The organism is Enterococcus dispar ATCC 51266 (assembly GCF_000406945.1).
Lineage (GTDB): Bacteria > Bacillota > Bacilli > Lactobacillales > Enterococcaceae > Enterococcus_C > Enterococcus_C dispar.
In genome coordinates, this window is the sequence record NZ_KE136354.1 from 246,351 (window position 1) to 304,021 (window position 57,671).

General features: G+C 36.7%; 60 protein-coding genes, 2 tRNA genes and 1 pseudogene (1 of these 63 only partly in view). 58 read left to right on the forward strand and 5 right to left on the reverse strand.

Annotation, left to right across the window (positions count from 1 at the left end; translation table 11 throughout):
* Nucleotides 1-45: 45 nt before the first annotated feature.
* From RK01_RS01130 to RK01_RS13420, 12 genes and pseudogenes are all read left to right on the forward strand, one after another.
* Nucleotides 46-756 (forward strand): hypothetical protein, encoded by a 711-nt coding sequence (locus tag RK01_RS01130; RefSeq protein ID WP_016171460.1) that lies wholly within the window; start codon nucleotides 46-48, stop codon nucleotides 754-756.
* 164 nt (nucleotides 757-920) lie between these two features.
* A complete protein-coding gene (locus tag RK01_RS01135; protein ID WP_016171461.1) occupies nucleotides 921-1,478 on the forward strand; it encodes a recombinase family protein in 558 nt (185 codons plus the stop codon).
* Nucleotides 1,479-1,594: 116 nt separating this feature from the next.
* A complete protein-coding gene (locus RK01_RS01140; protein ID WP_016171462.1) occupies nucleotides 1,595-2,770 on the forward strand; it encodes an ATP-binding protein in 1,176 nt (391 codons plus the stop codon).
* Nucleotides 2,771-3,045: 275 nt separating this feature from the next.
* Nucleotides 3,046-3,438: an Hg(II)-responsive transcriptional regulator gene (merR, locus tag RK01_RS01145; protein WP_001863748.1), complete on the forward strand. Its 393-nt coding sequence runs from the start codon at nucleotides 3,046-3,048 to the stop codon at nucleotides 3,436-3,438.
* 28 nt (nucleotides 3,439-3,466) lie between these two features.
* Nucleotides 3,467-5,125: a mercury(II) reductase gene (gene merA, locus RK01_RS01150; RefSeq protein ID WP_010825986.1), complete on the forward strand. Its 1,659-nt coding sequence runs from the start codon at nucleotides 3,467-3,469 to the stop codon at nucleotides 5,123-5,125.
* Nucleotides 5,126-5,364: 239 nt separating this feature from the next.
* The gene (locus RK01_RS01155; protein WP_016171463.1) at nucleotides 5,365-5,550 is read left to right on the forward strand and encodes a hypothetical protein; all 186 of its coding nucleotides are present in this window, start codon (nucleotides 5,365-5,367) and stop codon (nucleotides 5,548-5,550) included.
* Nucleotides 5,551-6,022: 472 nt separating this feature from the next.
* Complete coding sequence (locus RK01_RS13980) at nucleotides 6,023-6,157, forward strand: hypothetical protein (protein ID WP_016171464.1); 135 nt, start codon at nucleotides 6,023-6,025, stop codon at nucleotides 6,155-6,157.
* A gap of 11 nt (nucleotides 6,158-6,168) precedes the next feature.
* On the forward strand, nucleotides 6,169-6,945 hold the full coding sequence (locus RK01_RS01160; protein WP_244874943.1) for a metallophosphoesterase family protein: 777 nt from the start codon (nucleotides 6,169-6,171) through the stop codon (nucleotides 6,943-6,945).
* A gap of 16 nt (nucleotides 6,946-6,961) precedes the next feature.
* Entirely contained in the window at nucleotides 6,962-8,467 is a 1,506-nt protein-coding gene (locus RK01_RS01165) for a coiled-coil domain-containing protein (protein ID WP_244874944.1), read from the forward strand.
* A 75-nt stretch (nucleotides 8,468-8,542) separates the two neighbouring features.
* A complete protein-coding gene (locus RK01_RS01170; RefSeq protein WP_016171467.1) occupies nucleotides 8,543-8,893 on the forward strand; it encodes a hypothetical protein in 351 nt (116 codons plus the stop codon).
* 56 nt (nucleotides 8,894-8,949) lie between these two features.
* Entirely contained in the window at nucleotides 8,950-9,390 is a 441-nt protein-coding gene (locus tag RK01_RS01175; protein WP_016171468.1) for a hypothetical protein, read from the forward strand.
* 150 nt (nucleotides 9,391-9,540) lie between these two features.
* Nucleotides 9,541-9,651 (forward strand): annotated as a pseudogene (locus RK01_RS13420) (hypothetical protein); the annotation flags it as partial.
* A gap of 414 nt (nucleotides 9,652-10,065) precedes the next feature.
* Here RK01_RS13420 and RK01_RS01180 read toward each other — a convergent pair.
* The 3 genes from RK01_RS01180 to RK01_RS01190 form a co-directional block, all read right to left on the reverse strand.
* Complete coding sequence (locus RK01_RS01180) at nucleotides 10,066-11,379, reverse strand: IS1380 family transposase (protein ID WP_016171469.1); 1,314 nt, start codon at nucleotides 11,377-11,379, stop codon at nucleotides 10,066-10,068.
* Between the two features lie 226 nt (nucleotides 11,380-11,605).
* Nucleotides 11,606-12,814, reverse strand: a complete 1,209-nt coding sequence (locus tag RK01_RS01185; protein ID WP_016171470.1) for a tetracycline resistance MFS efflux pump — start codon at nucleotides 12,812-12,814, stop codon at nucleotides 11,606-11,608.
* A 120-nt stretch (nucleotides 12,815-12,934) separates the two neighbouring features.
* On the reverse strand, nucleotides 12,935-13,414 hold the full coding sequence (locus tag RK01_RS01190) for a MarR family transcriptional regulator (RefSeq protein ID WP_016171471.1): 480 nt from the start codon (nucleotides 13,412-13,414) through the stop codon (nucleotides 12,935-12,937).
* 211 nt (nucleotides 13,415-13,625) lie between these two features.
* Here RK01_RS01190 and RK01_RS01195 point away from each other — a divergent pair, with 211 nt between their 5' ends.
* The 9 genes from RK01_RS01195 to RK01_RS01235 all read left to right on the forward strand — a co-directional run bounded on the left by RK01_RS01195 (nucleotide 13,626) and on the right by RK01_RS01235 (nucleotide 22,672).
* Entirely contained in the window at nucleotides 13,626-14,573 is a 948-nt protein-coding gene (locus RK01_RS01195; RefSeq protein WP_016171472.1) for an ABC transporter permease, read from the forward strand.
* A gap of 32 nt (nucleotides 14,574-14,605) precedes the next feature.
* On the forward strand, nucleotides 14,606-15,523 hold the full coding sequence (locus RK01_RS01200; RefSeq protein WP_051113723.1) for an iron chelate uptake ABC transporter family permease subunit: 918 nt from the start codon (nucleotides 14,606-14,608) through the stop codon (nucleotides 15,521-15,523).
* On the forward strand, nucleotides 15,520-16,293 hold the full coding sequence (locus RK01_RS01205) for an iron ABC transporter ATP-binding protein (RefSeq protein WP_016171474.1): 774 nt from the start codon (nucleotides 15,520-15,522) through the stop codon (nucleotides 16,291-16,293). The genes RK01_RS01200 and RK01_RS01205 overlap by 4 nt, the downstream gene beginning before the upstream one ends.
* A 32-nt stretch (nucleotides 16,294-16,325) precedes the next feature.
* Nucleotides 16,326-17,261, forward strand: a complete 936-nt coding sequence (locus RK01_RS01210; protein WP_016171475.1) for a siderophore ABC transporter substrate-binding protein — start codon at nucleotides 16,326-16,328, stop codon at nucleotides 17,259-17,261.
* 113 nt (nucleotides 17,262-17,374) lie between these two features.
* Nucleotides 17,375-17,770, forward strand: coding sequence for a GntR family transcriptional regulator (locus RK01_RS01215; protein ID WP_016171476.1), 396 nt, complete (start codon nucleotides 17,375-17,377; stop codon nucleotides 17,768-17,770).
* Between the two features lie 26 nt (nucleotides 17,771-17,796).
* Nucleotides 17,797-19,179 carry a DUF5808 domain-containing protein gene (locus RK01_RS01220; protein ID WP_229084794.1) on the forward strand — a complete coding sequence of 461 codons (1,383 nt, stop codon included), beginning with the start codon at nucleotides 17,797-17,799 and terminating at the stop codon, nucleotides 19,177-19,179.
* 269 nt (nucleotides 19,180-19,448) lie between these two features.
* On the forward strand, nucleotides 19,449-19,574 hold the full coding sequence (locus RK01_RS01225; RefSeq protein WP_034864617.1) for a hypothetical protein: 126 nt from the start codon (nucleotides 19,449-19,451) through the stop codon (nucleotides 19,572-19,574).
* 44 nt (nucleotides 19,575-19,618) lie between these two features.
* Nucleotides 19,619-21,313, forward strand: a complete 1,695-nt coding sequence (locus RK01_RS01230) for an oleate hydratase (RefSeq protein WP_016171479.1) — start codon at nucleotides 19,619-19,621, stop codon at nucleotides 21,311-21,313.
* A gap of 345 nt (nucleotides 21,314-21,658) precedes the next feature.
* Nucleotides 21,659-22,672 (forward strand): branched-chain amino acid aminotransferase, encoded by a 1,014-nt coding sequence (locus RK01_RS01235; protein ID WP_016171480.1) that lies wholly within the window; start codon nucleotides 21,659-21,661, stop codon nucleotides 22,670-22,672.
* Between the two features lie 44 nt (nucleotides 22,673-22,716).
* Here RK01_RS01235 and spxB read toward each other — a convergent pair whose 3' ends face one another.
* Together spxB and RK01_RS01245 are read right to left on the reverse strand one after the other, a co-directional pair.
* Nucleotides 22,717-24,441: a pyruvate oxidase gene (gene spxB / locus RK01_RS01240; RefSeq protein WP_016171481.1), complete on the reverse strand. Its 1,725-nt coding sequence runs from the start codon at nucleotides 24,439-24,441 to the stop codon at nucleotides 22,717-22,719.
* A 141-nt stretch (nucleotides 24,442-24,582) separates the two neighbouring features.
* A complete protein-coding gene (locus tag RK01_RS01245; RefSeq protein WP_016171482.1) occupies nucleotides 24,583-25,284 on the reverse strand; it encodes a TIGR00266 family protein in 702 nt (233 codons plus the stop codon).
* 193 nt (nucleotides 25,285-25,477) lie between these two features.
* Here RK01_RS01245 and RK01_RS01250 point away from each other — a divergent pair, with 193 nt between their 5' ends.
* The 37 genes from RK01_RS01250 to RK01_RS01430 all read left to right on the forward strand — a co-directional run.
* Complete coding sequence (locus RK01_RS01250) at nucleotides 25,478-26,422, forward strand: alpha/beta hydrolase (RefSeq protein ID WP_229084797.1); 945 nt, start codon at nucleotides 25,478-25,480, stop codon at nucleotides 26,420-26,422.
* A 139-nt stretch (nucleotides 26,423-26,561) separates the two neighbouring features.
* Complete coding sequence (locus RK01_RS01255; RefSeq protein ID WP_016171484.1) at nucleotides 26,562-26,831, forward strand: (4Fe-4S)-binding protein; 270 nt, start codon at nucleotides 26,562-26,564, stop codon at nucleotides 26,829-26,831.
* A 1-nt stretch (nucleotide 26,832) separates the two neighbouring features.
* On the forward strand, nucleotides 26,833-27,102 hold the full coding sequence (locus RK01_RS01260) for a GNAT family N-acetyltransferase (protein ID WP_016171485.1): 270 nt from the start codon (nucleotides 26,833-26,835) through the stop codon (nucleotides 27,100-27,102).
* Between the two features lie 221 nt (nucleotides 27,103-27,323).
* The gene (secG, locus tag RK01_RS01265) at nucleotides 27,324-27,560 is read left to right on the forward strand and encodes a preprotein translocase subunit SecG (RefSeq protein ID WP_016171486.1); all 237 of its coding nucleotides are present in this window, start codon (nucleotides 27,324-27,326) and stop codon (nucleotides 27,558-27,560) included.
* Between the two features lie 108 nt (nucleotides 27,561-27,668).
* Entirely contained in the window at nucleotides 27,669-28,418 is a 750-nt protein-coding gene (locus RK01_RS01270) for an alpha/beta hydrolase (protein WP_016171487.1), read from the forward strand.
* 3 nt (nucleotides 28,419-28,421) lie between these two features.
* On the forward strand, nucleotides 28,422-30,794 hold the full coding sequence (rnr, locus tag RK01_RS01275) for a ribonuclease R (RefSeq protein WP_016171488.1): 2,373 nt from the start codon (nucleotides 28,422-28,424) through the stop codon (nucleotides 30,792-30,794).
* 69 nt (nucleotides 30,795-30,863) lie between these two features.
* Nucleotides 30,864-31,322, forward strand: coding sequence for an SsrA-binding protein SmpB (gene smpB / locus RK01_RS01280; protein WP_016171489.1), 459 nt, complete (start codon nucleotides 30,864-30,866; stop codon nucleotides 31,320-31,322).
* Nucleotides 31,323-31,618: 296 nt separating this feature from the next.
* Nucleotides 31,619-32,335, forward strand: coding sequence for a F0F1 ATP synthase subunit A (gene atpB, locus RK01_RS01285; RefSeq protein WP_016171490.1), 717 nt, complete (start codon nucleotides 31,619-31,621; stop codon nucleotides 32,333-32,335).
* A gap of 100 nt (nucleotides 32,336-32,435) precedes the next feature.
* Nucleotides 32,436-32,651, forward strand: coding sequence for an ATP synthase F0 subunit C (gene atpE, locus RK01_RS01290; RefSeq protein ID WP_016171491.1), 216 nt, complete (start codon nucleotides 32,436-32,438; stop codon nucleotides 32,649-32,651).
* Nucleotides 32,652-32,742: 91 nt separating this feature from the next.
* Nucleotides 32,743-33,261, forward strand: coding sequence for a F0F1 ATP synthase subunit B (atpF, locus tag RK01_RS01295; protein ID WP_016171492.1), 519 nt, complete (start codon nucleotides 32,743-32,745; stop codon nucleotides 33,259-33,261).
* Complete coding sequence (atpH, locus tag RK01_RS01300) at nucleotides 33,248-33,790, forward strand: ATP synthase F1 subunit delta (RefSeq protein WP_016171493.1); 543 nt, start codon at nucleotides 33,248-33,250, stop codon at nucleotides 33,788-33,790. Before atpF ends, atpH begins: the two co-directional genes overlap by 14 nt.
* Nucleotides 33,791-33,813: 23 nt before the next feature.
* Complete coding sequence (gene atpA / locus RK01_RS01305) at nucleotides 33,814-35,379, forward strand: F0F1 ATP synthase subunit alpha (protein ID WP_016171494.1); 1,566 nt, start codon at nucleotides 33,814-33,816, stop codon at nucleotides 35,377-35,379.
* Nucleotides 35,380-35,393: 14 nt separating this feature from the next.
* Nucleotides 35,394-36,296, forward strand: a complete 903-nt coding sequence (locus RK01_RS01310) for a F0F1 ATP synthase subunit gamma (RefSeq protein ID WP_016171495.1) — start codon at nucleotides 35,394-35,396, stop codon at nucleotides 36,294-36,296.
* 29 nt (nucleotides 36,297-36,325) lie between these two features.
* Nucleotides 36,326-37,732: a F0F1 ATP synthase subunit beta gene (gene atpD / locus RK01_RS01315; protein WP_016171496.1), complete on the forward strand. Its 1,407-nt coding sequence runs from the start codon at nucleotides 36,326-36,328 to the stop codon at nucleotides 37,730-37,732.
* A gap of 13 nt (nucleotides 37,733-37,745) precedes the next feature.
* Complete coding sequence (locus tag RK01_RS01320) at nucleotides 37,746-38,165, forward strand: F0F1 ATP synthase subunit epsilon (RefSeq protein ID WP_016171497.1); 420 nt, start codon at nucleotides 37,746-37,748, stop codon at nucleotides 38,163-38,165.
* A 246-nt stretch (nucleotides 38,166-38,411) separates the two neighbouring features.
* Complete coding sequence (locus RK01_RS01325) at nucleotides 38,412-38,645, forward strand: DUF1146 family protein (RefSeq protein ID WP_016171498.1); 234 nt, start codon at nucleotides 38,412-38,414, stop codon at nucleotides 38,643-38,645.
* 95 nt (nucleotides 38,646-38,740) lie between these two features.
* Nucleotides 38,741-40,042, forward strand: a complete 1,302-nt coding sequence (murA, locus tag RK01_RS01330) for a UDP-N-acetylglucosamine 1-carboxyvinyltransferase (RefSeq protein WP_016171499.1) — start codon at nucleotides 38,741-38,743, stop codon at nucleotides 40,040-40,042.
* 19 nt (nucleotides 40,043-40,061) lie between these two features.
* Nucleotides 40,062-40,238: a DNA-directed RNA polymerase subunit beta gene (locus RK01_RS13425; RefSeq protein WP_016171500.1), complete on the forward strand. Its 177-nt coding sequence runs from the start codon at nucleotides 40,062-40,064 to the stop codon at nucleotides 40,236-40,238.
* A 486-nt stretch (nucleotides 40,239-40,724) separates the two neighbouring features.
* The gene (locus RK01_RS01340; protein ID WP_016171502.1) at nucleotides 40,725-41,423 is read left to right on the forward strand and encodes a 3D domain-containing protein; all 699 of its coding nucleotides are present in this window, start codon (nucleotides 40,725-40,727) and stop codon (nucleotides 41,421-41,423) included.
* Between the two features lie 108 nt (nucleotides 41,424-41,531).
* Nucleotides 41,532-41,807 carry a membrane protein insertion efficiency factor YidD gene (gene yidD, locus RK01_RS01345; RefSeq protein ID WP_016171503.1) on the forward strand — a complete coding sequence of 92 codons (276 nt, stop codon included), beginning with the start codon at nucleotides 41,532-41,534 and terminating at the stop codon, nucleotides 41,805-41,807.
* Nucleotides 41,808-42,281: 474 nt separating this feature from the next.
* Nucleotides 42,282-43,169, forward strand: a complete 888-nt coding sequence (locus tag RK01_RS01350; protein ID WP_016171504.1) for an ROK family protein — start codon at nucleotides 42,282-42,284, stop codon at nucleotides 43,167-43,169.
* A gap of 570 nt (nucleotides 43,170-43,739) precedes the next feature.
* On the forward strand, nucleotides 43,740-44,921 hold the full coding sequence (locus tag RK01_RS01355; RefSeq protein WP_016171505.1) for an ABC transporter substrate-binding protein: 1,182 nt from the start codon (nucleotides 43,740-43,742) through the stop codon (nucleotides 44,919-44,921).
* 171 nt (nucleotides 44,922-45,092) lie between these two features.
* Nucleotides 45,093-45,971 carry a branched-chain amino acid ABC transporter permease gene (locus RK01_RS01360; RefSeq protein ID WP_016171506.1) on the forward strand — a complete coding sequence of 293 codons (879 nt, stop codon included), beginning with the start codon at nucleotides 45,093-45,095 and terminating at the stop codon, nucleotides 45,969-45,971.
* Between the two features lie 9 nt (nucleotides 45,972-45,980).
* Entirely contained in the window at nucleotides 45,981-46,955 is a 975-nt protein-coding gene (locus RK01_RS01365) for a branched-chain amino acid ABC transporter permease (RefSeq protein ID WP_016171507.1), read from the forward strand.
* Entirely contained in the window at nucleotides 46,936-47,712 is a 777-nt protein-coding gene (locus tag RK01_RS01370; protein WP_016171508.1) for an ABC transporter ATP-binding protein, read from the forward strand. Before RK01_RS01365 ends, RK01_RS01370 begins: the two co-directional genes overlap by 20 nt.
* Nucleotides 47,712-48,413 carry an ABC transporter ATP-binding protein gene (locus RK01_RS01375; protein ID WP_016171509.1) on the forward strand — a complete coding sequence of 234 codons (702 nt, stop codon included), beginning with the start codon at nucleotides 47,712-47,714 and terminating at the stop codon, nucleotides 48,411-48,413. Before RK01_RS01370 ends, RK01_RS01375 begins: the two co-directional genes overlap by 1 nt.
* A 3-nt stretch (nucleotides 48,414-48,416) precedes the next feature.
* On the forward strand, nucleotides 48,417-49,070 hold the full coding sequence (locus RK01_RS01380; protein ID WP_016171510.1) for a CBS and ACT domain-containing protein: 654 nt from the start codon (nucleotides 48,417-48,419) through the stop codon (nucleotides 49,068-49,070).
* A 148-nt stretch (nucleotides 49,071-49,218) separates the two neighbouring features.
* The gene (locus RK01_RS01385; protein ID WP_016171511.1) at nucleotides 49,219-49,449 is read left to right on the forward strand and encodes a DUF2969 domain-containing protein; all 231 of its coding nucleotides are present in this window, start codon (nucleotides 49,219-49,221) and stop codon (nucleotides 49,447-49,449) included.
* Nucleotides 49,450-49,536: 87 nt separating this feature from the next.
* A tRNA-Tyr gene (locus tag RK01_RS01390) sits at nucleotides 49,537-49,620 on the forward strand.
* 1 nt (nucleotide 49,621) lies between these two features.
* Nucleotides 49,622-49,693, forward strand: a tRNA-Gln gene (locus RK01_RS01395).
* Nucleotides 49,694-50,015: 322 nt separating this feature from the next.
* On the forward strand, nucleotides 50,016-51,005 hold the full coding sequence (locus tag RK01_RS01400; protein WP_016171512.1) for an aldose epimerase family protein: 990 nt from the start codon (nucleotides 50,016-50,018) through the stop codon (nucleotides 51,003-51,005).
* A 123-nt stretch (nucleotides 51,006-51,128) separates the two neighbouring features.
* Nucleotides 51,129-51,584: a CopY/TcrY family copper transport repressor gene (locus RK01_RS01405; RefSeq protein WP_016171513.1), complete on the forward strand. Its 456-nt coding sequence runs from the start codon at nucleotides 51,129-51,131 to the stop codon at nucleotides 51,582-51,584.
* 24 nt (nucleotides 51,585-51,608) lie between these two features.
* Complete coding sequence (gene copZ, locus RK01_RS01410) at nucleotides 51,609-51,818, forward strand: copper chaperone CopZ (protein ID WP_016171514.1); 210 nt, start codon at nucleotides 51,609-51,611, stop codon at nucleotides 51,816-51,818.
* Nucleotides 51,818-54,010, forward strand: coding sequence for a heavy metal translocating P-type ATPase (locus RK01_RS01415; protein ID WP_016171515.1), 2,193 nt, complete (start codon nucleotides 51,818-51,820; stop codon nucleotides 54,008-54,010). The genes copZ and RK01_RS01415 overlap by 1 nt, the downstream gene beginning before the upstream one ends.
* Nucleotides 54,011-54,012: 2 nt before the next feature.
* Entirely contained in the window at nucleotides 54,013-56,262 is a 2,250-nt protein-coding gene (locus RK01_RS01420) for a heavy metal translocating P-type ATPase (protein ID WP_016171516.1), read from the forward strand.
* Between the two features lie 186 nt (nucleotides 56,263-56,448).
* On the forward strand, nucleotides 56,449-57,294 hold the full coding sequence (locus RK01_RS01425) for a YitT family protein (protein ID WP_016171517.1): 846 nt from the start codon (nucleotides 56,449-56,451) through the stop codon (nucleotides 57,292-57,294).
* 15 nt (nucleotides 57,295-57,309) lie between these two features.
* Nucleotides 57,310-57,671, forward strand: the 5' portion of a protein-coding gene (locus tag RK01_RS01430) for a GntR family transcriptional regulator, LSA1692 subfamily (RefSeq protein WP_016171518.1). The gene runs 355 nt beyond the window's last position; the window shows 362 of its 717 coding nt (coding positions 1-362); it begins with the start codon at nucleotides 57,310-57,312; its stop codon lies beyond the right edge, outside the window.

Here is a 57,671-nt window from a genome sequence, read left to right on the forward strand (position 1 = left end):
ATAATTGATAGATATGGAAATTAAAAAATAGGGATGGATAAATAAATGACAAATACAAGTTTAATTGAAGATAGTGTATGTGATCAATGTGGACATGCAATCGATCATGATGAAATATATTTTACAAATAAAATAAAAAGTTGGCATCGTTCTTGTCTTGAAAAATTTGAGGAAAATAATAGAATAAAGCAGTTTTTAAATGAGGATAGTGATGTTGATATTGAAGATTGTGCAATTTATTTGATAGAAAATGTGTTGGATACTTATCATGGGAAATTTATCGAAGGATCGAAACTTTATAATAGTTTGCTGGGAAAATTGCGAGGAATTATTGATAATAAACAGTTTGTTAGTAAAAAAGAGTGGCAAGATGTTGAAAGCAAAAGTAATAAAATAAGATTCTTTTTTGAGTGTATAGTTGAAAAGAAAGCAATACTTCGTGGAAAAATGAATGAAAGATATATATTGAATAGTTTTGACTCAGCAAGTTTTGCTATGAACGTATTAGTGAAATCACTTAAAGAGTATTATGATGACCGTGAAAATGAACTAAAGAGACGAAAACGAGAAGAAGAAAGATTTAACAGCATAGAATGTAAGGAAGTGCCACGAGCGCCTTATCATAAAAAAGGGGGATCTGCTTTCAAAAAGAGTGCTGCTTGGTTAGAAATATTTTCTGAAAATAAAGAAGAAAGTGAAGAAGAGGCAGAAATTGCTGCATTATTTGAAGATCGCAAAACAAATAATGTAGCATAACCAAAATGTCCAGAAAATGACCATTTTCTGGACATTTTGCATATTTGTTTAAATAGTAATATTTTTTATAGAAAAAGTGTTCATAAACTCGTAACAAAATCTATGTTCAGTTATATGCTTTTAATCAAGTTATGTTACACTAGGGATATCGAGGAGATGACATAATGAAAATAGGGTACGCTAGAGTATCAACTGGATTACAGAATTTAGATTTACAACTTGATAGTTTGAATAAATTTGGGTGTGAAAAAGTTTTTACAGACCATATTAGTGGAGCAAAAAGTCATCGTCCTGGATTGGAATCTGCTATAGATTTTGCTCGTAGTGGAGATGATATAGTTGTTTGGCGGTTAGATAGGTTAGGTAGAAATATGGAAGATCTAATTACTTTGGTAAATAGAATGAATGAACGAGGCGTGAGTTTTCATAGTCTCCAAGAGTCAATTACGATGGATAAATCCAGTTCTACGGGGCAATTAATGTTTCATCTTTTCGCAGCATTTGCTGAGTTTGAGCGAAATCTTATTTTGGAAAGGTCCGAAGCTGGACGTGCTGCCGCCAGGGCGAGAGGAAGAGTAGGTGGCCGACCTGAAAAGCTAACTGGAAAGGATTTAGAGTTATTAAAAACTCTTGTTGACAACGGAACACCAATAAAAACGATTGCTGAAAAATGGAATGTATCACGTACAACAATTTATCGTTATTTGTCCAAGATTGAATGAGCTCAACGATTATCAGCAATTGAAAGTTATCTTTATAAATAGTGTAGTTTCATGATTATTTAAACGTAACTTTAAATCTGTTGAATAGAATCAAGGAAGCATTGAGGAGGAGAATTGTGTTCGAAAGGCCTATCTACTTAAATAAGATGATACAGCTCAAAGATTCTGATGCCATCAAAATTTTGACTGGAGTTCGTGGTTCGGGAAAATCATCCTTAATGAAGTTATATAAAATACACTTGATCAATGAAGGGATACCAGATAGGAATATTGTCTATATGGATTTCGAAAGTTATGATTGTCAATCTATCAACAATCAAGAGAGGTTAAGAACGGCTTTAAACAAATTGAACCTTCAAATCCAAGATGGAATCTACTGGTTGTTTGATGAAATACAATTAGTAACTGGTTGGCAACAAGTGATAAATGATCTAAAAGCCAATTCTGATTGTGATGTTATGATAGCTGGCTCAAATTCTGATATCCTTTCAGAAGAATTACATGGCGATTGCAGTGAGATTTCAGTTCATCCGTTGTCGTTCAAAGAATTTTTACAGGTGAAACAGATGTCATCAGATTCAAGGCCCATCGATGAAGTTTATGATGAATTTGAGAAGTATGGTGGGATGCCAGCAGTCTTGCTAACACATGAAGAATCAAAAAACACAGCCCTTCAAGGAATATTTGCTAGTAGTGTTTTAAGAGATATTGTATATAAATCATTTATCAAAGATTCAGCATCCTTAAAAGGTGTTATCAGTTTTTTGGTAACGAATATTGGCTCATTTTTGAATGCATCTAAAATCTCGAATACTTTGAATGATAGAGGAGTAGTAACTTCTGTCCCTACAGTAAGACGATACCTAAATCTCTTGGAAACAAGCTATCTGTTTGATAAAGTAAAGAAATATGACATTGAGAATCATGAGTATCTAAAAACAAATAGCAAGTATTTCATGGTTGATTCTGGTTTGAATAGAAGTACGCTTGGACAAGCTGCTGATAACATTAGTTCTATGGAAAGCATTGTATATATGGAATTAAAGCGACGAGGCTATCATGTTGATGTTGGCTATTTGGATAATAGAGAAATAGGATTTGTCGCTACACGGCTAGATGAGACTGTATATGTTAGGAGCGTTTTTGATTTGTCAGAGGCTATTGATGCAACGGAAGGTTTCAATAAAATTAATGACAATTGTAAGAAGATGTTGGTTAGCAGCTATTATCAAGAGACGAAACAAGAGAATGATATCGAGATTAAATATATCGTTGACTGGTTATTAGAATAAATTATCAAGTAGCTTGTCCTATTGTGGAAGTAAGCTAATTTGAAGAAGCATAAAATAAAGGGTCTTCGGAATATATAGTGGAATTACTTTCTTAATAGTTTAAAAACAACTGGTGTTTAAATCGGATTTTCTGGTGGGATGTTAGGATAATCAATAGTATTATATAAAAGTATCAATCACATACGAGTGATACTTTGGGAAAAAAATAAAATAGTCCAATTTACTTGAACGTGTACTATGGTACACGGTTTATAATATTCATGGGGTGAAATAAGATGATTTATCGCATTAGTGAGTTTGCAGATAAATGTGGAGTTAATAAAGAAACGATCAGATATTACGAGCGAAAAAATTTATTACAAGAACCTCACCGAACGGAAGCTGGTTATCGGATATATTCATATGATGACGTTAAGCGTGTTGGGTTTATTAAACGAATACAGGAACTTGGTTTTTCTTTAAGCGAGATTTATAAATTACTTGGTGTTGTAGATAAAGATGAAGTTCGTTGTCAAGATATGTTCGAATTTGTTTCTAAAAAACAAAAGGAAGTGCAAAAACAAATAGAGGATTTAAAACGAATTGAAACTATGTTAGACGACTTAAAACAACGATGTCCAGATGAAAAGCAATTACATTCGTGTCCAATAATAGAAACATTAACATGAGAGATTAATTAACGAAAGGAGCTTTTTTATGAATAAATTTAAGGTAAACATTTCAGGAATGACTTGTACGGGTTGTGAAAAACACGTAGAATCAGCACTTGAAAAGATAGGTGCTAAAAATATTGAGTCTAGTTATCGTCGTGGTGAAGCAGTATTTGAACTGCCCGATGATATTGAGGTTGAAAGTGCAATAAAGGCGATTGCTGACGCAAACTATCACCCGGGCGAAGCAGAAGAAATACAAGTGCAATCGGAAAAAAGGACAGATGTAAGTTTAAATGATGAAGGTAACTATGATTATGATTACATCATCATCGGTTCTGGTGGAGCTGCCTTTTCATCTGCCATTGAAGCCGTTACTTTGAACGCAAAAGTGGCTATGATTGAGCGTGGAACGGTGGGTGGAACTTGCGTTAATGTCGGATGCGTTCCTTCTAAGACCTTATTAAGAGCAGGGGAAATCAATCATCTAGCAAAAAATAATCCATTTGTGGGATTACACACTTCGGCTTCAAATGTTGATTTAGCGCCATTAGTAAAACAAAAGAATGATTTAGTAACCGAGATGCGAAATGAAAAATATGTGAATTTAATTGATGATTATGGTTTTGAATTAATAAAAGGTGAAGCAAAATTCGTAAATGAAAATACAGTTGAAGTAAATGGCAATCAAATCACAGCCAAAAGATTTTTAATAGCTACAGGTGCTTCTTCAACTGCACCTAATATTCCCGGATTAGATGAAGTAGATTATTTAACAAGCACTAGCTTATTGGAATTAAAGAAGGTTCCAAATCGTCTTACCGTAATTGGTTCAGGATATATCGGCATGGAATTAGGACAACTATTTCATAACCTCGGGTCAGAAGTCACTTTGATTCAAAGAAGCGAGCGTCTATTAAAAGAATACGATCCTGAAATTTCAGAAGCCATTACTAAGGCCTTAACAGAACAGGGAATTAATTTAGTAACAGGTGCAACCTATGAACGAGTTGAGCAAGATGGAGACATTAAAAAAGTTCATGTTGAGATAAATGGTAAAAAGCGAATTATTGAAGCAGAACAATTGCTAATTGCCACTGGAAGAAAACCAAATACAGAATCATTAAACTTACATGCAGCAGGCGTTGAAGTTGGTTCCCGTGGTGAAATTGTCATTGATGATTATCTTAAAACGACCAATTCCCGAATTTATTCAGCTGGAGATGTCACTCTCGGTCCCCAATTTGTTTATGTAGCTGCTTATGAAGGTGGACTTGCTGCTCGTAATGCAATCGGAGGACTAAATCAAAAGGTCAATTTAGAAGTGGTTCCAGGCGTTACGTTTACTTCTCCATCGATTGCAACGGTTGGTTTAACGGAGCAACAGGCAAAAGAAAAAGGATATGAAGTGAAAACATCGGTATTGCCGTTGGATGCTGTTCCAAGAGCGCTCGTTAATCGGGAAACAACAGGTGTTTTCAAATTAGTGGCAGACGCGAAAACATTGAAAGTGTTAGGGGCGCATGTAGTGGCAGAAAACGCAGGAGACGTAATTTATGCAGCAACATTAGCTGTGAAATTCGGTTTAACTGTTGGAGATCTGAGAGAAACGATGGCTCCATATCTAACAATGGCTGAAGGGCTAAAATTAGCTGCACTTACGTTCGATAAAGATGTTTCGAAATTATCTTGTTGTGCAGGCTAAGGGAACTTTTTTTACAACTCCCTATTCAAGTGAACCAGCTAATACTGTACTAAAGGTGTAGTAGTTTAGCAAAGTCTACAAAAGATTTCATACACTATTTTGCGATCACCCATTATATAAATGCTTTAAGGGATTTTCTAAGTGCATTTGTGGTCACAAAAATAATTTAACACTGATGATTTCGACATCAAATCTATAATTGATACCTTAACACAGCAGAGTAATAAAGGATGAACAATATGTCAGACTTATTATCCCTACCAGACATTAAAACAATAGAACCACCACAAGAAAATGAAACCGATATGATGTTTAAAGTTGAAGCAGTCGGACCACCTGAACCGATTTTTCCACACTTATTAAGAATTTGGAGAAGGGTGATTTATAAGCCCTTTTCCACCATAAAATCCGAATACCCAAAATAAACAGTGATAAAGTGATAGTTCCTTTTAGTGAGAAAGCAAATAGGGAACTACCACTTTTTATTTTGGTCATTTATCGGTTAATAATAGGTATTTGGAGGCTTCATTGTCAGAGGTAAGTTGTATTTAAACTGGATAATATACATATCGATTCTAGTGGGGGAGTTTTTATTATTTTACTGGAGATTTATAAAATCCACATTTTATAAATGATAATTGGTTATTTAAACTAGTCGTAGCGTTGACTTGCTTATTGTTTTATATAGGTTTTTGTTAAATTTATATTTACTATAATTGTTATCTATATTATTCTTTAAATATGCTAGCATGATTTTACCTAAAAAGAAAATAATTCGTATTAATAGTCTTCAGAAAAATGGGGGGATGATTTTCTCGAAAAGGCTCATTTTTTTATGCCAAGAATTAGGAAGTTGGTTTATTCACTCGCCATAAAAATTTACTGGAGTTATGAGTAGTGCAAGAAATTGAAGTAGTAGATATCAGTAAGAAAGGTAGAAAGGAAAAACTAGCCATTGTGGTTCCTGATGAATTAATTAAAACGGTTACCAAAAGGATCCCCAATAAAGCTGGACTAAAACTTTCGATATGATGGTAAAACCTATGCAAATTGATTATGTATCTGATTTACATTTAAGTCATTACGTTTCGCTAAAAAAGAATCCGCAGAAGCAGTCTGATCAAGTCCAAGTATTTATTGAGAAATACTTTATTTCTAATTCCAAGGGTCAAGTATTAGTCCTAGCGGGAGATTATTCGGAGTACAACTTGCAAACTATTACGATGATTGAAACTTTTGCCTTGTATTATCGGCATGTATTGGTTGTCTTTGGAAATCATGATCATTATCTTACATCACAGTCGCAAAGGAAAAAGTATGATTACTGCTCAGAGAATCGCTTGTTAGAAATACAGAATTATTTTAGTGAAATTGATAATGTTCATATTCTTCAGAATCAAGTTATTACAATTGATAACGTAAAATTTGCTGGGACGAGATTATGGTACAACCTAACTTCACCAAAGAGCTTTGAGTTTTATAAAAATCAAAGTAATGACAGCCAATTTATTTTTTCTTGTTGGGATAATTCTACATCTGTTTGGAAGGAATACCATGATCAAGATTTGTCTTTCTATAATTCATTAGCTGATATTGATGTCATGGTTAGTCATATCCCTCCAGTTCAACCTATAAAGAGTTTATTCCCATTTAATGAATGTTACGTTTGTTCAGTAAATGATTTTAAAGCGAAACGATGGATCTGTGGTCATCAACATTTAGTTGATAATTTTGAAAAACAGGGAGTTGTCTTTTATATGAATGCGATTGGCTATCCTTGGGAAGATAACGAACTATCGATTCAATCATTTACTATTTGAAAGTGGTGATCAATCAGTGAAGAGATACGATATTAAACCGAGTCATATCAAAAAAGTTGAAAATACCAATAAAGAGAATCAAGATAATCAGCGTGATAAGTTGCTGGAGCGGATGAGAGCGAAGGAGAAAAATAGGGCAAAGTCAGAAGGTTCAAAAGGCTCCTCTGATTCAATCAAGAAAGATAATAAGAAGATTTTAGACCAATCTAAGCAAGATGAGATAGTTAGACTTAATAATCAAATTTCTAAGTTAAAGCGTGAACTCAACAATTGTAAAAAGGAGGCAGCAATCGAGAGGAAAAAATGTAGAATTGCAAAATCTAACTTAAAGGAACTCGAAAAAGCTTCTTCTGAACGTATTAATGATGTGTTAAAAGAAGCTGATGATATCAGAAAACAAGCTAGACATGAGCTGGAAGAAGCAACTCAATTATTGGAGGAGTTGCAAGCTGCAGGTTGGGATCGTGATAATGATTCTATCAAGGAACTTGAATTAAGAAATGAAGCAATACTATTTTTAATACATGAGCGGATAAAGAACAGTAAATATGTAAGTAAGGTTCAAAATCGTGAACAAAATATCAATAAAAAAGTTAGAAATATTGAGAAAGAATTATCAGACTTAAAAGATAGCAAAATTGAGTATCAGAAGATAGTTGCTCGGAAAGATCGACAATTTGAAAAATTACAAAAGGAAAAAGATTCTCTGCAAGCTCGTTATAATAAATTACAAAAAAGCATTCATAGATTGAAAAGTACTAATGCACAAGATGTTATTCCAAAACTAATCCAACAATTAGATAGTCGTACTTTTCGAAGCTTTAATCAATTGAACACGCTGTTTGAGAAGTACCAATGGACATTTAAGTATAATTCACAGAAACCTAGTGATAATAAGTCTGATGTTCTATACGGATTTTTGGAAGTAAGAAAAGGCGATGCATTGTATTTTCATGATATCAACAATGAAATAATGTTACCAATAACTGTTCATAAAGGATTTAAAAGAAAAGATTTATTAATAGATGGCATGGCAATCCAAGTATTTCGGAAATTGGAAAATCCTGACTCTGTCTCATTAGGATATTGTTACCCGATTGTTGAAAAAACTAACTCAAGCAAGAAAAACCAAAAAGAGAAAACTGAGTTAAGGGCAGGAAAAGAGATAAATCATCCATTTGCTAATGAGAAAGTACAAAAATGGGCTGCTGAAATATCAATATTGGTAGTTGGAAACAAGCATGTAAAAGCTTTTGTTAATCAACTAGCTAAATATGTAAAAAGTGTCGAATATATTGATGCCTATGAAAAAGGAGAAAAATATACTTTTGAAAGGATTCGCTCTGTAGACTATTCTTTTATAATGTTAGACAGTGTTCCGCACACAATTTCAACATTTATTAAAACCTTTGATCCTTTAGAGAAGAAAATTCAGATCTTTAAACTTGCAAATGAGGAGGACGGCTTAATCCGATTGAATTATTTGTATTGGAACCAAGAGGAAGACGAACAAAAAATTTGAGAAATGATAATCTATTTAAATAGTATAGAATACATTCGATGTGTTTTAGTTGGAAAAACAGGAGGTATATAATCTATGGGAACGAAAAAGACGATGGATGGTAAAGATATATATGATTATATTTGGGATGACTATAGAAAACTAGAAAAGAACACTAAAGTTTTTTTAGACAAGGGTAAAAAGGTAGCAGAGTTAAGAGCTTTTTTATATCATTTTCAATCTATTTCGGATCTTTCAATGGTGACCGATGATGAAAATGAATGCTATCAAATAGATGGGGGAGATCATATTCCCGCTGAATATTTTGAAAAGATTCGATCTGTCATGGAAGAGATCTTAGTATCATCAGAAAATGAGTTTAATAATTTAGCTAATTCACTTAAGTTACCTAATAGTATACTAGAAGAGGATATTACGGTAGTGTAAGTAGTTTAGTTTCTGGCTAGATTTGTAGTACGTACACAATTGGAAGGAATTTTGTTATGAAGACGCTAGGTGATAAGTTACGTAATTCTCTAATAACATCATTAAAGGAACAAGTCATTGCTTATCTTCAAAAACAATTTATGCCTGATTATTCAACAGATAAGATTTCTGAACGAATAAATTCTTTCTTAAAGACTGTTGAATTATCAATTGAAGCTAAATTTGAAATAAGCAAATATAGATTGTCTATTTACCAGGAAACAGACGACTTCGATGAGAGGAGTATTTATTGGCATGTTTCTTTCAAAGATGAAAATGATGATATGTATGCAATAGATTTTATTCCACTCATTGAACTATTGAATTACCCTGTTGAAGGATATCAAGAAAATGCAACGCTTATTGGGGATGTAATCTGGGAATTAACCTTTGATGGATGGATAGTGGAGGAGCAACAAAAACGAATATCTGAGATGAAAAAACGGTATGGTGAGTAGTTAAACTCATTTTAGTTAAATAGACAAGTATTTCTAAAAAGAAATTTACACCTAGTTAGCAATACTACCCACTTTCTATTTTGAAGGGATTGTTGGACCAGTGCTGAAGTGATAATATTCTTTATATAATAGAAGAAAAAAATCACAGGTAAAGCTGACCGTATTGCTAAATACAACCAATTATTACGTATCGAAGACCAATTAGGCGAAGTTGCTGAATACAAAGGCGTTAACGCATTCTACAACTTAAAAAACAAATAATCTTTGATTAGTTTTAAGACTCCAGACTTCATTGTCTGGGGTCTTTTTTTATGGGGAAAAAATTATATGACTTTTATAGGGAATAAGGCAGGTATGATCCATTCTTAATAGGAAAGAGTTAATCGCGTTTGTTCCACTTTTCTTGTTATCAGCTCCCCTAAACGAATTATTCTTAAGCTATTAAGTCAAAATATTGAGAAATGTAAACCTGAATAATTCATACTTTTTATAAACTACCAAATTTTATAATTATCTGTTTAGTTTTATGCTCAATGGTTCTTTTTCTCAAAAATATTTTTCTAAAGGGTTTAATTTATTTTTGCTAACTGATTAAGTTCAAGAAAGACCTCATTTTGGGCGCACTCATCCTATCGAATGGTTAACGAATTTTTTTGAATGGCGCAATAAACGCAACTAACACTGCAGTACCTGAATGTTTTGTAGAATCCGATAAAATAACTTCTGGTAAACATGGTAACTACTTAATTTCAAGTATTGTCTTCTTCCGGAATGAACTATCTTTCCAGCAATTTTAAAGAGAAATAAGCGAATAGTAGAAACCTGATACCCTTTCGTTTCATTGGTAAAACACAATGTTCGCATGAAGTTCACGATATTGTAAGCCAATAGGCTTACGATCATACGAGCATGATTTTCTATAAAACGTGGGCTATCTGTTTTATCCAAGTAAAAGCCGTTTTTTGCTTCCTTAATGTAATTTTCCATCGTTCCTCTTTTTGAATACGTTTGGAAAACCATTTCTGGAGAGACGTCTTTTGAAAAATTGGTAATGATGAATTCATGTCTAAAAAGCAATTCACTAGCTTCTCTGGTTGATTTTATGCAGATCCTTCTGGATTTTCCCCACGACTTTGCTTGATAAGTGGCGTTATAGTAATGAACTTCTTTCTTACTCCAATCGTGATGATCCTTAATGGTAACGAATTGCTCAGCGATTCTGTACAGATTACGATTGGATTTCAAACGGATAGTATACAAACTATCGTACTCTTCACAAAGTTCATACAAATCAGGCATTGCGAATCCACTATCTGCACGTACCATAATAGTGCTTACTGGTGTCACAGAGTGATAATGCTCAAATAATGGACGAGTAAATGCTGCGACGCCTTTTGAGGTGTAGACATTTCCAGAACGAAGTTCTGCTTTAAGAAAGTCTCCGGTAAGACCATCAAAGGCAACGAGTGGATGATAACCGGTTGTCTGGTAATGCGCATTATAATCGGTCATTTCTTGGTTTCCAAAGGTATCACTGTGAGTAGAATCTAAATCGAAAATCATTTCGTTCGTATTTCGAATCGTACGTGCTTTATCAATCAAAATCTGGTTAACCTTTTGTAGTTGGACGATATTTTCTGTTGACATCCGATCCCAAAAGCGAGAAATGGATGACTGTGAAGCCAACCGCTTTTTGCTTAAAACAGCTTGAAAGATAGGATCCGTTGCTAATATATTGGCTGAAGAATCTGTAGGATAGCCTGCAATCAACTGCAAGATGATTTGTTCCAGAATAGATTCATTTTCATGAACATGATACAGTCGGTCATCTTGAATCTGGATGTTTTTACATAAGATTTGGCTAAACTCAAATTTGTTCATGAACTCTTTTGCTAATATTAAGCCGGAATCTGAGGACAAATTTCCACCAGAGTGAGATACTGTAACATTTGAATTGAAAAGTAGACGATTTTCGTGTAAAGTTGCCATTGAGAGAACCCCTTTCTTTGGTTAGGTTTAGTCACTTTAACCATAGCAGATTGGGGTTCTTTTTGTACACCCAAAGGGTGCGAATAAACGAAACAAAATAGACTGTTATAACAAGGTTTTTGAAGCGTTTTTGAAAACTATGAATTATTCAGGGTAAAAGCAGATTATTAAGAATGCCATCTGATTGTTTGAGAGCTGGAGGAGTTTCATCCACTTTTTTTACATTTTATTTCTCTAAAGGTACGGGCAGTTTTTGATGTTTAAGAAATAAAAGTGCACACAAAATGAAAAATACCCCTGCAATGGCAGGACTGATGGGTGTTATACGATAAAGTTGACCGATGAGTAAAGGCCCAATAATTCGAGCTAAGGCCTGAATGCTTTGAGCGCCACCTTGAACTTGTCCTTGGCTATTCTCAGCGGTCATTTTTGATAATAGGCCGTTAAAGGCAGGACAAAAGATAGCATCGCCTAAACTAAAAAGTATCATTCCGCCAACAAATATACTGGAAGTGTGAGCAAGATAAGCCATCCCAATAAAGAAATAACCAAAAATTTCAGCAATCATACCCAAAGAGATGATTTTTTGATCGGAAAAGTGACGTAAAAGAACGGGCATAATCAAAGTTTGCGAAAAAATGTCTAAAATACCAATCATGGCAAACATCACGCCAATTAGAGTTGGCTTCCAAGCAAATGTATCGATAGAAAATTGTGAAAAAATCGCTTGTAGACCACCATTTGGTAACCAAAGTAAAAATCCGGTAAATAAAATTCGGTTGATAACAGGTAGCGTTAAAATTTTAATTAACTGTTGCAAGGGATTTAAGTGATGCCATGTAATCTTTTGCTTTCTTTTGTCTAATGGCAAAGTTTCTGGCATAAAAATAAAGCCGTAAGTGGCGTTTAATAAGCAGATAACAGCACCTACAAAAAACGGCATATTGTTACCCCAATTGGCTAAAATACCACCGATAACCGGACCAAGAGCTGTACCAATACCCACAGTTGCACTAATCCAACCAAAAAATCGCGTTCGTTTTTGAGGCGGTGTAATATCGGCAAAGTAAGCAAAAAGAGCGGCGATTTCTCCACCTGTCAAACCATCTATAATCCGGCCTAAGAATAACAATGCCAGTGAACCGCCAATGCCGAAAATAAGATAACCAAGAGCTGCTCCTAGTAAACTGATAAGTAAGACTGGGCGTCTACCAAAGCGATCACTTAGATTACCTAAAATAGGGGCTGCTAAAAATAGTGCGGCAGCATAAGCGGCTGCTAAAAATGTTACGATTGTCGCTTGTTGACTTTCGTTAACATAAGGTACCACTAAAAAGGGGATGACAGGATTGACGATTGTTAATCCTACCCCTGTTAAAAAAACTGAGATAAAGCCAAAAATTAAAGCATGTTTATTTACATTATTATGATTCATAAAAGTTTCCTCCGTTATTTTTGTTTCTTTGTTAACAAAAACGGGTGTAAAACTTTTATGTTTCCTTGTCAACAAAAAAATATCCACATCGAAACATTCTAAGTGGGTATTTGAAAGAAATTATTCATTTGGCGAACCAGATTTTGAGTCAGTGGGACGGGGGATTTTTTTTAAATGTTCCCGATAACGGCCGATAAAACGAAAAATTGTATCAAATTCTTCATCTGTCATATTGGTAAAAACTTCTTGATCCCGATTAGCGAAGCTTTGATGTAACTTCTGATGAATTTGATTGATTTGTTCCCCTTGACTAGTTAGTCGAAAATAAATTTCTTTTTTATTTGCTGGTAATTGATAACTTTCAATTAAATCTTTTGCTGTTAACTTTTTGGCAAGTTTGCTAATGGCGCCCCGTGTCATGTAAGTAGCAGCAGCAAGTTTGGTGACATTGGGATTAGGAATTAAGCCAATTTTTTCAATTAAGTCAATTTCGTTTAATTTATAACCCTGTAATGCCTGCTCCATTTGAGGGCGATTCAGCCAGACCAATTCATTCGTTAAATCCATTAATTGACTCATCAATAATTGTTGTCGTTTCAAAATTTTCCACCTCACAAAAGTTATTCTGGCGTTAGTATAGCATGTTTTGTTGCATCGGCAACATTTTTAGTGTTTTTTTGACAATAGGTTAAAAAAAAGAGATATGAAAACGATAAAAAAACAGCAAAATACTATTGTCATTTTGTGAATAATTGCGTATAGTTAATTGAAAGTGAGAATCATTATCAATTAGATAGTTAGGAATGTGCTTGTGAAAAAAACAGGAATCTTTTTACTTGTCATTTTATGTTTCCTCTCCATTTTTAGTGGCGTAGGAGAAATGAGCATGAATGGGTTAATGCAAGGAATAAAAAGTCAATGGCTTTTGCTGGAAGAAACAAGATTACCTCGAACCGTAAGCGTTATATTGGCGGGTAGTATGCTGAGTATTTGTGGTTTAGTGACACAAAAAGTACTGCAAAATCGCTTTGTTTCGACGAGTTCTATTGGCATGATGGATTCTGCACGTTTGGGGATCTTATTAGTAATGTTATTTATGCCTAACAGCAGTATTTGGCAACGTACGTTGGTCGCTTTTGTTTTTAGTTATGTAGGCGTTTTAGCATTTCTCTTTTTAACTCGTTTATTACCAAAAAATAACCCTTTAATTATACCGTTAACCGGTATGATGTTTGGTAATATTATCGGTGCTATTGCGAACTTTTTTGGTTATCAATTTCAGTTGGTTCAAAATATGTCTTCTTGGCTGCAAGGAAATTTCGCAACGGTTATGAAAGAAGACTACCGCTTAATTTACTTAACAATTCCTGTATTCATTATTATTTTTTTACTATTACAGCAAATTATGGTACTCAGTTTAGGTGATGATTTAGCGCAAAACTTAGGTGTAAATGTCAAGAAAATGCAGTTTGTTGTCTTAGGTTTAGTGGCACTCGGATCAAGTGTAGTGCTAATTATGGTGGGAAGTGTGCCGTTTTTAGGAATTGTAGTGCCAAATCTGGTAACTTGGTATTTTGGTGATCATTTGCACCATTCTTTAGCTTTTACAGGAATTTGGGGGGCAAACTTTTTGCTGATTTGTGATTTGTTAGCTCGTAATGTGATTGCGCCTTATGAATTACCAGTTAGTGTGGTAGTCGGTGTTATCGGCGGTATCATTTTCTTACTGCTGATTATGAGGAGGCGTAAATTGGCTTGAAAAATTATAGACTGAAAATTTTTATATTATGTATGTTCGCATGTCTGTTTTTAGGGTTATACCTTAGTTATGGTACATATGGGAATTGGTCTTTTGCTTTTTCTCTACGTGGCAAAAAAATCGCAGCTTTTGTCTTAGTTGCCATTTTAATCCCAGTTAGCACGATTAGTTTTCAAACGTTGACGCAAAATCAGTTTTTGACCCCAGGAATTCTAGGGATTGATCAATTGTACGTGACACTCCAGACCCTTCTATTTTTTCTTATTGGGGGTACGACAGTATTAGCAGAAAAATCTGTTGCCTTATTTTTATTGAATATTATCTTAATGGCAGGTCTAAGCGTCCTCTTTATTACCTTTTTTTTAGGAAAATCGGGTAAAGATTTATTTACTCTTTTAATGGTAGGGATGATTGCTTCTAGTCTATTTGGCAGCATCAGTACCTTTTTACAAGTTCTGATGGATCCTAATGAATATGATTTACTACAAGGAAGACTTTTTGCTAGTTTCAGCAATGTGGATAGCAATCATTTAGTGATTAGTACAGGTTTGCTTTTTCTGATTATCAGCTTTTTCTGGTATTTTTCACCAGAATTAGATGCGTTAAGATTAGGGGTAGATTTAGCAGTTAATCTAGGGATTTCAGTCGCCTGGTTACAAAAAATATTACTATTTTTGATTGCCGCTGCCATAGGAGTAGCAACTGCTTTAGTTGGTCCAACTGTCTTTTTAGGTTTTGTGATTGCTACAATTAGTTATGAAATTTTTCCCAAAGCCAATCATCGGCAACTTTTTATAGGTGCAAGTTTAATTGCAATTATCTTCTTAGTGGGCGGACAGTTTTTATTGGAGCAAGTATTTGGATTAAAAACAACAATTAGCATTTTGATTCAATTTATTGGCGGCCTATTTTTTATTATCAAATTAGTAATAGAAAGGAAAAAGACATGATTGAGCTAAAAGAAGTAAGTAAGAAATATCAACAAAAAATTGTACTGGATAATATTGAACTGCAGCTACCCAAAGGGGAACTAATTGCTTTTATTGGTCCGAATGGTGCTGGCAAAAGTACTTTACTAAGCATTATGAGCCGCCTTCAGCAAGATTTTTGCGGTGAGCTTTTTATTGATAATGGTGAGATTCGCACTTGGCATTCCAAAGAATTAGCCAAACGCTTAGCAATTTTAAAACAAAACAACCAGTTGCAAGCACGACTCACTGTGGCGGAATTAGTCGCCTTTGGTCGTTTCCCTTATACACGAGGAAAATTAAATGAAACCGACCAACAAATCATCTCAAAGGCGTTAACATCAATGGCATTAAGTAATTTGGCAGAAAATGAATTGCAAACCTTATCGGGTGGACAATTACAAAGGGCCTATATTGCGATGATTTTAGCGCAAGATACCGAATATATTTTATTAGATGAACCTTTGAATAACTTGGATATGAACCATGCTAACCATATGATGCGCTTATTAAAAAAATTGGTCAAAGAAACTGAGAAAACGATTTTCTTAGTGATTCATGATATTAATTTTGCGGCGGCTTTTGCCGATACCATTGTTGCGATGAAAGAAGGAGCCATATTTAAAATGGGGCCTGTGGCAGAAGTGATTACCTCTGAAGTTTTAGGTGAGCTTTATGAGATGAACGTACGTGTGTGTGAACTAATGGGGAAACGGGTTTGTATGTACTTTGACACAGATATCAGCGTTTAGGCGCTTATCAATAATTTTTTTGGGAGGATATGATGAAAAAAACAGTTTTTATGCTAGTTGCCGCTACGTTCATGATTTTGACAGGCTGCAGTAATAGTGCTGCTAAAACAGAGGCAACAAAAGATAGCCAAGTAAAAAGTGAGGTAACGATTCAAGATGCCAATGGTGAAATCACCGTACCAAAAGCACCGCAAAAGGTAGTGGTCTTTGATAATAGTGCTTTAGATACGATGAATGTCTTAGGTGTTGGTGATAAAGTCGTGGGTGCTGCCACCGACAATTTACCTGACTTTTTAAAATCATATAAAAATGTCGCCTCAGCTGGTGGGATTAAAGAACCAGATTTGGAGAAAATCAACGCTTTAAAACCTGACTTGATTATTATTTCTGGACGACAACGGGATTTTCAAAAAGATTTAGAAAAAATTGCACCAACGATTTTCTTTTCTACTGATAATAAAGATACTTGGAAATCAATTCAAAACCAAGTCAATGCCATTGCTCAAATATTTGATAAAGAAGCAGAAGCAAAAAAAGAAATTGCTACTTTACAAGAAAAGATTGATGCTACAAAGAAAAAGGCGGCTAATAGTGGAAAAGCACTGGTTTTATTAGCAAATGAAGGCAGCATTTCTGCTTATGGTAAAGGTTCTCGCTTTGGCATTGTTCATGATACTTTTGGTTTTAAAGAAGCAGATGAAACGATTAAAGCATCTACCCACGGTCAAAATGTTTCTTATGAATATGTGTTGGAAAAAAATCCGGCAATTATTTTTGTAGTCGATCGTACCAAAGCAATTGGGGGTGACGCTAGCCAAAATCAGGTTGCCGCTAATGAACTCGTTAAACAAACAGCAGCCGGCAAAAACCAAAAGGTGATTTCTTTAGATCCAAGTGTTTGGTATTTAGCTGGTTCAGGCTTAGAGTCGGTTAAAATTATGATTGAAAATGTCAACAAAGCATTTTAAAGAAAATAAAAGAAAAGCGTATCTTATTTGGATTATGAAATAAGATACGCTTTTTATTTTATTGCTATCTTGTATTGTTTGTATTATAATTTATAATACAAAGGGGTGAGAGTATGTTATTAGAAATTAATACTCGTTCTGAGATTCCGATTTATCAGCAGTTAAGTGAACAGATTATCATGGGAATTGCGACTGGTGAATTGGCGCTTGGAGAAAGTTTGCCTACAGTTCGGCAATTAGCTGACGAGCTGGGTGTCAACACAATGACAATCTCCAAATCATACAATCAATTAAAAGAAGCAGGCTATTTAATTACCGATCGTCGTAAAGGTTCAATCGTGACCATGCCAGATGCTTACCATGAGAAAGAAAAAAATAATTTCAAAAAACGACTGGCACAATTATTAGCGGAAGCTAAAATTCATCAACTAGAAGTCACGGAATTAACCGCATTTATTGATAAAACATGGTCAAGTTTTGCAGATTTTAAAAGTGAAGAAAGCCAGTAACAACAACTGGTGACAAGGAAGAAGGAATGAAGATGCTTGTAATGATTCTAGTGGGAACCCTTATTTTTGTCGATATTATCATGGCTTTTTCATTGGGTCTGGCAGCTACGCCACATAAAAATGTGATTTTGGAAAATACATTGCCTAGTGAAGCTTTGCATACTCCTGAGGTAAAAGCTCTAACAAAAAGATACCGCACCCGACTATGGCAAATTGCGCTTATTTTCAGTATGTTGAATTTCACCATGTTTTTCACCCATTATGAGTCCTTTTTAATGACTTTGTTTTGGGTATTACTGCTTATCCCCATGGGTGCTTTTTATGGTACTGAAATATTTTATATTCGCCAAATGGCGCAGTTGAAAGTAAATAAAGGTTGGCAATTACCAGTCACACCAGTGTTAGTTGATACAAAATTAACCCTCACTAAAAATAAAAAAATGTTACATTTTGGGTATTTGATTCCCGCTTTACTCCTATCTCTTGGCTTAGCTTGGTTTATGCTAAGAAGTCAAAATGATGGGGCTGCAATTTTATCAATCTCATTAGTGATTGGTTGGTTCATTGCTTTTGCATGTTGGTATGGTGTAAAACGATTACCGGTAGCGGCACCAACAAATGTGGAAAAATTAAATCGTCAATACAATGATTTAACGAAGCATGATTGGTCAATTGTTGCCGTGGGAACAGCTTATGGTATTTTATTTGCGTTAGGATTGCCTTTTTTTGCCAGCCAATTAACGGGTATTTGGGCGCAAGTTACCATTTGGCTTATGCTGATTTTAATCGTTGGCTTTAGTTTTTTATTAGTTTGGTATCTAATCCGCTTGCGGAAAAAACAAGATGCTCTTTTAAATCAGGTAACGGATTACCGCTATCAAGGCGAAGATCAATATTGGCGTTTTGGTGTGTACATTAATCCTGATGATCACCGTTTAATGTTGCCCGATCGGATTGGGATAAATTTGACAATGAATTTGGGGCGGCCAGCCGGTAAAATTTTTATGGGAGCAATTGTGTTATTGGTAGTAGGTGTGTTATTTGCTACCCTAATTCCTGTGTATATGATGGACTTTAATAAAGAACCTTTTTCGGCTGAATTTAAGAATGAGGAATTGATTTTAAAAGCGCCTTTTGCTGCTAGTAGTGAAATTAAACTAAGCGATATTCAGCAAGTTGCATTGGTGAACGAGCTTAAAAAACCAATTGAACGGACCAATGGGTATGGAGGGGAAAACTATAGTACCGGTTATTATTTGGTCGCTAATAAAAAAGCGACCTTGTATTTGGATAATCGCGTCCGGCCATTTTTAAAGATTACCACCAACAAAAGGGATTATTATTTTACTTTTAAAGAAGAAGAAAAAACAAAACAGCTCTATCAAAATTTAGCTGGACAATTGCCATAATATTAATAACAAGCGCAGACCAACATTGGTTTGCGTTTTTTTATTTGCCTTTTTAAGAAGAAATGGGTTGAAAAAGATTTAATTCAGCTCTTATGAAAAGGAATACATATGTGCACTTTTAAACGTTTAATTTCTAGACAATGCAGAAAAATTGTCTAAAAAGAAAAGAAAAACAGTTGTTTATTTTTGCACAATAAATTATTCCGGACTATGCTTTATTTAGAAAAGAAAAAACCGTTGTAAAGTTTTAGTGAAAGGAAGTGACAATGATGAAAAAAGGATTGATACGTTTAGGTATTGGCGTTGCCGTTTTATCGCTTGGTGTTGCCTATGTAGCGAAGAAAACCGGCTTTTTTGAAGATGATAGTCATTTATACGATGAATTTGAAGCATAACAATTGGTAACCAATTGCAATGTTCCTAATTGGAGGGAATTATAATGAGAAAAAATAAAGCGATTATGATTGGTGCCGGCCTGGCTAATATGGCTGCTGCTGTTTATTTGATTCAAGAAGGAAAATGGTCAGGAGATAAGATTACATTTTATTCTTTAGATGACCATGGTTCAAATGACGGTTCTCCGTTAAAAGATGCCACTGATGACTATTGGAATGAAAATCATCCCTTAGAAAATCAAAAAGGCTATATCGCTCGTGGTGGGCGGATGCTAAATTACCGCACATACGTTGATTTAATGGACTTGTTAGAAAGAGTACCGTCTGTCACAGAAGAAAATATGACTGCTGCAGAAGATACAAGAGATTTTGATGCAAAACATCGGACTTTTGATAAGGCGCGCCTTTTACAAGGGGGCAAAGGAATTGTGAACGGCGGTCATTTAGGCTTTAGTAATAAAGATCGTCTCTTAATGACCAAGCTAATTGCGATGCCAGATTCTGAAGAAGAAAAACTTGATAATGTGACAATTGCAGAATATTTCAAAGACGATCCCGCATTTTTTGAAACCAATTTTTGGTATATGTGGGAAACTACATTTGCATTTCGTACGAAAAGTTCCGCGCAAGAATTACGACGTTATATGCATGAAATGATTTATGAATTTACGCAAATTGAACATTTGGTTGGGGTGAACAGAACCCGTTACAATCAATATGAAAGTATTATGTTACCTTTAATCAATTATTTAAAAGAGCAAGGAGTCAAAATCGTTTTAGATCGTTTAGTAACCAATTGGGATTTTAAAGAAACTTCGATGCAAGATGAAATTACGGTTACAGGCTTATATATGACCAATACGAAAACAAACGAAGAAGAATTTGTGCCAGTCGATGAAGATACTGCCGTGATTTTCACCAATGGTTCGGTTACAGATGCCGCCAGCTTAGGAGATTACGATACACCAGCACCGGAAAATATGGATTATGGGGCAGCATCTAGTTTGTGGAAAAAAGCTGCTGAGAAATTTTATAATCTTGGCAACCCAGATAAATTCTTTGCTGATCGAGATGCCAGTGAGTGGGTGAGCTTTACTTTAACGACTAAAAATCATTTATTACTAAATGAAATTGTGCGTATTACTACTCAAGAACCGGGAAATGCCCTGAACTCTTTCTTATCCACAACGCCGATTACGCCATTAAATCAAGTAGATGTCAATATGTCAATTGTCGTTCATCATCAACCACACTTTACGAGCCAAAAACCAAATGAAACAGTCATCTGGGGTTACTTCTTGTACCCTCGCCGTAAAGGTGAATTTGTAGATAAGCAATATATCAAAATGACAGGTAAAGAAATGGCACAAGAATTAATTGGTCAATTATCCAAAGTGGATCCTGGACCTGTAAATATTAAGGAACATGAAGAAGAAATCTTAGACAGTATTATTAATAACATTCCGGTTTACATGCCATATGCTTCTGCGTTATTTAATAATCGTGCGAAATCAGATCGACCAAAAGTCATTCCAAAACACAGTACGAATTTAGCTTTTACCGGCGAATTTGTCGAACAACCTTATCAAATGGTCTTTACTGAACAAAGTGCTGTTCGTTCTGGTGAAATTGCCGCATTCCATTTTGCGGGAATTCCAATGAGTCGTTTGGTTAAGACACCACGGTATGATAAAGATTTACCAACCTTAATGCGGGCTGCTAAAAAAATGTTTGAGTAAAAGTGTACCTTTTTCTCTAGTTGGCAATAAAATTGGTTAACCTAATTTAATAAAGAAGAAAAGAATTTGAGTGATGTAATCAAATTCTTTTTTTGTAGATAAAGAGATTAAAGGTTTTTATAAGGTAGAAGGCCATAAGTAAAAGACTGTTTGGGTATAGTTTTGCTTTTCTAGGTGTCTAACTACATGAAAGAACTTTCTACGGCAATAAGCTAAAATTTTAAGGAAATTTATTCAAATAAGACGGTTTAAATTATTGAAATTTTCAAAAAATTCATGACAAATGCTAGAAAGTGTTGTACCATAGCAAAAAGTACTTGAAGGAATAAAAAGGAGTGAAGCTGCATGGAAATAAATTGGAATGAATTAGGTTTTGATTATATGAAGTTGCCTTATCGTTTTATTGCCCATTGGAAAAATGGTGCATGGGATAATGGGCAAATAACAGAAGATGCATTTTTGCATCTCCATGAAGGGTCAACAGCTTTACATTATGGTCAGCAGTGTTTTGAAGGCTTAAAAGCATATGGGCGTAAAGATGGCAGAGTAAACTTATTTCGAGCGGGAGAAAATAGTGCCCGCATGAATCGCAGTGCCCGCCGTTTGTTAATGCCAGAAGTTCCAGAGGAAATGTTTATTGCGGCTATAAAAAAAGTTATTGCGGCAAATCGTGCATTTGTTCCACCATATGGCACGGGAGCAACATTATATATTCGGCCCTTACTAATTGGAGTTGGGCCAAACATCGGTGTGCATGCAGCGCCTGAATATATCTTTACGGTTTTTTGTATGCCAGTTGGTGCTTATTTCAAAGGGGGCTTAACCCCTACTAATTTTATTGTTTCTGATTATGATCGCGCCGCTCCCAAAGGAACAGGGGCCGCAAAAGTTGGCGGAAACTATGCTGCGAGTCTATTACCAGGAAAAGAAGCGCAAGCACATAACTTTTCTGATTGTATCTACCTTGATCCAGAAACCCATACAAAAATTGAAGAAGTGGGTTCGGCCAATTTCTTTGGTATTACGAAAAAAGGCCAATTTATCACGCCGAAATCGCCGTCAATTTTGCCAAGTATTACAAAATATTCATTATTGTATCTAGCAAAAGAAAGACTGGGATTAGAAGCTTTAGAAGAAGATGTTCCAATTGATGATTTGAATCGTTTTACAGAAGCAGGGGCTTGTGGCACAGCAGCGGTTATTTCACCTATTGGGGGGATTCAATATGAGGATACCTTTCATGTCTTTTATTCTGAGAGTGAAGTCGGTCCGGTGACGCAAAAGTTATACGATGAATTAACCGGAATTCAATTTGGTGACAAAACCCCTCCAAGTGGTTGGATTATTACTGTAGATTAAAAAAGCCATCGCAAATTTTGCGATGGCTTTTTTAATCTATCATTTTATTTAGCTAACAAATCTACCAAAGTTGGCATATCGTGAATTTCATAGCGTTCTTTATAAGCGCTAATTTGTTCAGAGCTAAAAAGATTAGAATCTAAAGCCATTGATTCCACTGGTAATGGGCGATCGTTGGCAATTTTTACTTCGATGACTACAGGACGGTCACTATCTTTAGCAGCATCAAAAGCAGGTGCCAATTGATCGTAATCTGTCACAGTAAAACCTTTTGCTCCCATGGCTTCAGCCGCTTTACCAAAATCAACATCATATAAATCAACCCCAAAAATGGCTTTGTTGGTTTCTTCTTGTTCAGCTTCGATAAAGCCAAGGGAATCATTTGTCAAAATAACATTGATGATTGGCAATTTGTATTTGACTTGCGTAATAATATCTTGCATATTCATGGCAAATCCGCCGTCACCATTAATTGTAAAGACTTGACGATCTGGATAACTTAATTGGGCACCAATAGCTCCTGGCACGGCATACCCCATAGTTGCAAACCAACCAGAAGTAGTAAATTGTTGTTTACCATTCATTTCTAAATGACGCACTGAATGAGTGGTAACATTCCCTACATCAACAACGAAAATCGCATCATCTTTAGCAATTCGGTTAATTTCTTTATAGACAGGTTCTGGACGCATTGGTTTCCGATTATCATCGTAAAAACTATGACGCCAATTGTGCCAATTCTTAATATTTTCTTGGTTCGCTTGATACCATTTATCAGCTGGACGAGATTGGCCAAGCTCAGTTAAGCGTTGTAGCGTTAAAATCCCATCACCTAAAATTGCTACATCCACGTCATGACGACGACCAAATTTTGAACCATCAATATCGACTTGCACAAATTTGGCATCTGGATTAAAGAATGCGCCACCAAATGGGAAATTACTACCAACCGAAATAATCAAATCGGCATGAAGCAAAGCTTCATTAGCAGGTTTGGTAGCGACACGTGCAGCAGAACCTAAGTAATTTTCATAGTCATCGTTAATAATGCCCTTAGCTAAAACAGCAGCTGCAACCGGCATACTAAAGTGTTCAGCAAACGCCTTAACTGCATCTGCACCACCACGTACCCCTTGGCCAATGTATAAAACAGGTTGTTTAGCAGCTTGAATTAAAGGCAAAGCCGCTTTTAGTTGCGCTTCATTAGGTTGGATGGTAGCGGTTTGATAAGTTGCAGCAGTTGAAACAAAAGTATCGTCAATTTCTTTATAACCATAATCCACTGGAATTGTGACAACAGCTACACCACTATGACGATAGGCTGCTTTAATCGCTTCATCGATTACAAAAGGTAAACTTTCTGCATTCATCACGGTACGGTTATATACACTAACATCAGCAAAAAGAGGGTTTTCATTTAATTCTTGGAAAGCATTGGTATTCATTGCAGTGGAGGCAACTTGTCCAAGCAATGCCAATACAGGAACATTATCCATTTGAGCATCATAAAGTCCGTTAATTAAATGAGTAGCCCCAGGACCCGCAGAACCAAAAACAGCACCAATTTTACCAGTTACCTTGGCATCTGCAGCAGCAGCTAAAGCACCGGTTTCTTCATGACGGACTTGAATGTACTTGATATGATTTTGTTCGTCGAATAAAGCATCCATTGTAGAGTTGAAGGAACCGCCAGGTAAACCGTATAAGTGATCAATTCCCCAATCTTCCATGACTTTTAACATTGCAACGCCGGCATTGATTTTTGTCATTTTTAAACACTTCTTTCTTATTTTTATCGAGCATATTTAAAAAGTAGGCTCGTTTTATTGACCTAATTTCATGGTACTGCCAATTGAAAAAAATTGCCAATATTCTTACTCAAAGTAAGTGCGAAGAGGCGGTTCATTCATTTAATTATTGCTAGTAGGGATAAAAGGTGCAATCAGACTAGCAAAAGCTTCAATGTTACGGCTTTGGATAATTATTTTTCCCTGACCAGAAAAACGATTCACTAAACCTTCGCCCGTTTTAAAACCAAACGTTCCGGAAGCAAATTCAATGTGATAATCAAGTGATTTGCTCCAAGCTAAGACATGTTCATTATCGACAACAAACTGTTGGTTACCATCCATCGTGATTTCTACCAAGTCACCATAACCATTGATTAACATCATACCTTCTCCAGCGGTCTCCATTACAAATAAGCCGCCGGTACCACCAAGTAGAGCGCCTTCTAGCTTTTGACGCTGCATGGTATAAGAAACGCTGCTTTCACTCGCTAAAAAAGCACCTGTATTTAGCCGCCATTGAGTAGGACCGATTGGTAATTCACGAATAGTACCAGGAGTAGAAGGGGCAATCGTAACTTTTGCATCTTCTGCATCCCCGCGTACTTTTGTAATAAAGAAACTTTCCCCGCTAGATAACGAACGACCAAGGGCCCGGACCATTCCCCCTAGTCCTTTTTTGCCGTTACTGTTCATATGACCTTCTAATGTTACTAAACCATTGTGATATACCATTGAACCAGGTTCAATCTGGACTTCTTCTCCTTTTTGTAATGTGATGTCCACTAAAGGAAAAACAGAAGTAGAGCTCAAGTTGTATTTCATTTGCTAACCTTCTTTCCGTTTTATACATTTATTATAGGACAAACAAGGCTTTTGACAAAAAAATTAACTTCTGACTAAGAAGAGGGTTATTGATGGTGGTTTGATTTTTGTAATGATAAACTAAATGAAAGAGAAGGTTCACAAGGGGCGGGCAGCAAGATTGTTGAGTTTAGAATAGAAATAGGTGACGTGGATGTTGATGATTATCGGAATAATTTTAGGAGTAATAGGGATTGGGGTGCTTTTTTATTACCATTATTTAAGGCGTTGGGCACGTTTTTTTGTTGACGCCACAGTGGAAAGAGACAATCATTGGTATTTAGCAAAAGGGCAGGCATCTTTAAATCCCGCAGCTAAAAAAGAAGAGCCTACAGAAGAACTTTACAATTTTTGGTTAACGGAATACGAATGGGGGGCAATTAGTTTTGATCAACAAAACCTAGTCGCCTCGACATTTTTACAAGATAGTAATCAGTGGGTAATTTGTGTCCATGGCTATCGTAGTACAGGTTTTGATGAGATGGCCGCAGCCGCAAAAACGTATTTTGACGCAGGCTACAATGTTTTAGTCCCCGATCTTAGAGCACATGGCCGCAGTAGTGGTAAAATTATCGGGCTTGGTTGGTTGGATCGCTTGGATTTGATTACTTGGATAAATCTTATTACAGATAATAATCCCCAAGCACAAATTATTCTTCATGGTGAGGGAATGGGAGCTGCAGCTGTTTTAATGGCCAGTGGGGAAAAACTACCCGCACAAGTAAAGTTGTTAATTGCTGATAGTAGTTATACTTCAGTTTACAGTGTTTTTAAATATCAATTGCATCGTTTGACCCAGTACCCTGTTAATCGCTTCATGAGTTTAGCCAATAATTATGCTAAAGAGCGGATTGGCTATTCTTTAAGAGAAGCTTCCGTTACGAGACAGTTGGGTAGTAATCATTTGCCAGTTTTGTTTTTACATGGTCAGAAAGATCAATTTATTTTGGCTAAAGAAACAGATACCTTAATGGAAGCAACCGCCGGAGTTAAAGAACGCAAAATTTTTGAAAATACTGGACATTTAAAAGCTAAAAATGACCAACCAGAAGCTTATTGGCACACTATTTGGTCTTTCATCCATAAAAATTTAGGATAATTTGCTTGAAATTAGAACGGTTTCAAGAAAAGGATAATTATTTGTTTAAACAGGATACTACTGATAAAATGTAAGTGGTTATGGAACTGTTTATCACAGAACCAATTAGAGTTGTGACTCGCAAAAAGGAGGTCAGCAGATGGAAGGTAATAAAATCAAAGACTTAGAAGTCACTGAAGAAATGTTAATTGCCGACGGCTATCGCAAATATTCTGGCAAAGATATCGATATTTATTACAACAAAGATATTTGTGCCCATGTGGGAAATTGTGTGCGCGGAAATAGTGCAGTATTTGAAGTGGGACGCAGACCCTGGATTTTAGCAGATAATGCTAGCGCTGATGAAGATGCACAGGTTATTAATACTTGTCCAACAGGGGCATTAAAATTTATTCGAAAGGATGTTTAAAATGGAATTTAAAGAAGAAAAAGATCGCTTTGCAGTATATGATGATGGAAAAGAAATTGGGGAAATGACATGGTCCCCTGCTGACAACATGATGATTATTGACCACACTTTTGTTGATCCAGCTTACCGGGGACAAAAAATTGCCGAAAAACTGGTTTTACATGGGGTTGAACGTGCGCGTCGAGATGATTTGAAGATCATTCCATTATGCCCATTTGCTAAAAAAGAATTTGCAGAAAAACCTGAATATGGGGACGTTTTACGCAAATAATTTATAGCTAGATTTTCAATAAAAAGGAGGTATGACAAAATCTTGTCACACCTCCTTTTTTGCGCTTCAGGCTGATATTTATCAAAGTGACTGGAGAATGTTAGTAATTTACCGCTACTTAAAAGAATAAAGTATTTTTGCTAGGACTATTCTCTATGGTAATTAAGGGCTATTTATGCTAAAGTAAAATGGATGAATTGTATTTAAGGAGGAAGCGGCGAATGTATAATTTTTTATTAGGCGTAGTGATTGTGCTTTCAATCATTATCATTATCGCTATCATGATGCAGCCGAGCAAACAAAATAGTGCAGCTAGTGCCTTTACTGGTGGGGCCGATCAGCTATTCGGAAAACAAAAAGCCCGCGGTTTTGAAGCTGTTATGCAGCGGACAACAGCAGTTTTAGGTGCTGTTTGGTTGATTTTGTTATTTGTATTAGCCTTTTTATCATCAAAATAAACGGATAAATCCGATCATTTTTTTGGCTGAAGCTTGTGGCGTGTCCTGCGTCAGGTTTCAGCCTTCTTTTGTTTTTATGGTAAAATTGGGCTATTGAGGTGAGAAATCGTGGAAAAAAAACCAACATCATTTTTTACAGCTAAAGGAAAAAAAGCTGTTTTACTCTTTCATGCTTATTCAGGCAGCCCCAATGATGTGAGAATGTTGTCCCGCGCATTGGAAAAAGAAAATTATACCGTCTATGCACCACTTTTTTCTGGTCATGGCACGATGGAACCAAAAGAAATTCTAATGACTGACTTTCAGCAGTGGCAAGAAGATGCAGAAAATGCGTTCCAATTTTTAGTTCAAAAAGGTTATCAGGAAATTGCGGTTTTTGGACTTTCGATGGGTGGTATTTTTGCTATCGACTTATTAACCAAAGGCTATCCAGAAATTATTACAGGCGGTTCTTTTTGCTCGCCTTTATTTAAAACTAAAAATAATGTACCAGAAAACTTCTTATTATATGCAAGACAAATGTATAATCGTCAAAAAATTATAGATAATGCGTTAGAAGAAAAAATTACAATTTTAAAACCACTGGTAAATGAACAATTAGAAAAAATTGAGGCTTTTGGTGTAAAAGTCAGCCAAAATCTTTCATCTGTACAAGTACCAGTCTACTTAGCACAAGGTGGCGCTGATGAAATGATTGACGCCCAAACCGTTTTTAAGACAGCAAATGCTTTAGAACAAGTAGACTTAACTGTAGCTTGGTATGCCAAAAGTGGTCATGTGATTACCATTGATCCGGTACATCAACAATTTGAAAAAGATGTCATCAACTTTCTAGCCACGCAAAATGAAAAGAGGTAGAAAATGAAATCAACAATTAAAGAGCAAATAATAACTTTTCTTACAACAAGTAATAAGAAAAGTTTTTCTGCTGAAGAAATTGCAGAAGGGTTGCAACTAAACAAAAGCAATGACTTTAAATTATTAGTTCAAACGCTCGCTGCGATGGAGCGTGAAGGTGCAATTGTTTTTAATAAAAAAGGGAAAGTAAAACTCCCCCCAAAACAAGTATTAGTGGAAGGGATTTTTCGTGCCAATGAACGAGGGTTTGGTTTTGTAACGATTGATCCAGAAGAAGACGATGTTTTTATCCCAAAAGAAGCGACCGGCTATGCTATGGACGGCGATACAGTTGCTATTGATATTGTGAAAATTTCTGATCCTTTTTCTGAACGGGGGGCAGAAGGTCGAGTTGTAGCGATTAGAAAACGAGCAGTGAATCAAATCGTAGGGGAATTTACTTTATTTGATGAAACAGAAATTGCAGAAAGTGATTTATATGGGAGTGTAAAACCCAAAGATAAGAACTTTAATGGACTCCGGGTGCTCGTTGCGGCAGAAGGAATTAAGCCTGTTGACGGCAGTATTGTGATCGTTGAAATTACCCATTATCCAGAAAAGGATTATCCTACTAGTATTGAAGGACTTGTTAAACAGGTTATTGGCCACAAAAATGATCCCGGAATGGATATTTTATCCATTGTGATCAGTCATGGAATTCCCACTCGTTTTCCTGAGAATGTCTTAGCACAAGCGGATAAAGTACCCGATACAATTAACCCGGCTGATTTTCCAGAACGAAAAGACCGTCGTGACCAATTAATTGTGACCATTGATGGTGAAGATGCCAAAGATTTAGACGATGCAGTTACTGTCAAAAAATTAGCAAATGGGCACTTTTTCTTAGGGGTTCATATTGCGGACGTTTCTTATTATGTAACAGAAGGCAGTCCTTTAGATCAAGAAGCCTATGATAGAGGAACCAGTGTCTATCTAACTGATCGCGTGATTCCAATGATTCCCCAGCGCTTATCCAATGGGATTTGCTCATTAAATCCCCACGTCCCACGCTTGACGATGAGTTGTGAGATGGAAATTGATCAGACGGGTAAAATTGTTAAACATGAGATTTTTCCAAGTATCATTCAAACCGCAGAACGCATGACTTATACAGCGGTCAATGCCATTATTGAAGAAAGTAATCCCGAAATTTCAAAACGTTATGAAGAACTGGTTCCCATGTTTTTTGAGATGGCGGAATTGCATAGTATTTTAGAACAACAGCGCATGCAAAGAGGTGCGGTAAGTTTTGAAGATCGGGAAGCAAAAGTCTTAGTGGATGAAAATGGTCAGCCCCAAGATATTGTTTTACGCAGTCGCGGTGTAGGAGAACGTTTAATTGAATCCTTCATGCTGGCAGCAAACGAAACAGTCGCAGAACACTATAATAAATTGCATTTGCCTTTTATTTATCGTATTCACGAAGATCCCAAAGAAGAAAAACTACAACGGTTCTTTGATTTTGCTGCGGCTTTAGGAATGGTGGTCAAACACACAAAAGGTACGATTACGCCTAAAGACTTACAAAAAGTAGTCGCAGACGTGGCAGATCGACCAGAAGCGATGGTCGTGAATATGATGTTGTTAAGGAGCATGCAACAGGCGAAGTATTCTGAGCACAATGCGGGACATTACGGATTAGCGGCTGATTACTATACCCACTTTACTTCACCTATTAGACGCTATCCTGATTTAATCGTCCATCGTTTAATCAGAAGCTATGCACAAGATACTAGTAAAAAAATGCAAACAAAATGGCAAGATAACTTGCCTGAGATAGCCCATCATTCATCCGATATGGAACGGCGCGCTGTATCGTGTGAGCGGGAAGTAGACGCAATGAAAAAAGCGGAATTTATGCAAGCACATATTGGTGAAGAATTTGATGGTGTCATTAGTTCTATCACCAAATTTGGAATCTTTATTGAATTGCCCAATACAATTGAAGGCATGATTCACATCAGCAACTTAAAAGATGACTATTTTCATTTTGTGGAACAGCAATTAGCTTTGGTGGGAGAAAGAACTGGCATGACTTTTAAAATTGGTCAAAAAGTACGGGTCAAAGTAACCAATGCCAATCCAGAGACCAGAGAAATTGATTTTGAACTCGTTTCTGCCGAAGAAGTAACGCAACTGCCACGGCCTCAAACAAATCGGAATAACCGAAGAAGTAGAAATGTAGATAACCGCGCTAATCGGCGTAAAAAAAATCCGCCCGCAAAAGAAAAATCAAGTAGTAAAAAAGGAAAGCTAAAAGTTGACCTTGGGACAAGTAAAAAGAAAAAGGGTAAAAAACCTTTTTATAAAAGTGTTAAAAAGAAAAAGAATAAATAAAATAGCTGTTTTATTTCTAAACATACTCTCCGTAATAAAACAGAGAATGGAAACAAGGAGGTGGCTTTTATGCCAAAAGGCGAAGGAAAGTTAATCGCCCAAAATAAAAAAGCACGTCACGACTATACTATCATTGATACGTTAGAAGCTGGAGTGGTTTTACAAGGAACAGAAATTAAGTCCATCCGTAATGCCCGAATCAATTTAAAAGATGGGTTCGTCCGAATTCGTAATGGTGAAGCTTTCTTATACAATGTTCATATTTCTCCTTACGAACAAGGAAATTTATTTAACCATGATCCGTTGCGTACGCGTAAACTTTTATTACACCGCAAGCAAATTGATCGTTTGTATGGTGAAATGAAAAGTGCTGGGATGACAGTAGTCCCTTTAAAAGTTTATATCAAAAACGGTTTTGCCAAAGTCTTAATCGGCCTTGCAAAAGGGAAAAAAGAGTATGATAAACGAGAGACATTGAAACGTAAGGACCAAGAAAGACAAATAAGCCGCGTTTTAAAAAACTATTGAAGAAATTTGATTTTAACAGGGGCTATTGCTTTATAAAGTTAAGTCTTTTTGATAGCATTTACTCAGACGGTATACCAAATTTCACTTTTTTAGTTAATGATTCGTTTTACTGATTATAGGTATTACACATTTCTATTAGTCATTTTGCTAAAACTGTCAAATCTTGCTGAAAATCTTTTGAAATTTTCTATCCGTGGTGGTATGATACGCATTGGTTATCATGCCAAAAGCATTGACAGCACTTATTTACCAGCTCTTTTTAGCTGGAGCATACGTATGAAAAGAGGTGAGAAATATTGAAAGAAAAACCACTCGTTTTCAATATTGGTCCCATCTGGTTTGATGGCACCATCCTTTTAATGACACTTATCACGTGTGTTATTGTTTTTACACTAGTTTTTGTTTGTACGCGGAACTTACAGTTGAAACCAAAGGGCAAACAGAACTTTATTGAGTGGGTAATTGATTTCGTTCGCGGTATCTTAGGGGACAATCTCCCAAGTAATGAAGTGAACAACTTCCATTTATTATCATTTGCCTTGTTTCTATTTGTTTTTGTCGCCAATGAGATTGGCCTTGTGACGAAAATCGTTGTCGGTGAAACAACTTTTTGGAAAAGTCCAACCGCGGATCCCTTTGTGACATTGACGTTGGCATTGATGATGATTGCCATGACCCATTTCTTCGGTGTTCAAAAATTTGGTTTGAAAGGGTACTTCAAAGTATCATTTTTACAACCGGTTGCTTTTTTATTACCAATTAAAATCATCGAAGAATTTACCAACATCATTACCCTAGGTTTACGTCTTTACGGGAATATTTTCGCCGGAGAAGTTTTGCTGGGCTTAATTGTTGATATGTTGAACAATGTTGGCTGGCTGACACTTCCTGTCGTGATTCCACTGGAGATGATTTGGATTGGCTTCTCTTTATTCATTGGAGCCATTCAAGCGTATGTATTTGTCACCTTATCCATGGTATTTATGGGTCACAAATTGGAAGCAGAAGAGTAGATTTGTAGAATTAAAGGACTTTGGTCAACTGGTTTGACGACAAAATGTAAAATACATTTATCGGGTCGTCGCAACTTTACTATTTAGGAGGAAAAAAATTATGAACTTTATCGCAGCAGGTATCGCAATCGTCGGGGCAGCTATTGGAGCTGGTTATGGTAACGGGAAAGTTATCTCACAAACTATCGAATCAATGGCACGCCAACCAGAAATGTCTGGTCAATTACGTTCCACAATGTTTATCGGGGTTGCCTTAGTAGAAGCTGTGCCTATTCTTGGTGTGGTTATCGCTTTGTTACTTGTTTTCATGGGCTAAAACCACGGGAAAAGCAGAAACGGATTTAAACTGTTTTTGCTTTTTTGCCATGATACGGTAACCTTAATTAGTAGAAAAGGAGCTTACGCTTATGCAAAATATTGTATTAGCAGAAGTCGGGAATACAACGTTCAGCAGCATTGTGGTAGTATCCGTTTCTTTCTTATTGTTGGTCGTACTTTTAAAGCATTTTGCTTGGGGCGCGATTTCAGACATGATGAAAAAACGGGAAGACAAAATTTCCAACGATTTGGACTCAGCGGAACAATCCCGGACTAAAGCAGCGAAGCTTGAACAAGAACGTCAAACTCAATTGATGTCTTCGAAAAGTGAAGCAGCTGAAATCATCAAAAATGCTAAAGACAGCGGCGAGCTCAGCCGTCAAAATATTTTAAACGAAACCAAAGAAGAAGTATCTCGTTTGAAAGATAAGGCAAAAAGTGATATTTCGATGGAAAGAGACGCAGCAATGACAAGTGTTAAAGACGATGTTGCTGAACTTTCTTTACAAATTGCCGAAAAAATCTTGAATAAAGAGCTATCGCCAGAAGCCCATGAAGCATTGATTAATCAATACATCGAAGGATTGGGCAGCAATGAAACTCGATAAATATACAGTAGGCAAACGCTACGGTAAAGCGTTGTTTGAGCTGGCGGCAGAAGAACAAATTACCGATGCTGTCTACTACGATTTGCTCAGTTTGAAAAACGTTTATGAAGCAATTCCAGACCTTGGTAATATGCTAAGTGATGTTCGTTTGAATTTAGGAGCAAAACGCGCTTTAATGGACAAAATCGTTTCCGGATTTGATGGAATTACGAAAAACTTTTTAGAAGTTGTGTTCCGCTACAATCGTATGGATGATTTAGTATTAATTATCGATGAATATGAACGCCGTTATGATGAAGCCCAAAGTTTGGTTTTGGGGACGGTAACAACCGCCGTATCTTTGTCTGATGAGCAAAAAGAACAACTAGAAACAAAAATTGCGGGCTTATTAGGCTACAAAAAAGCGAGTTTGGTGGAAAATGTCGATCCTAGTATTTTAGGTGGGGTCGTAGTAGAAGCCAACCATCAAGTAATTGACGGCAGTGTGAAAAGTCGATTAGAACAACTGCGATCAATGATCGGTAGATAAGTTTAATTAAAGAGGTGAAACAAATGGCCATCAAAGCAGAAGAAATTAGTGCTCTGATCAAAGAACAGATCAAAAACTACCAGAGTGAACTAGCAGTTGAAGAAATTGGGACTGTAACTTATGTTGGTGACGGAATTGCCCGAGCCCACGGTTTGGAAAATGCCATGAGTGGCGAATTACTAGAATTTTCCAATGGTTCATTTGGGATGGCACAAAACTTAGAAACAAACGACGTTGGGATTATAATCTTAGGTGATTTTGAAACCATTCGTGAAGGAGATAAAGTAAAACGAACTGGGAAAATTATGGAAGTTCCCGTTGGGGATGCTTTAATTGGTCGTGTCGTTAATCCATTAGGCCAACCAATTGATGGTTTAGGTGAGATTGATACAAACAAAACACGTCCAGTCGAAACATTAGCACCAGGCGTTATGCAACGGCAATCTGTTTCTGAACCAATGCAAACCGGTTTAAAAGCTATTGATGCTTTAGTCCCAATCGGCCGTGGTCAACGGGAATTAGTCATTGGGGATCGGAAAACTGGGAAAACTTCCATTGCAATTGATACAATCATTAACCAAAAAGGTCAAAATATGATTTGTATCTATGTTGCCATTGGACAAAAAGACTCCACTGTGCGTGCACAAGTTGAAACATTGCGCAAATATGGTGCGTTAGACTACACCATCGTTGTTTCAGCTGGTGCCTCACAACCTGCGCCATTATTATATATCGCACCTTATGCTGGAACGGCAATGGGTGAAGAATTTATGTATAACGGCAAACACGTTTTGATCGTCTTTGATGATTTATCAAAACAAGCAGTTGCTTATCGTGAACTTTCTTTACTATTACGTCGTCCACCAGGTCGTGAAGCATACCCAGGGGATGTTTTCTACTTGCATTCTCGCTTATTGGAACGTGCTGCAAAACTATCTGACGAATTAGGTGGCGGCTCTATGACTGCTTTACCATTTGTTGAAACACAAGCTGGTGATATTTCTGCCTATATTCCAACCAACGTAATTTCAATTACCGATGGACAGATTTTCTTAGAAAGTGATTTGTTCTATTCCGGAGTACGGCCAGCAATCGATGCCGGTTTGTCTGTCTCACGGGTTGGGGGCTCTGCCCAAATTAAAGCAATGAAAAAAGTTGCCGGAACTTTGCGGTTAGATTTAGCAAGTTATCGTGAACTAGAAGCCTTTACTCAATTTGGCTCTGACTTAGACCAAGCCACTCAAGCAAAATTGAATCGTGGTCGTCGGACGGTAGAAATTCTAAAACAAAAATTACATGCACCATTAGCAGTTGAAAAACAAGTCTTAATCTTATATGCCTTAACCCATGGATTTATTGATAGTATTCCAGTTAACCGGGTCTTAGATTTTGAAGAAAACTTGTTTGAATACATCGATGCCAATCATGCCGATATTTTTGAAACTATTCGAACTACCAAAGATTTACCTGCAGATGAAAAATTGGACGCAGCAATTAAAGAAGCAAAAGATATCTTCATGGCGGCCGGCAACAGTAGTACCGGTTCTGCCAAAGAAACTGTCGCTTCAATCGAAAACGAACGTTCTTAAAAGAGGTGAGATAAATGGGAGCTTCCTTAAATGAGATTAAGCAACGGATTGCTTCAACGAAGAAAACTAGTCAAATTACCAATGCCATGCAAATGGTATCGGCTGCCAAATTGACCAAATCTGAAGCTCACTCAAAACAGTTTCAAGTTTATGCCTCAAAAGTTCGGGAAGTAGTAACGCATTTAACAGCACAACAGTTAAATGATATTTATTCTGCCGGCCCACAAGATGGGGTGAACTATAACAGTATGCTAATTAGCCGTCCGGTTAAAAAAACGGGCTATATCGTGATTACCTCAGATGGTGGTTTAGTTGGTGGCTACAATAGTTCCATTTTAAAACAAATGATGTCCATGTTAAAAGAAGATCATTCTTCGCCTGATGAATACGTCATGATTGCAATTGGCGGTACAGGTGCGGATTTCTTTAAAGCACGCGGCATTAACTTAGCTTACGAATTACGTAACTTGTCAGATCAACCTAGTTTTGAAGAAGTGCGTAAAATTGTGACGATGGCAACTACGATGTATCAAAATGAAGTATTTGATGAATTGTATGTGTGTTATAACCACCATATTAACTCATTAACAAGTCAGTTTCGTGTTGAAAAAATGTTGCCAATTGTTGATTTGGATCCAGAAGAAGCGGAAAGTTATGAACAAGAATATTTATTTGAACCTTCCAAAGAAGAAATTTTGGATCATTTGTTGCCCCAATATGCAGAAAGCTTGATTTATGGCGCTATCGTGGATGCTAAAACAGCAGAACACGCTGCGGGGATGACTGCAATGAAGACTGCAACAGACAATGCGAAGAATATTATCTCTGATTTGACGATTTCGTATAATCGCGCACGTCAAGGGGCAATTACCCAAGAAATTACCGAAATTGTAGCGGGAGCTGCGGCACTCGATTAATAATTTCGTGAGTGAATGGAGGAAAACAGATGAGTTCAGGCAAGATTGTTCAAGTAATCGGTCCCGTTGTTGACGTGGAATTCTCGTTAGATCAATCATTACCAGACATTAATAATGCCTTGGTTGTCTATAAAAATGACGAACAAAAAACCAAGATTGTATTAGAAGCTGCCTTAGAACTAGGAGATGGTGTGATTCGAACTATCGCCATGGAATCTACTGATGGCTTACAACGGGGAATGGAAGTTGTCGATACTGGCAGTTCCATTTCTGTACCGGTAGGAAAAGAAACATTGGGTCGTGTATTTAACGTTTTAGGAAATACAATTGACTTAGAAGAACCTTTTCCAGCGGATGCTAAACGTAGTGGTATCCATAAAAAAGCGCCTGATTTTGATGAATTAAGCACTAGTACAGAAATTTTAGAAACAGGGATTAAAGTTATTGACCTATTAGCCCCTTATTTAAAAGGTGGTAAAGTCGGATTATTCGGTGGTGCCGGAGTTGGTAAAACCGTTTTAATTCAAGAATTAATTCATAATATTGCCCAAGAACATGGTGGGATTTCTGTTTTTACTGGTGTTGGTGAAAGAACACGTGAAGGTAATGACTTGTATTATGAAATGAAAGAATCTGGCGTTATCGAAAAAACTGCCATGGTATTTGGTCAAATGAATGAGCCACCTGGTGCCCGGATGCGGGTTGCTTTAACCGGACTTACCATTGCGGAATACTTCCGGGACGTTGAAGGACAAGATGTATTGCTCTTTATCGATAATATTTTCCGTTTTACCCAAGCTGGTTCAGAAGTATCTGCCTTATTAGGACGGATGCCCTCTGCCGTTGGTTATCAACCAACTTTGGCTACTGAAATGGGACAACTTCAAGAACGGATTACCTCAACGAAAAAAGGTTCTATTACATCTATTCAAGCTATCTATGTGCCAGCCGATGACTATACTGACCCTGCGCCAGCAACAGCATTTGCTCACTTGGATGCTACAACCAACTTGGAACGCAAATTAACCGAACAAGGGATTTATCCTGCGGTGGATCCACTTGCTTCGTCTTCTAGTGCATTAGCACCAGAAATTGTTGGTGAAGTTCATTATGAAGTAGCCAGTGAAGTCCAACACGTATTACAACGGTACCGCGAATTACAAGATATTATTGCCATCTTAGGGATGGATGAATTATCCGATGAAGAAAAAATCTTGGTCGCTAGAGCGCGCCGAATTCAATTTTTCCTATCACAAAATTTCCATGTTGCCGAACAATTTACCGGTCAACCAGGTTCTTATGTACCAGTTGCCGAAACAATTAAAGGTTTTAAAGAGATTTTAGATGGGAAGCACGATGAATTACCAGAAGAAGCCTTCCGTAATGTCGGTACAATTGAAGAAGCGGTGGAAAAAGCGAAAAAACTAGGCTACTAGAAAGGGGTGCACCATGGAATACTTAACTGTAAATGTGGTAACACCTAATGGTTTAGTCTATGACCATCATGCGAAAATTGTGGTGGCCAATACAACTGCTGGTGAAATTGGTATCTTACCAAAACACGCACCAATTATCACACCTTTAGCCATTGATGAAGTCCGGGTTAAACGAACAGACTCTGATACCCACGTTGACTGGATAGCAGTGAATGGGGGCATTATGGAAGTAAGAGATAATGTCGTTTCCATAATTGCCGATAGTGCCGAACGAGAACGTGATATTGATGTTTCTCGTGCGGAACGGGCAAAACAACGGGCTGAACGGATGATTGAAGAAGCGCGAGAAAAAGAAGATGTCGATCAACTTCGACGAGCAACGGTTGCTTTGCATCGCGCTATTAACCGGATTAATGTTTCTAAACATCAATAAAAAAAGTCAGCAGATTTTTCTGCTGGCTTTTTACATAGGATCAAATAGACTATACCTTTTTTAGTAAATGTTATTTGTAAGAAAGGCGGATTAGCCTTTTTAGTTTTCATAAAAAGTAAAATAAGCTAAAATATAAAAGAGACTTTTAAAAAACGTTTTAAAAGCTTGAAAAAAGTTTTTGTTTTTTTAAGCTACTATTTGTGGTACTATGGGAGTGTTGAATTTTTTACTCAGGAGGAACGCCGAATGCAAATCTATGGTATCGATGCAATTGTACGGGTGATTAGTCATTTTGCGTTTGTCTATTTAGCCTTTTGGGGATTGCGATCTTTACGATTAGACACACTGTTTAAATCGTTTCAGACAGCACAAATCAGAATTATTCTTTTGATGTTTGCTATTGGTTTAGGCTATTTAACGAGTAGTTTTTTCTTAGAAATTCTGAATTTATTGAAGAATGTGTTCTTATCAATTGTGTAACAAATACAAAAAACGTACTTTATGAAAAAGTTATGGTATAATAAAACAGATTTTGAGTGCAGGAGCATTCAGGCTATTTTCTGGAGGGAATTTTAATGGAAGAGATTATCGTTCAAAGTGGTAATCAGCTAAAAGGTACTGTCAAAATTGAAGGTGCAAAAAACGCTGTGTTACCAATCTTAGCTGCAAGTCTATTAGCTGAAGAAGGGACAACCACTTTACGGAATGTGCCAATTTTATCCGATGTTTTAACAATGAATGAAGTAATCCGTCACTTAAACGTGGATGTGGATTTTAATGAAGCAGCAAATGAAGTAACAATTAATGCCTCTCGTCAATTGGAAATTGAAGCACCGTATGAATTGGTTAGCCAAATGCGCGCTTCAATTGTAGTAATGGGACCTTTATTGGCGCGCAATGGTCATGCCAAAGTTGCGATGCCAGGTGGTTGTGCAATTGGCAAACGCCCAATTGACTTACATTTAAAAGGTTTTCAAGCCTTAGGTGCGAAAATTAACCAAAAAGAAGGCTATATTGAAGCTATTGCTGACGAATTACATGGCAATACCATTTATTTGGACTTTCCAAGTGTTGGCGCAACTCAAAATATTATGATGGCTGCTGTTAAAGCAAAGGGCACAACTATTATTGAAAACGTAGCACGGGAACCAGAAATCGTGGATCTTGCCAACGTTTTAAATAAAATGGGCGCGCAAATTTTTGGTGCTGGTACGGAAACAATGCGAATTGAAGGTGTAGAACATTTACATGCAGTGAATCATTCCATTGTTCAAGATCGAATTGAAGCGGGAACATTTATGGTAGCCGCAGCAATGACAGAAGGCAATGTCTTAATTCAAGATGCCATTTCAGAACATAATCGTCCTTTAATTTCTAAATTAAGCGAAATGGGCGTTGAAATTATTGAAGAAGATGCTGGTATTCGTGTTATTGGTCCTAAAGTATTAAAACCAACGGATGTAAAAACGATGCCTCATCCAGGCTTTCCAACAGATATGCAAGCGCAAATGACTGCGATACAAATGTTAGCTCATGGTACAAGTGTGGTAACAGAAACGGTTTTTGAAAATCGTTTCCAACATTTAGAAGAAATGCGCCGGATGAATGCCCACGTAAAAATCGATGGCAATGTCGCCGTCATTGAAGGCGGACATGAAATGCAAGGTGCTTTAGTTTATGCAACGGACTTACGAGCTGCTGCTGCTTTGATTTTAGTTGGTCTACGTTCAAATGGTATTACACGTGTGCGTAATTTAAAATATTTGGATCGAGGCTATTATAATTTTCATAAAAAATTGCAAGCGCTTGGTGGTAACGTGGAACGTGTTGAAATTGAACATAAACCAGCGGCAAAAAGTGCAGCAACAATTGCTTAAGAAATAGAGGTGTAACTGGATGAGATTAAATCGTTATATTATTACGACTTTAGTGAAGATTCTTTTTGTCCTCTTATTAGCTATGATTATGTTCATTATTGGAACGATGATTGGTTATGGTGGAATTGGTGAGGGAATGCCATTAAAAGTTTTTTATCCAGGACTCTGGACGCATATTTTAGATTTTATGAAATAAAATTTTAGTCGACCATTTTGGTCGGCTTTTTTATTTGAGTGTGAATGATTGCAACATCTCAATAAAACCATTTATTTGGAAGTGGGGAAAAGTTAGCATGATACCGTTTTATATTTTGTCTTTTTTGTAAAATTGACGTAATAAAACCTCTTTTTTGTTAGGTACAACCCATTTATTGATAAAATTTTGTTGTTTCTTATTGCAACAATCGTTTTTTTTAGTAAAAGAAATAATAAAATTATTTTTTGTAATATTTATAAATGGCTTAACAAAAGGGATTTTTAAAGCTAAAGATTTCTTATAAGACAAATATTTCGTTTGTAACAAGAAAAACATGTCTGTCCTTTTTCTTGTCAAAGAGGTTTAACTCTCTTGTAACCTACACTTATAAAAGAGATGCTATGATACTTCTCGTGGAAATTTCAATTTATTGTAATGGTGCTTTTTTGATCATTAGAATTTTTATATTTGAGGAGTGTCAATGAAATGCAAACCCGATTATTACCCATTTTAAGTGCAACGATTGTTATCGCCGTAGGTAGTATGCTACCAGTATACGCTGCTGAAAACGAACCAACTAGTACCCCAGCGGTACATACAGAACTTGTTACAAAAGACCAAGCCACTCATTTATCTAGTTCTTTATTACTTCAAACTACTAATAATAAAGCTGTAGACTTGGTGAAAGAAGATATTAAAGCAAAAGAGGCAGCAAAAAAAGCAGCTGCAGAAAAGGCTAAAAAAATTGCAGCTGAAAAAGCTGCTAAAGAAAAAGCCGCAAAAGAAAAGGCAGAAAAAGCAGCTGCTGAAAAGGCTGCCGCAGAAAAAGAAGCAGCAAAAAAAGCGGATGCTGATCAACAAACGAGTGCACAAGATCAAAATCAACCTAGTGGTCAAACGATGATGATGGAAGCAACAGCTTATAGTTCAGATCCAGCGGATGCTTTAGGTGGTGGTTCTATCACAGCAACGGGCCAAAACTTATTGGAAAATCCGATGGCAGTAGCTGTTGATCCAAGCGTTATTCCGCTTGGAACCCGTTTATATGTTGAAGGTTATGGCGAAGCATATGCAGTCGATACTGGTTCGGCGATTCAAGGGAACATTATTGATGTCCACTTTTCTACTGCCGGTCAATGTGAAGCCTGGGGACGACGTCAAGTAAAAGTGACAATTTTAGGATAGCACTGAAAAAGTTCAAGTTGGAATGACTTGAACTTTTTTACTTGTCTCAGAGATAAAATTGACGTATGCTTTTGCCAGTACGAAACACTTGTAGAAAGGACAGGTTTCATGAAAAAAATAATGATTGGGCTGGTTAGAGGCTATCAGCGCTTTATCTCGCCGTTATTTCCACCCAGTTGTCGTTATTACCCGACATGTTCTTCATATATGATTCAAGCTGTTGAAAAACACGGCGCTTTAAAAGGTGGAATTATGGGCACAGCAAGAATATTGCGGTGTCATCCTTTTGTAAAAGGCGGATTGGATTATGTTCCTGAAACTTTTTCATTACGGCGCAATCCCAATAAGCCAGCTGATAAAGCAATGAAGTCCCATCATCATTAAAGCAGTTGTGACAGAAGTAGTCAGCTTCAAGAAATAAGGGGGAATTTTTTGAAAATTCCTTCTTAAATTGTTCCCAAATTTCGCCTTATTTCCAAAGAAGTTGCTTTGGGAATACTGTTTATTCGGAAAAAGGAGGTATGACAAGACTTTTGTCATACCTCCTTTTTTTAACGGTAAAGAGATTATAAGATTTTTTTTAGGAATAAAGTAATACCATGGTTGGAATTGGCTTTATAAAGGAGCTCTCGAGGACAATAAGTCAAAAGCTTGAGAAATTTGAAGAGCAATTTATTAAAATTTCATCTTAATACTTGAGCGCGAAAAAAGTCCCTGCTGCTTTTCTGACGGAAAGAAATTATAACTGCAATTTCCTATAAGAATATTTAAAAGAAGTAATGGTTTTCATTTTAACTTTTGCTTTTTTTTAAGTACACTTTAGATGAAAGAGTTGTATTGTGAAAGGAAGCGGTAATAATGAATCTTTTAATATTTGATTGTGGTGAAACCAACATTCGACATGCTTATTGGAATAATAATCAATTAGAGCAACGAGGTACTTTTAAAACTCCTTCCACGTGGGAACAATTAAAACAAGATTTTTTAACGATATATGAAAGTTCCCAAAAGACCATAAATGGGATTGCCCTATCTGTTCCTGGAAGCGTGAATAAAGAAAAACAACGCATTGAAGGGAATACCACTATTTCTTATCTGTTGGGCTTTAATATTTTTGCCGAGTTGGAAGAGTTATTCGGCTTACCAGTGACCATTGAAAATGACATTAATTGTGCCGGAATGGCAGAATTTTATCTTGGCGCCGCAAAAGATACGCAAGATGCTGTTTTTGTAAGTATGGGAAATGAAATTAGCGGAACACTATTTTTAAAAGGTCAAATCCACAAAGGAATTCATCTTTATGGCGGTCATTTTGGCTTGATGTACTTAAATAATGGTAATAATTTTTCTGAACTTGCGACTCCTGTTCAAATGGCCTTTCGCTATTGCAAAAGAATGGGTTTAGATCCCGCTGAAAAAAACAGTGCTGCTGTTTTTGCGCTGGCTAAAACAGAAGATAGAATTGCAAAAGAAGAAGTAAATAATTTTTATGAGTATTTCGCTCAAGGTTTATGGAATATTCAATTTAGTTATGATCCGGAACTGATTGTTTTAGGGACAGCTACTAGTGAAGATAATGATTTGGAAGAATTGTTAGATGAAATCAATCAAAGATTACTACAAAAATTAACGGCCAATGGTATTGTAGATTTTGTGCCTAAAATTGTTACTTCTCAGGGTGGTAAGTTTGCGAATTTAATTGGGGCAGCGGCAAACTTTTTTGCTAGACAACAAGGAGAAGCCTAACCTGCATTTGTAAATAGGAAACAAAATATTACCTGAATAAACAGGATCTGCAAGATAAGTGTCAGCATGATGTATGTCTGACATCTACTTATTAGAACTGGAATTCAGGTTTTTTTGTATTTAGATTCTTTTGTAATGGGAATAAGAGAGGCGTGTTTCACCAATATTGTTTGTCTTAAAAAAAATTAAATGATAAAATTATTAAAATAAGGAAATAAAAAGATTTGTTATTGCGGAGATTAACAAAGAGAAAAGTCCTAGCATTGATGATGAGATCATGATTTTATGATTTGTTTTTCATTAAAAGGCTTACATAAAATAAAAGAAGAATAATTGATGAAATATTCTGAATATTCATTGACTTTATTCTGAATTTTCAGTATATTTTATAACATATCCCATTCACCATAGCCGTGGCAGATATGTATCAGGAAAACAACTTGTATTTCTGAAGGCGTCGTTTTTATCACCGGTCTAAAGCGTAGCAACGCGGAAATGTGATATTTCGTTTAATTAGAAGTTTTAGGTATGATTTGACATTTTGCTAAGGAAACAAAGAGGAGGAATAGTATGAAAAAGAAATTTGCGTTTTTATTTACAGGATTAGTATTGTTATCTGCGTGTAGTGCAGCACCAAAAAGTGGTGGAGCTACAGAAGGATCAGCAGGGGGCAACAAACAAGAAGGCGATACGATCAAGATTGGTATGAATATGGAATTATCTGGCGCTGTAGCGGCTTATGGCAGTGCTGAAAAAGAAGGTATTGAGCTAGCGGTAGAGCAAATCAATGCAGATGGGGGCATTGACGGTAAAAAAATTGATTTAATCTCAAAAGATAATAAATCAGACAATAATGAAGCAGGAACCGTTGCGACAAATCTGACTACGAATAGTAAAGTCGTTGCTTTGATTGGCCCGGCAACCTCGGGGGCAGTTAAATCTGCTTTACCCAACGCTACCAAAGCAGAAGTACCACTAATCACGCCATCTGGTACAGATGATGCAATTACAAAACAAGGGGATAATGTGCAAGAGTATGCTTTTCGCTCTTGTTTCCAAGATAGCTTCCAAGGGAAAATTTTAGCTAAATATGCTCATGAAAATTTAAAAGCAGATAAAGCGATTATCTTAGGCGATAATTCTAGCGACTATGGTATTGGTTTAACAAAAGCTTTTAAAGATGAATATAAAGGCCAAATCGTGGCCGAAGAAAATTTTACTGAAGGAGATAAAGATTTCCAAGCAGTCTTAACTAAAATTAAAGATAAAGATTTCAACGTTTTATATATTCCTGGTTACTATACCGAAGCCGGCTTAATTATTAAACAAGCACGGGAAATGGGAATTGATACACCAATTGTGGGCGCCGATGGTTTTGGCGATGCCAAATTAGTTGAAACAGCAGGTGCTGGTAATGTGTCAAATGTTTTTTATACTGGACATTTCTCAACCAAAGCTCCTGCAACAGATAAAGTGGAACCCTTTATTAAAGCTTTTAAAGAAAAATTTGATAAAGAACCATCTTCATTTAACGCTTTAGCTTATGATGCGGTTTATATGGTAAAACAAGCCATTGAAGATGAAGGCTTTGCAGATTCTAGTGCAATCAAAAATGGATTAGCAAACTTGAAAGACTTCAAAGGCGTCACAGGAGAAATGACGATTGATAAAGAACACAACCCTGAAAAATCTGCCGTCGTACTTGGTTTAACAGATGGAAAAGAAACTTCAGCGGAAACTGTAAATCCGTAAAGATGAACTTTGAAAGGTTAGATAAAGTAAACTTTGGTAAAATATCGCACATTGGTTGCTAACAAGTACTTGTTATAAAGCAAGTAACTTAGTAAACAAGAACAGCGATACTTTTACGATAGTGACTCTTTTATCCCAACCTTTTTTTAAAAGATAAATGGATGTGATGAGATGGAAATGATGGTTCAACAATTGATAAACGGCCTTTTTTTAGGTAGTATCTACGCATTATTGGCCTTGGGCTATACAATGGTTTATGGGATCATCAAGTTAATCAACTTTGCTCATGGTGAAGTTTATATGATTGGGAGCTTTATTGGCTATTTTTTGATTAACTTAGGCGGCTTAGGTTTTTTCCCAGCACTTTTGCTTTCCATGGCTGCTAGCGCAGTACTGGGTGTTGTGATTGAGTTTTTAGCATACCGACCACTACGCAAATCAACGCGAATTGCCGCTTTGATTACGGCTATTGGTGTTTCTTATTTACTGCAAAATGTCATGATTTTCTTCTTTAGTCCTGATGTCAGAGCATTTCCGCAAGTAATTAAGCGCACAACATACAGTTTAGGATTTATTAAAGTCAGTAATATTCAGGTGTTAATTTTGACGGTATCAGTTGTTTTAATGATTTTGTTACAGTTGATTGTCAAGAAAACAAAAATGGGGAAAGCCATGCGGGCTGTGAGCGTTGATGCAGATGCCGCGCAACTCATGGGAATTAACGTTAATCGGACAATCTCTTTTACCTTTGCGTTAGGTTCTGCATTAGCTGCGGCTGGCGGGATGCTGATTGGTCTTTATTACAATTCCATTGATCCGATGATGGGGGTTACACCCGGTTTGAAATCTTTTGTGGCTGCAGTTTTAGGTGGCATTGGGATTATTCCCGGGGCGGCTTTAGGTGGATTTGGGATTGGCTTAATTGAAACCATTGCCACAGCACTAGGATTTTCTGATTTTAAAGATGCAATAGTCTATTTTGTTTTGATTCTAATTTTATTAATTCGTCCCGCAGGAATTTTGGGCAAGAATATTAAAGAGAAAGTGTAGGTGACCAGGATGAAAAAGAATTTGAAATACAATTTAACCTGGTTAGGTTTAGCCATTTTCGTCTATGTTGTTTTGTTAGTCTTGTATAATACTGGTGTGATTACGATGTTTACCGATCGTATTATTGTAAATATTGGAATTAACATTATTTTAGCAGTGGGACTAAATTTGATTATCGGCTTTTCTGGTCAGTTTTCTTTAGGTCATGCCGGTTTTATGGCAATTGGTGCATATTCCGGGGCCATTATGTCGATTAATAATCCTACCTATGGCGGTTTTTTCTCTGGCTTGCTAGTAGGAATGGTAATTTCTGGTGTGGTAGCTTTAGTTGTAGGTGTGCCAACATTACGATTAAAAGGCGATTATTTAGCAATTGCAACATTAGGAATTTCAGAAATTATTCGTATTTTGATTGTCAATATGCGGGATATCACGAATGGACCAACTGGAATTTTTGGTATTTTACAATTTACAACTTGGGAAACAGTATATGCTTTTGCCGTTTTAACGCTACTCATTGTCTCAAACTTTGTGCACAGTGGACCTGGACGAGCAACCTTAGCAGTTAGAGAAGATGAAATTGCGGCCGAATCAATGGGCGTTAATACGACTAAATACAAAGTTGTCGCCTTTGTTTTAGGGGCCATCACTGCCAGTATTGCTGGAACATTATTTGCCGGTTACCAACAATCAGTCTTTCCAAAAGATTACGGTTTTATGAAATCTATCGATATTTTGATTATCGTGGTTTTTGGTGGGATGGGTTCTACGACAGGAGCAGTAGTTTCTGCCATTGTTTTAGGTGTATTAAATATGTTCTTACAAGACTTTGGCTATGTCCGAATGATTGTCTATGCTTTAGCATTAATTATCATTATGATTTTTAAACCAAGTGGGTTATTAGGAACTTGGGAATTTTCTGTGAAGAAGATTTGGCAAAAATTCACAAAGGGGGATGATGCAGATGCCTCTATTAACAGTTAAAAATATGACCAAAAATTTTGGCGGTTTAGCTGCCGTTTCTCATGTGAATATGACGTTGGAAACCAATGAATTAGTTGGCTTAATTGGCCCGAATGGGGCGGGTAAAACCACTTTATTCAATCTTTTAACAGGGGTTTACGAGCCGAGTTCAGGAGATGTTTTTTTCTCCCCAAAAGGACAAGAAGAAAGACTAAACGGGATTAAGCCATATCGTACAGCAAAAATGGGTCTATCGCGGACGTTCCAAAATATTCGTCTTTTTAAAGATTTAAGTGTTTTGGATAATGTTTTAATTGCCATGAATGCCAAGCATCAAGAAGGCTTTTTTACCAGTGTGTTACGTTTGCCAAAGTTTTATCGTAATGAAGAAACTTTAAAACAAAAAGCACTAGAATTGTTGGCAATTTTTGGGTTGGAACAGAAGTTGACGACGATGGCAAAAAATTTACCTTATGGCGAACAGCGTCGTTTGGAAATTGTTCGGGCATTGGCGACAGAACCGAAAATTTTATTTTTGGATGAACCAGCAGCGGGGATGAATCCACAAGAAACAGCGGAACTAACTGAATTGATACGCAAAATTCAAAAAGATTTTCAACTTACCATTCTTTTAATTGAACATGATATGAGTCTTGTTATGGATGTCTGTGAACGCATTTATGTATTGGAATATGGGCGCATTATTGCAGAAGGTGAACCGGAGCAAATTAAAGCGGATCCCCGCGTTATTAAAGCCTACTTGGGAGGGGATATGTAATGCTTGAAATTAAAAATTTGACCGTTCATTATGGTGTGATTGAAGCCGTGCATGACGTTTCTTTTGGCGTGAATAAAGGCGAGATTGTTTCCTTAATTGGCGCTAACGGTGCCGGTAAAACGACAATTTTACGGACTATCTCGGGATTGTTGCGACCTAGCCACGGAGAAATTTTATTCAAAAATCAAACAATTAATAAGACGCCACCACAAAAAATTGTCGCGTCTGGCTTGTCTCAAGTACCAGAAGGGCGTCATGTTTTTAGTGGCCTAACGGTGCAAGAAAACTTGGAAATGGGCGCCTTTTTACGTAAAGACGGTGAAGTAAAAAAAGACTATGAACAAGTTTTTGAAAAGTTTCCCGTATTAAAAGAACGACGCAATCAAGATGCAGCAACCCTTTCTGGTGGTGAGCAGCAAATGCTCGCAATGGGTCGTGCGTTAATGTCCAAACCAGAATTGCTGCTTTTGGATGAACCTTCGATGGGCTTGGCCCCAATTTTTATTAAAGAGATTTTCAGTATTATTGAAGAAATTAATCAGCAGGGAACCACGATTTTGCTTATTGAACAAAATGCAAAAATGGCTTTATCTATTGCAGACCGTGGGTATGTTTTAGAAACTGGGAGTGTAGTTTTAAGCGGGACTGGGGAGGAATTATTAGCCAGCGATGAAGTGAAAAAAGCATATTTAGGGGGTTAAAAGATGAGCGTTAGTGATTTTATGACAAAAAACGTAGTAGTAGTGGCACCCGAAACACCAATTTTTGATGCCATTGATTTGATGAAACAACACGATATTCATCGTTTACCGGTGCTACAAAATGATAAATTGGTCGGCTTAATTACTGAAGGAATTATTCAAGAGGCAATGCCCTCAAAAGCGACTAGTTTAAGTGTCTATGAAGCCAATTATTTATTGAATAAAACAACAGTTGGTGATGTCATGGAAAAAAATGTTTTAACTATTGACCCAGATGCTTTATTAGAAGATGCCATATATAAAATGCGGGAAAATAAAATTGCAGTGCTCCCAGTAGTAGAGCAGGAAACAGTGACAGGGATTATTACAAACAATGATATTTTTGCAGCCTTTTTAAAAATTACCGGCTATAATGACGGCGGTACACGAATTAGTCTACAAATTGCCGATGATCATGTAGGAATCTTAGCAGAAATTACGAAGCTTTTAGCCGAACATGATTTTAGTATTTTAACCATCGTGGTGAATCGAATGGAACTTGCGACAATTGTTGAAATTCAAGTTCAGACCCGCAATGTTGAAAAGGTGAAAGAAGTTCTAACAAATGCTGGCTATTTGGTGACAGCCGCTGTTTTAACCAATGCCAATAATGAATAAAAATAGCTGAAGATGCCCAAACAAAGAGCACTTTTTAGGCACTTGTTGCGCCAAATAAAAATGTGATCAGTCTTGTTTGGGTATTTCATTTCCTTTTTATACCAAAGCACAAAAGAATGTGATAAAATACTTTAGCGAGGTGAGAAGGATGACAAAGAAAAAAGATATTGAAGTGAAAGTAGAAGAAGTAAAAAAAGATATTAAAGGTAAAAATTACACTGTGAATCAATTGTCAATTGGCAAAAAAGTTATTGGGGAAATTTTGACCATGAGTGAAAAAAATTATGAGGCTTTCTTGGGAGAAGAAGATTTAGGCGCTTATAAATCCCTTGATTTAGCAGTAGAAGCTGTCTTATTACAACATAATTTACATGACTAAAATTTCTGTAAAAAAAATTGAAATTACCACTTGCATTTTTTAGTTATTTTTTGTATTATAACTAAGTCAGGTTGATTAAAACCTTTCGGAGGAGTAGCGAAGTGGCTAAACGCGACGGACTGTAAATCCGTTCCTTAGGGTTCAGTGGTTCGAATCCACTCTCCTCCACCATTGGGGTATAGCCAAGCGGTAAGGCAAGGGACTTTGACTCCCTCATGCGTTGGTTCGAATCCAGCTACCCCAGTTTTTTAGCACATCTTCTCGTGAAGATGTGTTTTTTTTGTAGTTAAAGAGATTATAGGATTTCACAAGAAATAGCCGATATCCAGAAGCCTTACTTGCGGGCAGAAGGAGATCGTTCAGCTTTTCTTGTTGGCAATGGCTTTTTTAATGCAGGCAAGTGGTGTTGTCATTTTTTTCTATCCTTTTCAATTAGCAGAAAATATCGTTTTTAAATTTACTAAATGTTACTAAATAAATTGACGTTCTTCTTTACCACAGCTATACTAAATATGAGATTGAAAAGGCTTTTAGTCTATTTAGAAAAAACTAAAGGAGCGGTGGCAATGGCAACAGTTGAAAAGTTAACGAGTCAAGCATGGGATACTTATTATGAAGTGAAAAATGAAAATGGAGTAATTTTAGGATTACATCCTTTTGGCGCACGCGCGATATCATTAGCATTACCAGTTGATGAGGGGATGCGCGATATATTAGTTGGCTGCAAGAACCTAGTGGATTACAAAGAAAATAGCTATTATAACGCGGCCATTGGTCCGGTCGCCGGTCGAATTGCAGGCGCTCATTTTGAATTAGAGGGTAGCCATTATAAAACAGAGGCTAACCAAAAAGGCAATACATTACATGGTGGTTTTGAAGGGTTTGACCGACGAGAATGGTCAGCAGAACCTTTTACAACTGAAAAAAAAGCAGGTGTCGTTTTTACCTTGAAAGATCCCGACGGCTATCATGGTTTTCCAGGTAATTTAGTTGCTAAAGTAACTTATACACTATCTGATGATAATCATTATAGTTTCCAATTTGAAGCAACAACGGATAAACCAACGCTATTTAACCCCACCAATCACGGCTACTATAATTTAACCGGTACACCAAGTAATGCTATCGATGAACATATTTTACAAATCAATGCCAACTTTGTCGCAGAAACAAATGATGATGTTACCACTACTGGTAATAAGGTAGCCGTGGCTGGTACAAAATTTGATTTTGTTCGGGGGACTAAGATTGGAGCGACATTATTAGATGATCCATTTTTAATTGAAGCGAATGTATCTAATGCTCTAACTTTAACTGCACCTGATGGAAAAGTGTCCTTAACTCTGGTAACCCAGGCTCCTGCTGTCGTGATTTATACTACAGGTCAAGGGGAAGTGGGAACACAGATGAATACTGGGGTTATGACAAATCACGGTGCTGTCGCTATTGAACCTCAAGGTGTTCCAGGCACAGAGCTTTACCCACAATTTGGAAATATTACGTTGACACCAGAGAAAAAATATTCCATGATGAGTACTTTTAAACTTACTTTCTAATGGACAATACATCTTAGTAACCTCACTAGAAATTTTTAGTGAGGTTTTTACTTGACCATTTTCGTTTACAGTTGTAAACTTAAAAAGAAGTTGAGATTACATTTGTAAACGAGGTGAGAAGTAATGACATTAGAACCTGTCAAGATTAGTGATGCAGAATGGGAAGTTATGCGGGTTTTGTGGACGCTGAATGCCGCAACGGCTCATGAAATTGCTGAAATTTTAGCCGATAAAATGGATTGGAAATTGGCGACGGTTAAAACCCTCTTAGGGCGTTTAAGTAAAAAAGAGGTTATTTATAGTGAAGCGGATGGGAAGAAGTTTATCTATTATCCGAAGGTTTCAGAAACAGAAACTGTTCGCAGTGCGACTGAAAATCTGTTTTCTCATATTTGTGCCAAAAAGATTGGTTCAACTATTGCAGATTTGATCGATGATGCCCAGTTAACAGCACAAGATATAACTGCAATTCAAGCTGCTTTAGCTGCAAAAACGCCGGTAGCCAGTATCGCCTGCAATTGTATTCCGGGGCAATGTGAATGCGGAACCCATCAAGTAAAAAAACAAATGAAAAAATAATGATTAAGAAAAGAGGAAATAAAAATGAAACAAACATTTAATATTAGTGGTATGAGTTGTGAACACTGTGTAGCTCGAGTAGAAGGTACAATTAATGCTTTACCGGGAGTAAAAAAAGTCAAAGTTAATTTAAAGAAAAATAATGGTGTGGTGAAGTATGACGATAGTCAATTAACGAATGACAAAATTATTGAAGCAGTCACGGCCGCAGGTTATCCAACTGAGGTGGCCTAATGAATAATGAGCAAGTCGCAACATTTGTTATTACCGGAATGACGTGTGCCAATTGCTCAGCTCGGGTTGAAAAAGAATTAAACGCTCAACCGGGTGTGGCACAAGCTACTGTCAATTTGGCAACTGAAAAAGCTACTGTCCAATTTAAAGAAACAACCGCTGAAGTTTTAATTAAAAGTGTTGAAAATATTGGTTACGGTGCTATCTTAGATGACGAAGCCCATCAACAACAAGTAGCCGAAAAAAAACAAGCGCAGATTAAAAAAATGCAACGGGATTTAATTCTTAGTGTCGTTTTAGTCACCCCTTTAATGCTGGCGATGATTGCAATGTTACTTGGGGTTAATGCTTCGTGGGTGCATTTTTTTCATCTCCCTATTGTACAATTAATTTTGGTTACACCCATTCAATTTGGGGTTGGATTGCGCTTTTATAAAGGTGCATATCACGCTTTAAAAACGAAAGCACCCAATATGGATGTTTTAGTTTCTTTAGGAACAACCGCAGCTTTTCTTTTAAGTTTTTATAATGGCTTTTTAGGAGGAAACCCTCATGAGCTGTATTTTGAAAGCAGTGGGATGATTATTGCTTTAATTTTATTAGGAAAATATCTGGAAACCACTGCGAAAAATAAAACCAGTTCAGCAATTAAACAATTAATGCAGTTACAAGCCAAAACTGCTCGCGTTTTAAATGAAGATGGTAGTCAAAGTGAAGTGGCTATTGAAGCTGTGACAAAGGCAATGAAAGTTGTTATTTTCCCCGGGGAACAAATTCCAGTTGATGGTTTAGTTGTGAGTGGAAAGACAACTGTAGATGAAAGTATGCTAACAGGCGAGAGCATGCCAGTTGAAAAAGTGGTAAACAGTACAGTTTTTGGCGGTACGGTGAATAATAATGGCCAATTAGTCATTCAAACTTTGAAAGTTGGCAATGAAACGGTTTTAGCACGAATTATTCGCATGGTTGAAGATGCGCAAGGTCAAAAAGCCCCAATCCAACAAATTGCGGACAGAATTTCAGCAGTGTTTGTTCCCAGCGTTTTAGCAATTGCTATGGTAACATTAATTGTAACGGGACTTGTGAGTGGAAACTGGCAAGCAGCTTTGATTCATAGCGTGGCTGTACTCGTTATTGCTTGTCCTTGTGCGTTGGGTCTAGCTACACCGACGGCTATTATGGTAGGAACTGGCTTAGGAGCCAAAAATGGTATCTTAATTAAAGGCGGGGCGGTTTTAGAACAAGCTGCGCAATTAAATGCGATTGTTTTAGATAAAACAGGGACAATTACAAAAGGAAAACCTACTGTAACAAATTTGCATATAGCAGATGAAAATTTATTAACAACGTTAGTTAGTTTAGAAGCAGCCTCTGAACATCCTTTGGCAGCAGCAATCGTCCATTATGGTGAAGAAAAAAATATAACGCCATTGACTATTAAGCATTTTGAAGCTCTTCCAGGTTTAGGAATTAAAGGACAAGTGAATGGTAAAACTTATTTTGTCGGCAATCCCAAACTTATGGTAGATAAAGTCGATAAGGAAAACTACCTTATGAAACTAGAGCAATGGACAAAAGAAGGAAAGACTGTCATGTTGCTGTCAGATGAAAAAACAGTTCTAGGTGCAGTAGCTGTAGCAGATGAAATCAAACCAACTTCAAAAACAGCAATCAAAACATTACAAAATCACGGTATTGCTGTCTATATGTTAACTGGCGATAACAAAGCCGCCGCAGAATATATTGGGCATCAAGTAGGTATTGCGGCTACCAATATTTTTGCTGAAGTAATGCCAGCTGAAAAATCAGCCAAAGTGGCAGAATTACAACAAAAAGGTGCATTGGTTGGTATGGTAGGCGATGGAATCAATGATGCGCCTGCTCTTGCCTTGGCTGATGTGGGTATTGCCATGGGAAGCGGGACAGACATTGCCATGGAAACAGCAGATATAACTTTGATTCATAGCGATTTAAGTTATTTGGATCAAATGCTGCAATTGTCAAAAGCCACCATTAAAAAGATTAAGCAAAATCTATTCTGGGCGTTTGTCTACAACACAATCGGGATTCCTTTTGCTGCTTTAGGATTTTTAAATCCAATTATAGCCGGGGGTGCGATGGCTTTTAGTTCAGTTAGTGTTTTATTGAACTCACTTAGTCTCAATCGATTAAAACTAGAAAAGAGGGAGTAGTGATGAAAGACTCAAAAGAGATGAATGAAAAGATGCCTCATCATAATGAAGATGAAAAGAAGATGGTGCAGATGACCCATGAACATCATCAAATGGGAAAAAATACAGATAAACTACAAGATTCTGATTCGTATAACAACAATAGTGAGGCAGACAAAGATAGTACACACGACATGGCTCCGATGGCACACGATTCTGCAGAGCATGAAATGCATCACGATATGCACCATGATATGAGCCATAAAGGACACAATATGAATCATATGGATCACGAGATGAGTGGAATGGATCATTCTATGCATATGGGCAATTTTAAGCAGAAATTTTGGCTTTCCTTAGTCTTAGCAATTCCTATTATTTTACTTTCACCTATGATGGGAGTTAATTTGCCTTTTCAATTCACTTTTCCAGGTTCAGATTATGTTGTTCTAATTTTAGCGACAATCCTATTTGTTTATGGTGGTCAACCATTTTTAAGTGGGGCCAAAATGGAACTACAAATGAAAAATCCAGCCATGATGACTTTAATTGCAATGGGGATTTCTGTTTCTTACATTTATAGTCTTTATGCCTTTATTGCCAATCACTTTTTAAACACTAAACATGTAATGGACTTTTTCTGGGAATTGGCCACTTTAATTGTGATTATGTTATTGGGGCATTGGATTGAAATGAACGCTGTCAGCAATGCTAGCAGTGCGCTAAAAAAATTGGCAGAATTATTACCGGATACAGTAACTCGGATTCACGACAATGGTAAAGAAGAAAAAATTTCCCTCCAAGAAGTACATGAGGGGGATACTTTAATTGTCCGTGCAGGGGATAAAATGCCTACAGACGGTTTGATTTTAAAAGGTGAAACTACTGTGGATGAATCAGCTGTAACAGGAGAATCGCGAGGGGTGGTTCGTAAAACTGGAGATCAAGTGATTGGTGGTTCTGTTAATGGAGATGGCACCATTAACATTAAAGTGACCGGTACCGGTGAAAATGGCTATTTAGCCAAAGTAATGAAGATGGTAAAAGATGCTCAAGCCAAAAAGTCACACTTGGAAGCTTTATCGGATAAAGTAGCCAAATGGCTGTTTTATGTTGCACTAACTGCCGGCGTTTTGGCTTTTGTGGCGTGGTTAATCGCAGCTGATCTGCCGACTGCTTTAGATCGTATGGTAACAGTTTTTGTGATTGCCTGTCCCCATGCTCTAGGCTTAGCGATTCCACTAGTAGTAGCACGCTCAACTTCTTTAGCGGCTCAAAATGGATTGTTGCTAAAAAATCGTAATGCAATTGAAAATACTTATGATTTAGATACGATACTCTTAGATAAAACCGGCACGTTAACTGAAGGCACTTTTGCGGTTACTGGTGTTGAAATGTTGGCAACAGACTGGCAAAAAGATGCAGCCTTACAATATATTGGTGCTTTGGAAAAAAATGCAAATCATCCAATTGCTACAGGGATTATGAAATATATCAATGCTGAAAAAATTGAAGTACCAAATAGTCATGACCTGAAAAATATAGCAGGTGTGGGCTTGTCTGGAATGGTAGCAGATCATCATCTTTTGATTGCAAACGATAAAGAACTAACCAAGCGTAGTCTATCTGTTCCAAAAGAAACACTAGCACCGTATTTAGCACAGGGAAATACAATCAGCTATTTATTTGTCGATGATAAATTAATCGCGCTAATCGCTTTAGGTGATAAGGTAAAACCTGAAGCAAAACAATTTATCCAAGCTTTAAAAGATCGAGGAGTAGAACCTGTGATGTTAACCGGTGACAATCAAGAAGCTGCCTCGGCCGTAGCCAATTATTTGGGTATTGATAATTTTCATGCAGGTTTGTTACCAGATGGTAAAGAAAAAATTGTCAGTGAAATGACAAAATCTGGTAAAAAAGTGGCCATGGTTGGGGATGGTATTAACGATGCACCCGCCCTTGCCCGTGCTACAGTGGGGATTGCCATTGGTGCCGGGACAGATGTTGCTATTGATTCAGCCGATGTGGTGTTAACCAATAGTAACCCGGAAGATATTTTACATTTCTTGGATTTATCCAAACAAACGCGCAATAAAATGATTCAAAATCTATGGTGGGGAGCGGGATATAATATTATCGCAATTCCTTTGGCTGCTGGAATTTTGGCTCCAGTTGGCATTATTTTAAGTCCAGCTGTAGGGGCGATACTAATGTCGCTTAGTACCGTGATTGTAGCTATTAATGCGATGACTTTAAAAATAAAAAAATAGAATAACAAGAAAGCTGCACATCATTTTTTTCGTGATGTTGCAGTTTTTTTGTACGTTTTTTGAATTTGTAAGTTCAATTAAGCAGTGGTACGCAAAAAAATGAAGATTAAAAAAAGAGAGGAAAAATCGTGACAGTATATACTTTGTAGTATATACTAAATGTCGAGAGGAATCTGGAGGTGTTTTATGCAACAGCAACGAATAAAAAAAGGACTAATCGCCATTTTATACGCTTTTTTATCAACTATTGCATTAAATATGTTTTGGATACCAGGCAAAATATATGCGAGTGGTATCACGGGCACAGCGCAGCTTTTATCACAAGTGTTGGCAGATAAGTTACACTTTGATTTTTCTATTCCGTTACTGGTCTTATTTTTTAATATCCCATTGTTAGCGGTTGCAGCTAAAGCGATTGATCGTGAATTTACTTTGTTTACAATTTTTGCTGTTGTTTTAACCTCTATTATGATGAAAATAATACCGGTCGTCAACTTATCAACAGATCCGGTGATTTGTGCGGTTTTTGGTGGTGTTCTTCATGGTTTCTCCGTGGGTCTCACGCTAAATAGCGATTTTTCGACGGGAGGATTAGATATTCTCGGCATTTTAGTTAAAAAAGCAACCGGTCGCAGTATTGGTTCGTTTTTTATTTTTTATAATGTGACGTTGCAAATCTTTGCTGGTTTAATATATGGTTTCCCCTATGCTTTTTATAGTGCTGTTTCCTTTTTTATTAGTGGGCGTATGGTCGATTATGTGAATGCCAAACAAAAACGAGTGCAAGTGATGATAGTAACTGAAAAAGCATCCTTGTTAACAGGTGTTTTGCAAAGTTATTTTCAACGAGGGATTACAGTAATTAATAATGTTGAAGGTGGATTTGACCACCAGCAAAGAAAATTATTATTATTAGTTATCTCTAAGCGGGAACTAAAAGCAGTAGAAAAAGTGATTGCTGATTTTGATCAGCACGCTTTTATTAGTGTAGCATCAGGGGTAAGCGCCAACCGCACCTTTTATGAGTGGTAAGAAAGTAGGGAAAAGATGAAAAAACAAGCAGTATTTGAAGAGATTGCCGCAGAAATTGCGCAACGTGTCGGAAATGGAATCTATGTTACGAGTCAAAAACTACCTTCTGAGTATGATTTAGCAGAAGAATTTCAATGTAGCCGTCTAACTGTCCGAAAAGCAGTAGATTTATTGATTAAACAAAACATTTTGATGAAAGAAAAAGGCAAAGGTACATATGTCATGAAACAACCCAAAATTCAAAGTGGTTCCGGCGGTTTACAAAGTTTTACCGAGACTGCTAAAGCACAAGGGAAAACGACGCGTACTGAAATCTTACATTTTGAAACGGTTACCCACTTACCCGAGAAAATTTATCAGGCTTTTGGCGCCTATGC

Excerpts from the sequence above, each read along its gene's own strand:
- RK01_RS01180 (WP_016171469.1), bottom strand. The coding sequence starts at position 11,379 with ATGGCAACTTTACACGAAAATCGTCTACTTTTCAATTCAAATGTTACA.
- RK01_RS01370 (WP_016171508.1), top strand. The coding sequence starts at position 46,936 with ATGCCTCTATTAACAGTTAAAAATATGACCAAAAATTTTGGCGGTTTA.
- RK01_RS01380 (WP_016171510.1), top strand. The coding sequence starts at position 48,417 with ATGAGCGTTAGTGATTTTATGACAAAAAACGTAGTAGTAGTGGCACCC.
- RK01_RS01250 (WP_229084797.1), top strand. The coding sequence starts at position 25,478 with ATGTTGATGATTATCGGAATAATTTTAGGAGTAATAGGGATTGGGGTG.
- atpH (WP_016171493.1), top strand. The coding sequence starts at position 33,248 with ATGAAACTCGATAAATATACAGTAGGCAAACGCTACGGTAAAGCGTTG.
- RK01_RS13425 (WP_016171500.1), top strand. The coding sequence starts at position 40,062 with ATGAGATTAAATCGTTATATTATTACGACTTTAGTGAAGATTCTTTTT.
- RK01_RS01260 (WP_016171485.1), top strand. The coding sequence starts at position 26,833 with ATGGAATTTAAAGAAGAAAAAGATCGCTTTGCAGTATATGATGATGGA.
- RK01_RS01420 (WP_016171516.1), top strand. The coding sequence starts at position 54,013 with ATGAAAGACTCAAAAGAGATGAATGAAAAGATGCCTCATCATAATGAA.
- RK01_RS01235 (WP_016171480.1), top strand. The coding sequence starts at position 21,659 with ATGGAAATAAATTGGAATGAATTAGGTTTTGATTATATGAAGTTGCCT.
- copZ (WP_016171514.1), top strand. The coding sequence starts at position 51,609 with ATGAAACAAACATTTAATATTAGTGGTATGAGTTGTGAACACTGTGTA.
- RK01_RS01350 (WP_016171504.1), top strand. The coding sequence starts at position 42,282 with ATGAATCTTTTAATATTTGATTGTGGTGAAACCAACATTCGACATGCT.
- spxB (WP_016171481.1), bottom strand. The coding sequence starts at position 24,441 with ATGACAAAAATCAATGCCGGCGTTGCAATGTTAAAAGTCATGGAAGAT.
- RK01_RS01135 (WP_016171461.1), top strand. The coding sequence starts at position 921 with ATGAAAATAGGGTACGCTAGAGTATCAACTGGATTACAGAATTTAGAT.
- RK01_RS01405 (WP_016171513.1), top strand. The coding sequence starts at position 51,129 with ATGACATTAGAACCTGTCAAGATTAGTGATGCAGAATGGGAAGTTATG.
- RK01_RS01400 (WP_016171512.1), top strand. The coding sequence starts at position 50,016 with ATGGCAACAGTTGAAAAGTTAACGAGTCAAGCATGGGATACTTATTAT.
- murA (WP_016171499.1), top strand. The coding sequence starts at position 38,741 with ATGGAAGAGATTATCGTTCAAAGTGGTAATCAGCTAAAAGGTACTGTC.
- RK01_RS01310 (WP_016171495.1), top strand. The coding sequence starts at position 35,394 with ATGGGAGCTTCCTTAAATGAGATTAAGCAACGGATTGCTTCAACGAAG.
- RK01_RS01360 (WP_016171506.1), top strand. The coding sequence starts at position 45,093 with ATGGAAATGATGGTTCAACAATTGATAAACGGCCTTTTTTTAGGTAGT.
- RK01_RS01205 (WP_016171474.1), top strand. The coding sequence starts at position 15,520 with ATGATTGAGCTAAAAGAAGTAAGTAAGAAATATCAACAAAAAATTGTA.
- RK01_RS01320 (WP_016171497.1), top strand. The coding sequence starts at position 37,746 with ATGGAATACTTAACTGTAAATGTGGTAACACCTAATGGTTTAGTCTAT.
- RK01_RS01230 (WP_016171479.1), top strand. The coding sequence starts at position 19,619 with ATGAGAAAAAATAAAGCGATTATGATTGGTGCCGGCCTGGCTAATATG.
- RK01_RS01175 (WP_016171468.1), top strand. The coding sequence starts at position 8,950 with ATGAAGACGCTAGGTGATAAGTTACGTAATTCTCTAATAACATCATTA.
- secG (WP_016171486.1), top strand. The coding sequence starts at position 27,324 with ATGTATAATTTTTTATTAGGCGTAGTGATTGTGCTTTCAATCATTATC.
- RK01_RS01170 (WP_016171467.1), top strand. The coding sequence starts at position 8,543 with ATGGGAACGAAAAAGACGATGGATGGTAAAGATATATATGATTATATT.
- RK01_RS01245 (WP_016171482.1), bottom strand. The coding sequence starts at position 25,284 with ATGAAATACAACTTGAGCTCTACTTCTGTTTTTCCTTTAGTGGACATC.
- RK01_RS01385 (WP_016171511.1), top strand. The coding sequence starts at position 49,219 with ATGACAAAGAAAAAAGATATTGAAGTGAAAGTAGAAGAAGTAAAAAAA.
- yidD (WP_016171503.1), top strand. The coding sequence starts at position 41,532 with ATGAAAAAAATAATGATTGGGCTGGTTAGAGGCTATCAGCGCTTTATC.
- RK01_RS01340 (WP_016171502.1), top strand. The coding sequence starts at position 40,725 with ATGCAAACCCGATTATTACCCATTTTAAGTGCAACGATTGTTATCGCC.
- RK01_RS01225 (WP_034864617.1), top strand. The coding sequence starts at position 19,449 with ATGAAAAAAGGATTGATACGTTTAGGTATTGGCGTTGCCGTTTTATCG.
- RK01_RS01325 (WP_016171498.1), top strand. The coding sequence starts at position 38,412 with ATGCAAATCTATGGTATCGATGCAATTGTACGGGTGATTAGTCATTTT.
- atpD (WP_016171496.1), top strand. The coding sequence starts at position 36,326 with ATGAGTTCAGGCAAGATTGTTCAAGTAATCGGTCCCGTTGTTGACGTG.
- RK01_RS01130 (WP_016171460.1), top strand. The coding sequence starts at position 46 with ATGACAAATACAAGTTTAATTGAAGATAGTGTATGTGATCAATGTGGA.
- RK01_RS01155 (WP_016171463.1), top strand. The coding sequence starts at position 5,365 with ATGTCAGACTTATTATCCCTACCAGACATTAAAACAATAGAACCACCA.
- merR (WP_001863748.1), top strand. The coding sequence starts at position 3,046 with ATGATTTATCGCATTAGTGAGTTTGCAGATAAATGTGGAGTTAATAAA.
- RK01_RS01200 (WP_051113723.1), top strand. The coding sequence starts at position 14,606 with ATGTTCGCATGTCTGTTTTTAGGGTTATACCTTAGTTATGGTACATAT.
- atpE (WP_016171491.1), top strand. The coding sequence starts at position 32,436 with ATGAACTTTATCGCAGCAGGTATCGCAATCGTCGGGGCAGCTATTGGA.
- RK01_RS01185 (WP_016171470.1), bottom strand. The coding sequence starts at position 12,814 with ATGAATCATAATAATGTAAATAAACATGCTTTAATTTTTGGCTTTATC.
- rnr (WP_016171488.1), top strand. The coding sequence starts at position 28,422 with ATGAAATCAACAATTAAAGAGCAAATAATAACTTTTCTTACAACAAGT.
- merA (WP_010825986.1), top strand. The coding sequence starts at position 3,467 with ATGAATAAATTTAAGGTAAACATTTCAGGAATGACTTGTACGGGTTGT.
- RK01_RS01210 (WP_016171475.1), top strand. The coding sequence starts at position 16,326 with ATGAAAAAAACAGTTTTTATGCTAGTTGCCGCTACGTTCATGATTTTG.
- RK01_RS01365 (WP_016171507.1), top strand. The coding sequence starts at position 45,981 with ATGAAAAAGAATTTGAAATACAATTTAACCTGGTTAGGTTTAGCCATT.
- RK01_RS01415 (WP_016171515.1), top strand. The coding sequence starts at position 51,818 with ATGAATAATGAGCAAGTCGCAACATTTGTTATTACCGGAATGACGTGT.
- smpB (WP_016171489.1), top strand. The coding sequence starts at position 30,864 with ATGCCAAAAGGCGAAGGAAAGTTAATCGCCCAAAATAAAAAAGCACGT.
- RK01_RS01160 (WP_244874943.1), top strand. The coding sequence starts at position 6,169 with ATGCAAATTGATTATGTATCTGATTTACATTTAAGTCATTACGTTTCG.
- RK01_RS01255 (WP_016171484.1), top strand. The coding sequence starts at position 26,562 with ATGGAAGGTAATAAAATCAAAGACTTAGAAGTCACTGAAGAAATGTTA.
- RK01_RS01215 (WP_016171476.1), top strand. The coding sequence starts at position 17,375 with ATGTTATTAGAAATTAATACTCGTTCTGAGATTCCGATTTATCAGCAG.
- RK01_RS01375 (WP_016171509.1), top strand. The coding sequence starts at position 47,712 with ATGCTTGAAATTAAAAATTTGACCGTTCATTATGGTGTGATTGAAGCC.
- RK01_RS01355 (WP_016171505.1), top strand. The coding sequence starts at position 43,740 with ATGAAAAAGAAATTTGCGTTTTTATTTACAGGATTAGTATTGTTATCT.
- RK01_RS01425 (WP_016171517.1), top strand. The coding sequence starts at position 56,449 with ATGCAACAGCAACGAATAAAAAAAGGACTAATCGCCATTTTATACGCT.
- RK01_RS01220 (WP_229084794.1), top strand. The coding sequence starts at position 17,797 with ATGAAGATGCTTGTAATGATTCTAGTGGGAACCCTTATTTTTGTCGAT.
- atpA (WP_016171494.1), top strand. The coding sequence starts at position 33,814 with ATGGCCATCAAAGCAGAAGAAATTAGTGCTCTGATCAAAGAACAGATC.
- atpF (WP_016171492.1), top strand. The coding sequence starts at position 32,743 with ATGCAAAATATTGTATTAGCAGAAGTCGGGAATACAACGTTCAGCAGC.